The sequence below is a fragment of the Desulfobacca acetoxidans DSM 11109 genome, assembly GCF_000195295.1.
Taxonomy (GTDB): domain Bacteria; phylum Desulfobacterota; class Desulfobaccia; order Desulfobaccales; family Desulfobaccaceae; genus Desulfobacca; species Desulfobacca acetoxidans.
This window is the reverse complement of record NC_015388.1, coordinates 2,479,724-2,537,394: the sequence shown is the minus strand read 5'-3', so window position 1 is coordinate 2,537,394 and position 57,671 is coordinate 2,479,724. Positions and strand designations below refer to the sequence as shown.

At 52.5% G+C, this 57,671-nt stretch carries 50 protein-coding genes, 1 pseudogene and 3 riboswitches (2 of these 54 running past the window's edge); of the genes and pseudogenes, 26 read left to right on the top strand and 25 right to left on the bottom strand.

Annotated elements, in window-relative coordinates:
* The 3 genes from DESAC_RS11350 to DESAC_RS11340 all read left to right on the top strand — a co-directional run.
* A protein-coding gene (locus DESAC_RS11350; RefSeq protein ID WP_013707215.1) for a tetratricopeptide repeat-containing protein crosses the window boundary here: on the top strand, positions 1-1,937 show its 3' portion. Its footprint begins 682 nt before the window's first position; the window shows 1,937 of its 2,619 coding nt (coding positions 683-2,619); the start codon falls outside the window, past its left edge; its stop codon occupies positions 1,935-1,937.
* 92 nt (positions 1,938-2,029) lie between these two features.
* On the top strand, positions 2,030-2,605 hold the full coding sequence (locus DESAC_RS11345) for a hemerythrin domain-containing protein (protein ID WP_013707214.1): 576 nt from the start codon (positions 2,030-2,032) through the stop codon (positions 2,603-2,605).
* Positions 2,606-2,751: 146 nt separating this feature from the next.
* Positions 2,752-3,207 carry a DUF192 domain-containing protein gene (locus DESAC_RS11340; RefSeq protein WP_013707213.1) on the top strand — a complete coding sequence of 152 codons (456 nt, stop codon included), beginning with the start codon at positions 2,752-2,754 and terminating at the stop codon, positions 3,205-3,207.
* A 58-nt stretch (positions 3,208-3,265) separates the two neighbouring features.
* On the opposite strand, the gene DESAC_RS15385 is transcribed toward DESAC_RS11340, so the two are convergent.
* Both DESAC_RS15385 and DESAC_RS11330 read right to left on the bottom strand, forming a co-directional pair.
* On the bottom strand, positions 3,266-3,892 hold the full coding sequence (locus tag DESAC_RS15385) for a hypothetical protein (protein WP_013707212.1): 627 nt from the start codon (positions 3,890-3,892) through the stop codon (positions 3,266-3,268).
* Positions 3,893-4,193: 301 nt separating this feature from the next.
* Positions 4,194-5,093 (bottom strand): bifunctional 5,10-methylenetetrahydrofolate dehydrogenase/5,10-methenyltetrahydrofolate cyclohydrolase, encoded by a 900-nt coding sequence (locus DESAC_RS11330; RefSeq protein ID WP_013707211.1) that lies wholly within the window; start codon positions 5,091-5,093, stop codon positions 4,194-4,196.
* Positions 5,094-5,545: 452 nt separating this feature from the next.
* Between DESAC_RS11330 and ubiE the strand changes: the two genes are divergently transcribed.
* Entirely contained in the window at positions 5,546-6,274 is a 729-nt protein-coding gene (gene ubiE, locus DESAC_RS11325) for a bifunctional demethylmenaquinone methyltransferase/2-methoxy-6-polyprenyl-1,4-benzoquinol methylase UbiE (RefSeq protein ID WP_052301951.1), read from the top strand.
* 92 nt (positions 6,275-6,366) lie between these two features.
* Here the strand turns inward: ubiE and DESAC_RS11320 are convergent, their stop codons facing one another.
* The 9 genes from DESAC_RS11320 to DESAC_RS11280 all read right to left on the bottom strand — a co-directional run bounded on the left by DESAC_RS11320 (position 6,367) and on the right by DESAC_RS11280 (position 15,052).
* The gene (locus DESAC_RS11320; RefSeq protein WP_013707209.1) at positions 6,367-6,990 is read right to left on the bottom strand and encodes a lysophospholipid acyltransferase family protein; all 624 of its coding nucleotides are present in this window, start codon (positions 6,988-6,990) and stop codon (positions 6,367-6,369) included.
* A gap of 154 nt (positions 6,991-7,144) precedes the next feature.
* The gene (gene rpmB / locus DESAC_RS11315; protein WP_013707208.1) at positions 7,145-7,336 is read right to left on the bottom strand and encodes a 50S ribosomal protein L28; all 192 of its coding nucleotides are present in this window, start codon (positions 7,334-7,336) and stop codon (positions 7,145-7,147) included.
* 211 nt (positions 7,337-7,547) lie between these two features.
* Entirely contained in the window at positions 7,548-7,775 is a 228-nt protein-coding gene (locus tag DESAC_RS17030) for an FmdB family zinc ribbon protein (RefSeq protein WP_013707207.1), read from the bottom strand.
* Between the two features lie 204 nt (positions 7,776-7,979).
* Entirely contained in the window at positions 7,980-8,939 is a 960-nt protein-coding gene (locus DESAC_RS11305; protein WP_013707206.1) for a flippase-like domain-containing protein, read from the bottom strand.
* A complete protein-coding gene (locus tag DESAC_RS15380) occupies positions 8,926-10,233 on the bottom strand; it encodes a CDP-alcohol phosphatidyltransferase family protein (RefSeq protein WP_013707205.1) in 1,308 nt (435 codons plus the stop codon). Before DESAC_RS15380 ends, DESAC_RS11305 begins: the two co-directional genes overlap by 14 nt.
* Positions 10,233-11,363 carry a 2-aminoethylphosphonate aminotransferase gene (locus DESAC_RS11295; protein WP_013707204.1) on the bottom strand — a complete coding sequence of 377 codons (1,131 nt, stop codon included), beginning with the start codon at positions 11,361-11,363 and terminating at the stop codon, positions 10,233-10,235. Before DESAC_RS11295 ends, DESAC_RS15380 begins: the two co-directional genes overlap by 1 nt.
* A 36-nt stretch (positions 11,364-11,399) precedes the next feature.
* On the bottom strand, positions 11,400-12,167 hold the full coding sequence (locus DESAC_RS11290; protein ID WP_013707203.1) for a phosphocholine cytidylyltransferase family protein: 768 nt from the start codon (positions 12,165-12,167) through the stop codon (positions 11,400-11,402).
* A gap of 2 nt (positions 12,168-12,169) precedes the next feature.
* A complete protein-coding gene (gene aepY / locus DESAC_RS11285) occupies positions 12,170-13,279 on the bottom strand; it encodes a phosphonopyruvate decarboxylase (RefSeq protein WP_013707202.1) in 1,110 nt (369 codons plus the stop codon).
* Positions 13,280-13,312: 33 nt separating this feature from the next.
* Entirely contained in the window at positions 13,313-15,052 is a 1,740-nt protein-coding gene (locus tag DESAC_RS11280) for an isocitrate lyase/phosphoenolpyruvate mutase family protein (RefSeq protein WP_013707201.1), read from the bottom strand.
* 513 nt (positions 15,053-15,565) lie between these two features.
* Between DESAC_RS11280 and DESAC_RS11275 the strand changes: the two genes are divergently transcribed.
* The gene (locus DESAC_RS11275; protein ID WP_013707199.1) at positions 15,566-16,357 is read left to right on the top strand and encodes a M48 family metallopeptidase; all 792 of its coding nucleotides are present in this window, start codon (positions 15,566-15,568) and stop codon (positions 16,355-16,357) included.
* A 78-nt stretch (positions 16,358-16,435) separates the two neighbouring features.
* Here DESAC_RS11275 and selB read toward each other — a convergent pair whose 3' ends face one another.
* The 7 genes from selB to DESAC_RS15365 all read right to left on the bottom strand — a co-directional run bounded on the left by selB (position 16,436) and on the right by DESAC_RS15365 (position 25,856).
* On the bottom strand, positions 16,436-18,340 hold the full coding sequence (gene selB / locus DESAC_RS11270; RefSeq protein WP_013707198.1) for a selenocysteine-specific translation elongation factor: 1,905 nt from the start codon (positions 18,338-18,340) through the stop codon (positions 16,436-16,438).
* Between the two features lie 91 nt (positions 18,341-18,431).
* Complete coding sequence (locus DESAC_RS11265) at positions 18,432-19,943, bottom strand: Rne/Rng family ribonuclease (protein WP_013707197.1); 1,512 nt, start codon at positions 19,941-19,943, stop codon at positions 18,432-18,434.
* Positions 19,944-19,970: 27 nt separating this feature from the next.
* Positions 19,971-22,487 carry a TIGR03960 family B12-binding radical SAM protein gene (locus DESAC_RS11260; protein ID WP_013707196.1) on the bottom strand — a complete coding sequence of 839 codons (2,517 nt, stop codon included), beginning with the start codon at positions 22,485-22,487 and terminating at the stop codon, positions 19,971-19,973.
* Between the two features lie 148 nt (positions 22,488-22,635).
* The gene (hisA, locus tag DESAC_RS11255; RefSeq protein WP_013707195.1) at positions 22,636-23,373 is read right to left on the bottom strand and encodes a 1-(5-phosphoribosyl)-5-[(5-phosphoribosylamino)methylideneamino]imidazole-4-carboxamide isomerase; all 738 of its coding nucleotides are present in this window, start codon (positions 23,371-23,373) and stop codon (positions 22,636-22,638) included.
* Between the two features lie 1,192 nt (positions 23,374-24,565).
* Positions 24,566-25,111: a hypothetical protein gene (locus DESAC_RS15375; RefSeq protein ID WP_013707194.1), complete on the bottom strand. Its 546-nt coding sequence runs from the start codon at positions 25,109-25,111 to the stop codon at positions 24,566-24,568.
* Entirely contained in the window at positions 25,108-25,482 is a 375-nt protein-coding gene (locus DESAC_RS15370; protein WP_013707193.1) for a helix-turn-helix domain-containing protein, read from the bottom strand. Before DESAC_RS15370 ends, DESAC_RS15375 begins: the two co-directional genes overlap by 4 nt.
* On the bottom strand, positions 25,479-25,856 hold the full coding sequence (locus tag DESAC_RS15365; protein ID WP_013707192.1) for a type II toxin-antitoxin system RelE/ParE family toxin: 378 nt from the start codon (positions 25,854-25,856) through the stop codon (positions 25,479-25,481). Before DESAC_RS15365 ends, DESAC_RS15370 begins: the two co-directional genes overlap by 4 nt.
* Positions 25,857-26,725: 869 nt before the next feature.
* Between DESAC_RS15365 and DESAC_RS11230 the strand changes: the two genes are divergently transcribed.
* From DESAC_RS11230 to DESAC_RS11220, 3 genes are all read left to right on the top strand, one after another.
* Positions 26,726-26,935: a type II toxin-antitoxin system HicB family antitoxin gene (locus tag DESAC_RS11230; protein WP_013707191.1), complete on the top strand. Its 210-nt coding sequence runs from the start codon at positions 26,726-26,728 to the stop codon at positions 26,933-26,935.
* On the top strand, positions 26,932-27,183 hold the full coding sequence (locus DESAC_RS11225; RefSeq protein WP_013707190.1) for a type II toxin-antitoxin system HicA family toxin: 252 nt from the start codon (positions 26,932-26,934) through the stop codon (positions 27,181-27,183). Before DESAC_RS11230 ends, DESAC_RS11225 begins: the two co-directional genes overlap by 4 nt.
* Before the next feature lie 278 nt (positions 27,184-27,461).
* Entirely contained in the window at positions 27,462-28,379 is a 918-nt protein-coding gene (locus DESAC_RS11220; protein ID WP_013707189.1) for a hypothetical protein, read from the top strand.
* A gap of 522 nt (positions 28,380-28,901) precedes the next feature.
* Here DESAC_RS11220 and DESAC_RS11215 read toward each other — a convergent pair.
* The 7 genes and pseudogenes from DESAC_RS11215 to DESAC_RS11185 all read right to left on the bottom strand — a co-directional run bounded on the left by DESAC_RS11215 (position 28,902) and on the right by DESAC_RS11185 (position 35,499).
* The gene (locus DESAC_RS11215) at positions 28,902-29,102 is read right to left on the bottom strand and encodes a hypothetical protein (protein ID WP_013707187.1); all 201 of its coding nucleotides are present in this window, start codon (positions 29,100-29,102) and stop codon (positions 28,902-28,904) included.
* Between the two features lie 208 nt (positions 29,103-29,310).
* Positions 29,311-29,520 carry a DUF2442 domain-containing protein gene (locus DESAC_RS11210; protein ID WP_218915675.1) on the bottom strand — a complete coding sequence of 70 codons (210 nt, stop codon included), beginning with the start codon at positions 29,518-29,520 and terminating at the stop codon, positions 29,311-29,313.
* Positions 29,517-29,789 (bottom strand): DUF4160 domain-containing protein, encoded by a 273-nt coding sequence (locus DESAC_RS17025; RefSeq protein ID WP_218915674.1) that lies wholly within the window; start codon positions 29,787-29,789, stop codon positions 29,517-29,519. Before DESAC_RS17025 ends, DESAC_RS11210 begins: the two co-directional genes overlap by 4 nt.
* Before the next feature lie 41 nt (positions 29,790-29,830).
* Positions 29,831-32,497, bottom strand: a complete 2,667-nt coding sequence (locus DESAC_RS11200; RefSeq protein WP_013707186.1) for a bifunctional acetate--CoA ligase family protein/GNAT family N-acetyltransferase — start codon at positions 32,495-32,497, stop codon at positions 29,831-29,833.
* A gap of 18 nt (positions 32,498-32,515) precedes the next feature.
* Positions 32,516-33,466: a histone deacetylase family protein gene (locus DESAC_RS11195; protein WP_013707185.1), complete on the bottom strand. Its 951-nt coding sequence runs from the start codon at positions 33,464-33,466 to the stop codon at positions 32,516-32,518.
* Between the two features lie 147 nt (positions 33,467-33,613).
* Positions 33,614-34,417 (bottom strand): annotated as a pseudogene (locus DESAC_RS11190) (methyltransferase domain-containing protein).
* A 197-nt stretch (positions 34,418-34,614) separates the two neighbouring features.
* Entirely contained in the window at positions 34,615-35,499 is an 885-nt protein-coding gene (locus tag DESAC_RS11185; RefSeq protein WP_013707184.1) for a metallophosphoesterase family protein, read from the bottom strand.
* Between the two features lie 456 nt (positions 35,500-35,955).
* Here DESAC_RS11185 and DESAC_RS11180 point away from each other — a divergent pair, with 456 nt between their 5' ends.
* The 18 genes from DESAC_RS11180 to DESAC_RS11095 all read left to right on the top strand — a co-directional run.
* Positions 35,956-38,208 (top strand): CHASE2 domain-containing protein, encoded by a 2,253-nt coding sequence (locus DESAC_RS11180; RefSeq protein ID WP_013707183.1) that lies wholly within the window; start codon positions 35,956-35,958, stop codon positions 38,206-38,208.
* A 197-nt stretch (positions 38,209-38,405) separates the two neighbouring features.
* Positions 38,406-39,824, top strand: a complete 1,419-nt coding sequence (locus tag DESAC_RS11175; protein WP_013707182.1) for a cytochrome b6 — start codon at positions 38,406-38,408, stop codon at positions 39,822-39,824.
* Positions 39,825-39,869: 45 nt separating this feature from the next.
* Positions 39,870-40,064, top strand: a complete 195-nt coding sequence (locus DESAC_RS11170; protein WP_013707181.1) for a hypothetical protein — start codon at positions 39,870-39,872, stop codon at positions 40,062-40,064.
* A 147-nt stretch (positions 40,065-40,211) separates the two neighbouring features.
* Positions 40,212-40,396, top strand: a riboswitch (cobalamin riboswitch).
* A gap of 251 nt (positions 40,397-40,647) precedes the next feature.
* Positions 40,648-41,253, top strand: coding sequence for a cobalt transporter CbiM (cbiM, locus tag DESAC_RS11165; RefSeq protein ID WP_013707180.1), 606 nt, complete (start codon positions 40,648-40,650; stop codon positions 41,251-41,253).
* Positions 41,254-41,300: 47 nt separating this feature from the next.
* The gene (locus DESAC_RS11160; RefSeq protein ID WP_013707179.1) at positions 41,301-42,149 is read left to right on the top strand and encodes a sirohydrochlorin cobaltochelatase; all 849 of its coding nucleotides are present in this window, start codon (positions 41,301-41,303) and stop codon (positions 42,147-42,149) included.
* A gap of 18 nt (positions 42,150-42,167) precedes the next feature.
* On the top strand, positions 42,168-43,589 hold the full coding sequence (locus tag DESAC_RS11155; RefSeq protein ID WP_013707178.1) for a cobyrinic acid a,c-diamide synthase CobB: 1,422 nt from the start codon (positions 42,168-42,170) through the stop codon (positions 43,587-43,589).
* Positions 43,586-44,224, top strand: coding sequence for a precorrin-8X methylmutase (locus DESAC_RS11150; protein WP_013707177.1), 639 nt, complete (start codon positions 43,586-43,588; stop codon positions 44,222-44,224). Before DESAC_RS11155 ends, DESAC_RS11150 begins: the two co-directional genes overlap by 4 nt.
* Positions 44,221-44,943 carry a precorrin-2 C(20)-methyltransferase gene (gene cobI / locus DESAC_RS11145; protein ID WP_013707176.1) on the top strand — a complete coding sequence of 241 codons (723 nt, stop codon included), beginning with the start codon at positions 44,221-44,223 and terminating at the stop codon, positions 44,941-44,943. The genes DESAC_RS11150 and cobI overlap by 4 nt, the downstream gene beginning before the upstream one ends.
* Positions 44,944-45,044: 101 nt before the next feature.
* Positions 45,045-46,202, top strand: coding sequence for a cobalt-precorrin-5B (C(1))-methyltransferase (locus DESAC_RS11140; RefSeq protein ID WP_013707175.1), 1,158 nt, complete (start codon positions 45,045-45,047; stop codon positions 46,200-46,202).
* On the top strand, positions 46,199-47,443 hold the full coding sequence (locus DESAC_RS11135) for a bifunctional cobalt-precorrin-7 (C(5))-methyltransferase/cobalt-precorrin-6B (C(15))-methyltransferase (RefSeq protein WP_013707174.1): 1,245 nt from the start codon (positions 46,199-46,201) through the stop codon (positions 47,441-47,443). Before DESAC_RS11140 ends, DESAC_RS11135 begins: the two co-directional genes overlap by 4 nt.
* A 1-nt stretch (position 47,444) precedes the next feature.
* Positions 47,445-48,224 (top strand): precorrin-4 C(11)-methyltransferase, encoded by a 780-nt coding sequence (gene cobM / locus DESAC_RS11130; protein WP_013707173.1) that lies wholly within the window; start codon positions 47,445-47,447, stop codon positions 48,222-48,224.
* The gene (locus DESAC_RS11125; RefSeq protein WP_013707172.1) at positions 48,181-49,254 is read left to right on the top strand and encodes a cobalt-precorrin 5A hydrolase; all 1,074 of its coding nucleotides are present in this window, start codon (positions 48,181-48,183) and stop codon (positions 49,252-49,254) included. Before cobM ends, DESAC_RS11125 begins: the two co-directional genes overlap by 44 nt.
* Positions 49,251-50,018, top strand: a complete 768-nt coding sequence (gene cobJ / locus DESAC_RS11120; RefSeq protein ID WP_013707171.1) for a precorrin-3B C(17)-methyltransferase — start codon at positions 49,251-49,253, stop codon at positions 50,016-50,018. Before DESAC_RS11125 ends, cobJ begins: the two co-directional genes overlap by 4 nt.
* A 72-nt stretch (positions 50,019-50,090) precedes the next feature.
* Positions 50,091-50,278: riboswitch (cobalamin riboswitch) on the top strand.
* A gap of 215 nt (positions 50,279-50,493) precedes the next feature.
* Positions 50,494-52,812 (top strand): TonB-dependent receptor plug domain-containing protein, encoded by a 2,319-nt coding sequence (locus tag DESAC_RS11115; RefSeq protein ID WP_148231237.1) that lies wholly within the window; start codon positions 50,494-50,496, stop codon positions 52,810-52,812.
* A 291-nt stretch (positions 52,813-53,103) separates the two neighbouring features.
* Positions 53,104-53,292: riboswitch (cobalamin riboswitch) on the top strand.
* 162 nt (positions 53,293-53,454) lie between these two features.
* Positions 53,455-54,222 (top strand): DUF2162 domain-containing protein, encoded by a 768-nt coding sequence (locus DESAC_RS11110; protein WP_013707169.1) that lies wholly within the window; start codon positions 53,455-53,457, stop codon positions 54,220-54,222.
* Positions 54,219-54,824 (top strand): MotA/TolQ/ExbB proton channel family protein, encoded by a 606-nt coding sequence (locus tag DESAC_RS11105; RefSeq protein WP_013707168.1) that lies wholly within the window; start codon positions 54,219-54,221, stop codon positions 54,822-54,824. The genes DESAC_RS11110 and DESAC_RS11105 overlap by 4 nt, the downstream gene beginning before the upstream one ends.
* Positions 54,793-55,131 carry a DUF2149 domain-containing protein gene (locus tag DESAC_RS11100; protein WP_013707167.1) on the top strand — a complete coding sequence of 113 codons (339 nt, stop codon included), beginning with the start codon at positions 54,793-54,795 and terminating at the stop codon, positions 55,129-55,131. Before DESAC_RS11105 ends, DESAC_RS11100 begins: the two co-directional genes overlap by 32 nt.
* A protein-coding gene (locus DESAC_RS11095; protein WP_013707166.1) for a cobaltochelatase subunit CobN crosses the window boundary here: on the top strand, positions 55,118-57,671 show its 5' portion. 1,529 nt of this gene lie beyond the right edge of the window; 2,554 of the gene's 4,083 nt are visible here — the first part of the coding sequence; it begins with the start codon at positions 55,118-55,120; its stop codon lies off the right edge, out of view. The genes DESAC_RS11100 and DESAC_RS11095 overlap by 14 nt, the downstream gene beginning before the upstream one ends.

The window sequence follows — 57,671 nt, the reverse complement described above, 5'->3', positions numbered from 1 at the left end:
CCTATTTCGGTCTCGGACGCTATGAGGAAGCCAGCCAGTGGCTGCAGACAGCCATGGCTTTACCAAAAATCCCCGCTTGGCAGTATGAATCTACCATACGTCGGCTAATCCGCTTGGTGCAGCTTCATGGTGGACAATCTACTGATCGTGAAATCATTGCCGGGCATCCTGCCGCTGAGATGCTTATGCAGTTGTTTGCGGTCAGCCCCGAAGCACTCCGGGGAATCCTGACCGGAAAAATCGGGCTGGCCCTATCCGGCGGCGGATTTCGGGCCTCTTTATTCCACATCGGCGTGCTGGCCAAACTGGCCGAATTTGATATCCTGCGCCACGTAGAGGTGTTGTCCTGCGTTTCCGGGGGTTCCATTGTCGGAGCCTACTATTATCTTGAGGTCCGTCACCTCCTTAAAACCAAAAAAGATAGCGAAATCACCTGCCAGGACTATATCGACATTGTCAAACGTCTCGAAAAAAACTTTTTAGCCGGAGTACAGCGCAATATCCGCACCCGGGTGGCAGCAGACTGGTATAGCAACCTCAAGATGATCTACAAACCGAATTACTCCCGGACAGAGCGGGTGGGAGAGCTATACGAAGAAGAGATTTACCGGCTGGTGGAGGACGGTGAGGCGGCAGCACCAAGGTGGCTAAATGAGCTCTTGGTGGAACCCGCGGGCCATTCGGAGGCTTTCAGCCCCCGGCAGGATAACTGGCGCCGGGCCGCCAAGGTCCCCATCCTGATTCTCAACGCCGCCACTCTCAACACCGGCCATAACTGGCAATTTACCGCCTCCTGGATGGGCGAGCCGCCTGCCGGGGTCAGCAGTGAAGTCGATGGCAATGACCGTCTGCGCCGGTTCTATTATGACCAGGCCCCGGTACCGCATCAAAGTATCCGCCTGGGGCACGCCGTAGCGGCCTCCTCCTGTGTTCCGGGTCTCTTTGAACCGTTGGCACTTGATAGGCTCTATCCGGATCGGATAGTACGTATGGTGGATGGCGGCGTACACGATAATCAGGGTATTGCCGGGTTGTTGGGGGAAGACTGCGATATTATGCTGATCAGCGATGCCAGCGGCCAGATGGAATCCCAAAACTATCCCAAAAGTGGAATGGTAAGCGTACCATTACGCTCGAGCAGCATCCTGCAATCTCGGGTACGGGAGGCCCAGTATTTGGATGTTGACTCCCGACGCCGATCTTCTCAAATCCGGGCCTTTATGTTTGTCCATCTAAAAAAAGACCTGAATGTCAAACCGATCGACTGGATTGGCTGTAACGACCCTCATGATCCCGGCGATGAACCCCTTTCCGCGGTTATCCCAGGCGATGTTACCAGCTACGGCCTGCCCAAAGACGTGCAGCAAAAACTGGCGGCAATCCGCACCGATCTCGATTCCTTCAATGACCAGGAGGCCTATGCCCTGATGACAAGCGGCTATCTGATGACCGATCATGAGTTTCCAAAGTACATCAAGGGCTTTTCCTTGCAAGGACCGCCGCCGGACTGGGGTTTCTTAGCAATTGAACCCGCCCTGAAAAATGTCCCCGGAAAGGAGGCGGAGCATCGGAAGCTGATGAATATCTTGGAAGCGGCTCACTCCTCGGCATTCAAGATCTGGAAACTGAAACCAATTCTCCAGGTTGCCGCCGTAGGCCTGGCTGCGATCGGCCTGGCGCTATTTTATTGGATCTGCTCCAAATGGTGGAATTCAGCCTTGTTCACCGTCGGCAGTACTGCCACTGTTCTCATCACGGCTATTTTGACTTCGATTGTCGGGCCGATCGTGGTTAAGGCAATAAATTATCGCAAGACCCTGGCCCAAGTCGGCGTCGGCCTCGGCATGGCCCTGATCGGCTTTGCTGCAGCCCGCCTCCACCTGCACTATTTTGACCGATGGTATCTGCAGGAAGGGCGGATGTCAGACGAAGCCTGAGAGAATCCATAATTGAGGTGTTCGGAAAACAGAATAGATCATATGTGCGGATAGATTTACGGTAGCTTATCGTAAGAAAGGAAAGAGGATTTATGTTGCCCATCGATCCGTTGATGCTTGAACATCGCCTCATTGAACGGATGACACGCCTTATACATCAGGAGATGGTGAGGATCCGGGACAACATCGCCGTTGACGTGGGATTTGCCTTTGTAGACCAGCGCTTTCTCGATGCTGCAGTGGATTTCCACAATCACTACGTCAACCGGCTGCATCATAGTAAGGAGGAGGGCATCTTGTTTGCCGCCCTGGCAGAAAAACCGCTGTCGACCGGACATCTCAGAATGATGAAAGAATTACAGCAGGAACATATCTGGGGCCGTCAGACCACAACAAACCTGGAGGTAGCCAGTAAGCAGTATAACGAAGGGTGTTTAGAGATACTGCCTGACCTCCTCAATAGCCTTGGGACATTAGCGGATTTTTATTCCCAACATATCGCTAAGGAAGACAGACACTTCTTTCTTCCTGCCATGGAATATTTTACCCGAGAAGAGAAAGAAGTCATCCTGTCCCAGATGGCTGATCTTGACCGAGGGTTCGCTCTTGCAAAATATCAAAAACTCGTTGCGGATTGGGAGGCGAGCGGTTGTAAATGCCATCTGTGAACGTTTACTGCCGGTTTCTGGTTTTTGGTTGCCGGTCATTAGTAATAAATGCAATATAATTATGTGGTTATAGATATACCAGAAATTAAAGATAAATTTCTTCATTTAACCTGCGCTTGCAGCGTTGGCTCAGCAAAAGGACCAGCATGAGAATTTTTAGGTTGCCGGTGGGGGTTCTCGTTGCAGTATTGCTGACATGGTTTTGGTCAGCGCCAATATCGGCGCAAAGGTTGTCCGCCGCCGGTAATCCTCTAGAACTCGTACGCCTCAATCGGGTCGTCGTAGAAGCGGAGGTAGTTTCCAGTCTGGATAAGATTTATCTCGGGCTGGGGGGACGCCGCCATCTGAAGGCGGGCACGGGCATGTTGTTTTTAATGCCAGCAATGGCGTGGCAACAGTTCTGCATGCGGGGGATGTTGATCCCCATCGACATTATCTGGATTGCGACTGACCGGGTAGTAGGTTGGCATTCCAATCTTTCCCCCCAAGACCAGGGAACCTTCACCTCACCAGGTCCGGTTAATTATGTCTTGGAAGTACCGGCCGGTTTTGTTGCTCAAGCTGGCATCCGGATCGGAGATCGGGTTCAGATCGGACCATGAGACCTTCTCGGCTCTCAAGAACTTCCGGCTCAGAGAGATAAATACTTTTCAGAGGAGTCTAGGCCGCCGGACGACTCTTTACTTGCTGCATCTCCAATTCCAGGTGCCTCACCCGCTGATCAAGGGAATAATGTTCTTCCCGTTGCACAACGACTTCATTCTGACGATCAAGACGCTGGTTGATCATATCGATACGCAGATGGGTTCCGTCAAAGCGGGCCAACAGATCATCGTGCACTTCTGAGATACGTCTATTGGCATCATCAATCCGGCTGATCACATCGGTATGAATAGCATCGATACGTTTATTGGTGTCATCGATGCGCTTGATTAGATCGGTATGAATAGCACCGATGTACTTATTGGTGTCATCAATGCGTTTATTCGTTTCATCGATGCGTTTATTGCTATCATCGATGCGCCTGATCACATCGGTATGAATAGCACCGATGTATTTATTGGTATCATCGATGCGCTTGATTAGATCGGTATGAATAGCATCGATGCGTTTATTGGTGTCATCAATGCGTCGGCTCTGATCCACCAAGTGGGCGTTGATATCGTCCAGGCGCTTATTGGTCAACGCCAGAGCCGTTTTAAACTCCGCCTGATCCTGTTTAATAACCTGTAATTCCGGCAGGATGAGTTCTTTTAGGGCAGCCAGGACGATTTCTCTGGTGACCATGCTATCCTCCGCCATTGTAAAAAGATAATTATTTTTATAGCATGTTTAACCAGTTAAATCAAGTGCAATATGGTCAATAAAACATTAAGGGGGCAGATCTGCGATCCTCCCCCTTGCTTTCTTATCAGGTAATACTTCAGCTATCTGAGATAGTAGATCAGGAGCATGGTTTGTGGTGCCCACCCTACAGCACCAAAGCATCGACAGACCCATCTGTAGGGGCGAATCTTGTATTCGCCTCAAGCAACCGAAGTGTTACCTTATCAGGAACAACTTAAACAGAATCCTGTACTATTTTCCCTTAAACCTTAACCAACCCCGCAGCCAATTTGGCAGCCATGACGGTGTTCTTCATGAGCATGGTGATGGTCATCGGGCCGACCCCACCAGGAACCGGGGTGATGAAGGAGGCCTTTTCCTTCACAGTGTCAAAGTCTACGTCGCCGGCCAGTTTGGCCTTGCCGGACTCGGTCATACCGATACGGTTAACGCCTACATCGATGACCACCGCGCCTTCTTTGACCCAGTCGGCTTGTACATATTTGGGTACGCCGGCGGCCACGACGAGGATATCGGCCCGACGGCAGTGTTCGATCATCTTATCCTTGGGGGTGCCGGTATGGACGCAGGTGACGGTGCAGTTGGCCCCGGGAAGCTTCTGGATCATGATGGCCACCATAGGTTTGCCGACGATATTGGAGCGGCCCACCACTACCAGCTCTTTACCCTTCGGGTCGCCGGTGGCTCTAACGATGAGTTCTTGACAGCCAGCCGGGGTACAGGGCAGGAAGGCATACTGGCCAATCAGGATGCGGCCCACATTTACCGGATGAAAAGCGTCGACGTCTTTATTGGGGTCGATGGCATACAGGACCTTGTTGGTGTCGATGCTCTTGGGCAGGGGGAGCTGGACTAGGATGCCGTGAAGTTTGGGGTCCTTGTTATACTTGTCGATCAGGGCCAACAAGTCGGCCTCTGAAATAGTGGGAGGCTGACTGTCCTGAACAGAATAAAAACCCAGCTCATGGGCAGTCTTCTGTTTGGCGGTGACATAGCTCACCGAACCAGGGTCTTCACCTACCAGGATGGTGACCAGGCCAGGGACGATATTGTGTTTGGCCTTGAGGTCGGCGACTTCCTGTTTCAACTCTTCCCGAATCTGGGCCGCAACTTCGGCCCCCTTAATTAAGGTGGCAGCCATAGGATACCTCTCCTTTAGTGGATTAACGTTCATAACTTTTGTGCATTTTTTCATTAATTAGCAATAATCCAGCCAAGAGTCAATGAAAAAATAAATTGGGAAACCTCCGGCATCTGTCCGAGTTCGCTGAAAGGACATATCGGCAGGCTGAATTTCTGCGTACAGGAATCATCAACAGTTTAAAAAGTTCATCTCTGGTAATACTTCAGCTATCTGAGATAATAGATCAGGAACATGGTTGGCGGCCCCCACCCTACAGCACCACAGCATCGACAGACCCGTCTGTGACATGGTTGGCGGCCCCCACCGTAAAGCACCACAGCATCGACAGACCCGTCTGTAGGGGCGAATCTTGTATTCGCCCCAAACAACTCAATGCAGACGGATTGTTGATATTTACATATTTTCCTTCGTCAGTTGACAAAATGGTTAGGCTTTTCCACAATAACGGCATGAATGAAAAAGAAAAGACCTTGACTGCGGAAAATCTGCTCGGGACCCGGATTGAACGCATGTTTTCCAGTATCGCCCCCTGGTATGATTTCCTCAACCGCGGCCTCAGCCTCAGGCAAGACGTCTACTGGCGGCGGGCTCTAGTAAAAGGCCTTCAGCTTCCATCCGAACCTTTCATCCTGGACCTGGCAGCCGGGACTCTAGATGTCTCCCTGGAAACAGTTCGCCAACACCCTCAGGCCCTGGTTGCAGCAGTCGACTTCAGCCTGCCGATGCTGCATCGCGGCCGGGAGAAATTGGCCGCCCAAGGCCAGCCCCGGATATTGCCCATTGCCGCCGACGCCATGGCCCTGCCATTTGCCAACGACCAGTTTGACGGTTTGACTATTGCCTTCGGTATCCGCAACCTGCCGGATCGCGGTGCAGTTTTACAGGAAATCCTGCGGGTGCTGCGGCCGGGTGGCGTGGCGGCCATTTTAGAATTCATTCCGCCCGAGGTTGGCTGGCGTTTGCAACTCTACCGCCTCTACCTCAATCATCTTCTGCCCTTAATCGGCCGGGTCTTCTCGCGACATGCCTTTGCCTACCGCTATCTGGCCGAATCTATCGTTCATTTTCCCCCGGCCACGGCATTTTGCCAAGAACTGCAGGAGGTAGGATTCCGCCAGGTCAGATATCGGCGGCTGACTTTTGGGGTTGTCTGTCTGTTTTATGGGAGAAAAGCTTAGAGATGACCGGCGCCAAGGGCGGATCGGAAGTCTGTCTATTAACGAGAGCAGTAAAAACGTTTGCTGGGACAAGTAGGGGAGGGCGGGCGACTCTAGTCCGGAGCTTGCAATTTCTCTATGGCGGCCATGATTTGCCGAGTGAGGTTGCCGGCCTGCTCCGGGCCATCAGTCGTGATGGGGAGGCCGATGCGGACCCGAACCCGGCATCCGGGTGGATCGGGTTGGTATCTTATACCCACCGGAATGAACGGCAGGCGTTTTTGCGGCAGGTGTGTCTGCAGTCGCAGCAGAAGTTGAATGAAGCGATGCTTGCCACAACCTACCTGACCGGGAACATAGGTACCCTCGGGAAAAAGGACGATCTGCTCCTGGCGCTGCAGGATACGGTTGAGGGACCGAAACGTCGATAGAGTCGCCTGCGGTCTCTGGCGATCCAAGGGAATGCCTCCCAAGGCCTGCACCAGGGTGCGGCTGGCAAGATTCTGAAAAAGTTCGACCTTGGCCACATAATACAGAGGGCGGGGAAATGTCAGGCCGACGATCGGCACGTCTTCCCACCGCTGGTGCTTGGGACAGAGGATGGCCGGTCCCTGCATCGGCCAATGGTCCAGGCCTTCCACTGCCAACCTAAAATACCGCTGAAAACTCTGACGCGTCAGCCAACGCATGGTTCGGTAGAACCACTTACTGAGGCGATCCGGGTTTACCCGCGACACGACCTTCTATATCTCCAAACGCTCATTAAAAAGCCGCCATAAAACAGGATGGCAGAGAAGCCCTCAGGAAATGGCCCTTTTTAACTCTGCAGCTTGTTTGGCAGCGCTCAGTATGGTCTGGCTTCAACCGATTGAGCTTCCGCCTCCGGTATCATCAAGCCGGCTTTACCACCCGGCCAGACCGGAGGCAGCGGGTACATACCTGAATATATTTCACCTGACCGTTCTGCAGCGCCCGTACCCGCCTGAGATTTGGCAGCCAGCGCCGTTTGGTCTTGTTGTTGGCATGCGAGACGTTATTGCCCACCTGCGGCCCTTTGCCGCATATTTCGCAGAACTTAGCCATGAAAACCGCCTCCTTGTTAAACAAAAATATATTCTAAGAGGATTTTACGGGAATTGCAAGAAAAATCTCTTGTTGTTGATCACGGGGTCATTACGGTAAAAGAAATGGCGGTGTTTCTCGCAGGTGTCTTGATCCTAGACCACGCCGGAATATTACTGGTGCGTGTATGAAGTATCGCCCTTCCCGACTTTAGGAAGGGCGGTCTCACAGCTTAATGGCAGGTGCTGCAACTGGTCGCAGTGCAGCCGGTACAGGAAGCTCCTTTGCCTCCGGAAGAAGTGGACGTGAGCTTGAAGCCGACCTTAGCATTGCAAGCACTCATCAACTTTTCACAATTAGTCTGATGACAGGCCGGACACTCTACAACTTCGCCGCTCCCAAAAACTAATTTCTCAAAATCTTGGCCACAGTCATTGCAATGGAATTCAAAAATGGGCATGTTCTTTTCATCTCCTTATTGCTGTACCTGCTGATCGATAGTCGCGTAATGGCATTATAATCAATCTTATATTTAACTATAAGGCAACCATCGTCGTATTGCAAGCAGAGGTTAAGCGGTCAATCAATGTCGACTATCTTTCCACCTCGCCAGTAATCGTCTTTTCGTTCTCAGGTCTGAAGGAAACTGCTGCACGTCCTGTTTTTAGCGGTCGTAGGCCAGCGCCACGAGCCCGACGGCCAGCCAAAAACCCTCTCGCAGGCGCCGGATCACACTACAGGCAGCGCCAAGCAGCGAACCTAAGTGCAATCCGATGGTCAACAGGATAATGCCGCCATCCTGTACCGCCAGATTCCCCGGAATAAAAAAGGCCAGACCGCCGATCAGGGTGGCCAGGGCGTCCAGGCAGAGAGCGGTCACCAATCCGATGGGATGTCCTAAGAGGTAAAAGATAATATATACTTCCAGGCCGTGGATTAGCCAACTGAGGAAGTACAGCCCCAAGGCCAGAAAAAATTTCCTCCCATGTTGCCGGTAAAAAGTCGACATTTGGGCGTCCAGACGACAGATGGCCTCTTCTTTTTCTTTCAAGCGGCCAGGCAGGAAACGGCATCTTTCCAGTACTGCCAGGCCGAGCTGGCATAATCCATATCTCTGCAACAGGACAAATCCCAACGCCCCGCCACCCAGCACTAAGGCAGCCGCCAACAGCCCCCACAGCCACGCCGATGACAGGTGAAAGAGAAACGGCGCCAGCGCCAGCCCTAAAAGGATATACAGCACCATCGACAACGCCATAATTCCCTTGCTGATGACCAAAGAGGCGGTGGAGTTGGTCAAGGAAACTCCCTTTTTCTGTAATAACATGGCCTTGACCGGTTCACCCCCTAAACTGGCCATCGGGGTCAGGATATTAATGGCTTCACCGGCCAACCGATTGAAGAACAGGTATCGGATCGTCAAACCGGTCGGTGGACTTCCAAAGCTGAAATACCAGGACATGGAATCCAAAAGGTTCACCAGCAGGTAGGGCAGGAGAATCAGCGGCCAATACCAGCCGACCATTCTGAGATGCTGTAGGATTGCCTCCCAGCCAACCGATCTGAGCATCCAGAATAGAAATAGGGATGCGATAACTACTAAGAGTATCTTAGCCTTGGTCATAATATTTCTGCCTAAGGAGAACTATTGCAAAAATGTTGGTTCCCACCGCACTGCCGACAATCAGCCATTCTAATCGATTCAAACAGGCTAATAATAAGATCAGATAAAAGAAGTCCCGACTTGACAGCTCCGCCAGGATTTTTTCTTTCCAGCTTTCAGGAGCCTGGGCAGTTGGCAGGGCAACAACCCCTGGCATGTCCAATAGCCACCAACAGCTCAGATAACCGAAAGTTAAAAGAACTCCCGCAACCAGAAAAACGGGATGGGAGGAAGCTAGATAGCACCCGCGGGCTATCCCCCAAAACAATAGCAGATTAAGCAGGCTATCACCCTGCCGATCCAGCCAGGCGCCCAGACGGGACTCTTTAAATTTCAATCGAGCTACGGCCCCATCCAAGCAATCCAATACCAGGAGCAGAGGCAACAACAGGCCCGCAGCCACGGACCAACCATGGGAACCTTGAGCAAAAGCCCAGGCGGCCAATAGACCGAACAGGAAGGCGGTCAGGGTGATTTGATTCGGGGCAATCTGTTGTCGAAGTATCCAGGGCAGAAGCCGCCGCGCCAAGGCGCGATTCCAGGAATTCTCGAGTATTCCTTCTCCAACCGGTGAACTTTCTTCCCGGCTAATCAGCCAATTTGTAGCCGACTCAAGATCCTGCTGTTGCCGGATGAAAAAAACCTCACCGCTATGCAACTCTATCCCCCGGAGCCGGTCCTGACGCGCTAAGCGGGTCAGAAATAAGTCAAGATCATGGCCGCTATTTCGCCACTCCTGCCAAGCGGAGGTTGAAAAGAGCAGCAGGCGGGACGCCTGTTCGGTCGTTGCCGACTCTCTCTCTCCCCAGGACACCACCCGATCGCCGGATAATAGTACCGGTGACCGATTTTCTAACTTACCTGTATCCGCGCCCGTCGCATGGCTCATCGAAACTATTCCGACCGCAACCTGTCCCTGCGGCAGGTCCTGGGCAGCAAAGGCAGCCAGCCGCTCGGGCTCGATCAAAAGATTAAGCGGCAGGTACAGGCAACCTTCCACTTCGTGGTTAAGCGATGTATGCGCCAACTCCCGAGGATCGGAGATGATCCTGACTGGCGGCAATTTCTGCACCGCTGCCAACTCCCGCCGCAGCTTCTCCTTCCTGTCCGGTTGTTCCAGGATAGCAATAGGCGTCGCCCCGGTGCGAGAAAGCATCAGAAGCTGCCTTTGCCATAGGGGCAGTCCGGCCACCATCCCAAAAAGGTCAGCGGCAAATCCCTCCGTCGGAACGCTGATACAAGCGGCGATCGTCATTAGTGGTAGATCACCGGTATCTTGACCTGAAATTCGCCCAAGACCTCCTCCAAGGCTCTTAAAAAGGCCTGTATATCGTGATAATCAATCGCCCCGAGGTTAGCCACCCGGAACGTCCGCTCTGCCTGCAATTTGCCGGGATAAATAGTAAAACCTCTCCGGTAGCAGGCATCGTGGATCTTGTCAAAACTGTAGTTGGGGTCATCAGGCTCCAGCACTGTGGTCAATAGAGGTGATTGACGCTCAAGAGGCAGCAGGGTTTGGAATCCTAATTGTTTGAGGCCTGCAAACAACGTCTGCCAGTTGCGGCGGTAGCGCTCAAAACGATTGGCCGCGCCTTCGGCAAAATATTCCCTGATGGCCTGGGACAGGGCGTAGATTACCTGTACCGGCGGGGTGAACTGCATCTGGCCATTGGCCGCAAAATGTTGGTACTGCTGATAGAGGTTGAGGTAGAAGGTTCGCCGCGGCACTTCCCGAATCTCTTCCAGAGCCTGCCGTCGGCAGATGGCGAAAGACAATCCTGGCATTCCCTGTAGACACTTATTTGACGTCGATAGGAGAAAATCAATATTCTCCTGCCGTACATCAAGCGGTAGTCCGCCCAGACTGGAGATGGCATCGACGATCAGTCCGACGCCGTGACGGCGGGCCAAAGCAGCCACCTCCGAGAGTGGATTTAATAACCCGGTACTGGTCTCATGATGTACCAGAGCCAGATGCGAGGCCTCCGGATGGGCTTTCATGGTAGCTTCCACCTGGGCCAAATCAGGCCATTCGCCCCAAGGATAGCGCAATTCCAATAGCGGCAATCGGTAACATCGGACGATGGCCGCCAGACGTTCCCCATAAGCACCGTTGTTAATAACAATTACAGCCCTGCCGGATGGCACCACCGAATTGAGCACCGCATCCATCACCGCAGTGCCCGAACCGGTAAAAAGCACCGCCGTGTGACTTTCAGGGCTTCCCCCGGCAATCTTTACCAGATCGTGTCGGACTTGCCGCATAACCTCGGCAAATTCAGTTTCACGCGGGCAGATATCGGCCACCACCAGGGCGGTTTTGACGGTATCGGTAGTTGTTGCCGGTCCGGGGTTCAACAATACTTTACGCGGCGGTAATTGCAACGTGATACTGTCTCCTCTCTCTTGTCATTCTCTCTCCTAGCTATCCGCAAAAATATCCTGGCGACCGACGGCAGCCACCTGTTGTTGAATGGCAGGCCAAACCTCTTGCCGAGCCCGAGAGACATCTTCCAGAAAATCGATTTCCAGCCATGCCTGGTGGCCGATATCCTCTACCCAGAGGCGCCGGTGTTGACAAAGGGCCTGGGACAACTCCTCGTGTTCGGTCTGCGGTGCCATTCTGATTAAGGCATCCATCAGGCTGATCGCCAGGGGTGCGTCTGCAGCGGCGACGCTGATGATGCCTAGTGCCTCGCCGGCCAGAGGTGCCTGAACGCGAACATTCTTGCCGATAGCCACCGCCAAACCCTGCTCCTGGTACACTTTGACTTCTTCGCCGCTGTCGTGGTCGAGCGGGCCTACCAGGAGGCGGCTTCTTTCAGTCCATTCGGGCAGACCGGCCAGAATGAAGGGGTTAAATAACAGGTCGGCATCCATAAAGAGAAATGGTCCTCCAAGATAGCCCCGACTCAGCCAGAGGGAGTAGAGGCTGCCGGTTTGGGCGTAGTGTTCGTTTTCCACCCAGTGGAGGGTGATTCCCGAGAAGCCGGAGCGGAGTTGCTTTTGCAGCAGTTCCCGCCGATGTCCGACGACCAACACCACCTCGGAGACACCGAAATAACGTAGGGCTACCAGAGTATGCCAGATGAGGGGGCGACCGCCGACCTCAATCAGGGCTTTAGGGATGCTCTCAGTTAGCGGCGCCAACCGGCGGCCGACGCCAGCGCTTAAAATGACGGCAATCACGGTCAGATCCTGGGATAAGTCTTGAGGACGGTCTGAAACCGGTCCTTCATCTCCGGAGGGGTTAGAGACGGTCGCGGCAGATCTACTGCGGCCCCGGTTGCCACTTTTATTAAAAGGAAATGCGGCCCCGGCTGGCCTAAGATGGTCTGCAACCGTTCGGTCAGTGCCTCGGGGTCGCTCACCTGCTGGGCTGTCCGGTAGCCTGCCTCCTTCGCCACCCCACTTAGGGAGGCGGTTGCGGAGTTGCTGGCCTGGCCGCCGGTGGAATCATAGGCCTCGTTATCCAGTACTAAGTGGATCAGATTGGCCGGGCGATAATGGCCGATGGTGCTAAGGTTGCCCATTTTCATCAGACAGGCGCCGTCGCCGTCCAGGACCACCACACGCCGCTGCGGCTGGGCCAGGGCTAGACCCAGGCCAATGGCGCTGGCACATCCCATAGATCCCACCATATAAAAATTGTTCCCGGCATCTTTAGTGTTATACAATTCCCGGGAGATTTTGCCGGTTGTAGAGATCAAGAGTTCATCACCCCGCAGGGTCTGACAGATGATAGCAATGGCCTCCTGGCGCTTCAGAGACCGCTGGGGTTGTTGAATATACTTAGTTACCGGAGCGATTGTGCCTCTCGGAACGATAAGCGCTGCCGGTTGATTTAAGACCGTCATCTGCCCCTGCAGCCATTGCAGTTTTTCCCGGTCAACCTCCCAGTCGCCCGTCAGCACAGTATAGGAAAGACCCAGGAGGGCCAGCAGCCCCGGCATTTTTAGACCCATAATCCGGTGTTGCACCGCATCCGGCCGCCCAGGTTCTCCCCGCCAGGAAATGACCAGCAGGCAGGGGAAATGGTAGATCAATTGCAAAGAGGTCAAGGGATTGACTGCATTCCCAAAACCGGAGTTCTGCATCAGGATAACCGGCTGGCGTCCGGCCAGGTTCCAGCCCGCTGCTATTCCCATGGCCTCCCCTTCGCTGGCCGCAGCAACGTATAGTCGGTTCGAATCCCGTTCCAGGTAGCTGATCAGGGGATTAAGCAGCGAGCAGGGGACTCCGGTGTAAGGGCCAAAACCTAAATTATCAAAAAATTCAATAAGTTCAATGGCATCGACCATCGCCTTAACCAATCTTCTCTCTAAATGCCAATGTCAGGAGAGGTTCAGGGCCTGCAGCGCAAGAGGGGGTACCTCACTTTCATCGTGTGCGGTGATTCCCTGCCCAGGCAGGTTAAAGAGAGACAAGGCCCGTTGATAATCCTCGAAGGTCTGTATTTCCATCCAACCCGAGTTGACCTCGAGGAGTTTTACCGGCAGGCCGCGGTCAATGACCTCTTGCAGCAGGTCGGTAAAAGAGGCCTGATAAAAGGTGGCGGCTTCGTGAAAAGGCCGGTGTTGATATTTCTGGCGACAGTCGTCGTAGATCTCTTTTAAGGCCTTAGTCCCGGCTGCCGAACTTTTGACGATGCCAATGAATTCATAGTCAGCTTCTGCATCACTGATAGTATCGTGACCGATACGCATTGCCAGGTTGTCGGTCCGCTCCAGAAACCGCCGCTTTCGGGGGAGGGGTTTTTCCCGGGCCACTACCAGATCTAAATTCTTATTGGGATTATATCCGTATCTGAAAGAATTGTCCACCACCAGGACAATATCTGCTCGGCAATCCAGGAGTTTCTGGATAATGAAGGGTTCGAACAGAATATCAGCGTATATGAGCAGGGTCTGCCGATTGAAATGACTCCCGGCCTGCATAATGGAATGGAGGATATGACAAGCGGCGAAATCCGGATTAAAAACTGTCTTAATGCCAGTAATATCGATGGCCTCGGCCTTATAGCCGGTGATCACCAGTATCCGGTCTAATCCCAGGCGCCTGAGGGTTTCGACATTATGTTGCAATAACGGTTTGCCTTTTAGAGGCAACATCGCTGCGGGCTGATCGGTCAACAGAAGCGAGAGCCTATCTCCACCTTGGGGCCGCCCTGCCGCCGGGATAATCACTGTATAATCATCATAAGGCCGGCATGAGTATTTTTTCTCTGCAGCTCGCAGGCGGGGCATATCCTGGAGTTCGAAGATGGTGCTCATCGGGGTGATATCGGCTTCCACTGCAGCCAGGGAACCGGCCTGCCGAAGCTTCCGCAGAACTTGACTCATCGCCCGCACCGCCGCCCGCAGACCGGCATTGGCATAGATGACAATTTTGACTCCCCAGGCTGCCAATTCTTCCACCGTTACCTGAGAGTAACTGGTGGGTACCACTACCAGAGGTTCGGCCCGCCGCCAACCCCGAATAAAGGCCTGGATTTCATCAGGGGTTTTTGCTTTGGAATGGATCAGGATGGCATCAGCCCCGGCTGCGGCATAAGCTTCGGCCCGCCGCCAGGCCTCTTCCAACCCCCAGCCGGCGATCAATGCTTCCACCCGGGCAATGACCATGAATGCCGCTGATATCTGAGCATCTTTAGCAGCCATAATCTTGCCGACAAACTCCGGTAGGGGTGCCAGTTCCTGGCGGCCCGGAATATAACTGTTGACCTTTGGAAAGCACTTATCCTCAATACAGACGGCTGCGATCCCCAAGGCTTCATATTTTTTTATTAACCGGATGACATTGCCATAGTTTCCGTAGCCGGTATCACAGTCGGCGATTACCGGCAGATCGGTAGCCTCGTTGATATTGGCGGCCGCTTCCTGGTAGTCTGTCATAGTCAGTATATTGGCATCGGGAACCGCATTGGCAGCCGAAATTTCCAGGCCACTGGCCCAGACCGCATCAAAGCCGGCCTCCTCTACGAGACGGGCCCCCAATCCATTATGCGCCCCGGCAACCTGTATGATGCCAGGGCGAGCCAGCAGACGACGCAGAGCTTGAGCCTTATCATGCATCGATAGTCTCCCAGGTTGTGAGTTTAAGTTTCCCAGAAATCTCCTCCAGGCCGCTGAGAGCACCCGATGTTGCTAGGTCACCCTCAATTATCCCGCAAACCATGCCCCCCCAAAAAGGCTACTGAGGCACTCATTTGTTATTAACATAAATTTATTCGAATGATAAGGATTTTCAAGAAACTTAGATTAAGTAGAGGGTACTGTCTTTGGAAAGCAGGGTTGATAGGGGGATGAAAAGATGCCGTTCAAACGGGGGGAGGTCACGAGCGGTGCAGGTCGAACTTGGTGAGGCAACATAATCTCTTAATATAACACCTCAGATACATGGGGCGGATACAAGATTTGTCCCTACGGATGGATTTGTCGGTGTTGTAGTGCTGTAGGGGGGACATCGCCCACCATTCCTTGATCTATTCTCTCAGATATCTGAAGTAGGGCGAATTGATTAATTGTGAATCAGAGGTTCTTCGTCCTGTTGACATTTATCAGAGATGATTTTATTTTATAGGGGAAATGGAAAAGAACGATCTCCTCAGGTTCTGGTCATGGTATCTGGTGCTGGTCTGTCTAATGACCGCAGCCTGCGCTACAGCTCCTTATACAGGCCGACGTCAGCTCATGCTTACATCGGAGAGCCAGGAAAGCAACCTGGGTTTTCAGGCATTTTCCCAGATCCGGCGACAATATCCCGTTGCCAAAGATCCGCAGAGCAATGAGTTGGTAAACCGGGTTGGCCAGCGGATTGCCGAGGCTGCTAACCGGCCGGATTTTCGTTGGGAATTCGTCGTCTTCAAGGATGACAAAATGGCCAACGCCTTTTGTCTGCCGGGTGGTAAAGTGGGCATATTTACCGGCATATTCAAATATACCAAGGATGATGCCGGTCTGGCGACGGTTATCTCCCACGAAGCGGCCCACGCTATTCTGCGGCATGCCGGTGAACGTATGAGTCAGGGCATGCTGGCGCAAATCGGAGGCGTCGGACTGAGCGCCGCCCTGGCGGGACAGAGCGCCTATGTCTCCCAGGCCGCGATGCAAGCTTATGGTTTAGGCGCCAATGTTGGCGTTATCTTGCCGTATAGCCGTAAACAGGAATACGAGGCGGACCAGGTCGGTCTGATCCTGATGGCCAAGGCGGGTTACGACCCCGAGGCGGCCTTGGGTTTCTGGCAGAGGATGATGGATGATAGTAAAGGCAAGGCCAAGCCGCCAGCTTTTTTGTCCACCCACCCCACCGATGAGCAGCGGATCTCCGCGATCAAGCAAATGCTGCCTGAGATTAAAGAAAAATATTCCCGTCAGTAGGGCAACCTGACCCGCCTGCGAGATAAAAGTTCGGCTTATGGAATTGGTGTTGTTTTTTGAATTAGGATGCCATGGCAATCACCGCAGACGGCGATTCTCACCGACCCTGACCGTAACGCGGGCGGCATCGAAGTATTCCATAAGCGGAATACTGAATTTGCGGCTGGTTTGAGTCAGGTCCTTAAACTGCGGCACTGAAATCTCCTGGTGCTCCTTTAAGTAGTGCACCAGTTTGGTTTTTAAGGCAGCTATGACACTCTGATGGAAGAAAAGGTCCTCTTTCACCTTGACCAACAGGCCCTTGCCGGTCAGTAATTTAATGATCTCATTGAGTTGGCTGCCTCTGGCCTGCACCGCTGTCCCGGCCTCTTTCAAGGTCGGGGGAGTCAGCCCGCTTTTTTCATACAGGACTTCCAATCGATTGGCCAATTCCTCCTGCTCTCCAGCTAACACCACCTGATGGCCGGCCAGCCGGACCAGTTCCTTCTCGACTGCTACCTGCTTCTGTTGTTCGAGGTCTACCAGTAAATAATTGAAAAGGCGTACCTCCAGATTCTCTGGCAGGCGGCGGCGCAATTCTTCTTTAGAAAGGCCCAGCTTCAGGGGCTGAGTCTGGTGAAATTTTTGCAGCCGTTGGACTGCCTGGGACTGTAGAGCTGCAACTACTGTTTTAAGGGCATAGCGGTTGTTTTCGGTATCGTAGGCGATGATCCGTCCGTCTTTCTGCAACTGCTCCAAAATTGGGGTGAGTTCGGCAGCGGAAAGAGTGAGCAATTGCACGAGTTCTTGACGGGAAAGTCCGGCTGCTGCCGACTCCTCAAGATGAGAGGCAATCCTTTCCGCTTCCGGACAGCTCTCAAGCAATTCTAATTTCTTGATAATGTCTTTCTGAAGACGCCGGTGTACTGGTGGGTTGATGTGGATAACATGACCGCCGCCGACGGTGATGACCGGAGACACCTCCCGGATCACAAAGCGGTCAAAAGGTTTTAGGGCCAGAGGTTTACTCAGACGGAATTGCACCAGTCCACTCTCTCCCGGGGCTAATTCTTCTTGGGAGAGCAGGATTACAGTGGCCAACTGTTCGCTGGCGCCGGTGTGGAGTCTTACTTCCCGCCGATTTTTGAGCGGGCGGGGGGTGCTGGGCAAAATCTCGAGACGGGCATCCAAACGTAAGCTGCATCGCAGGGAATCCGGAGTTGCTGCCACCATGCCCCGCTCCAGCTCGAACTTGTCAATCCCCTGCAGATTTATTGCGGTACGGAATCCTGCCAGGGTTTCTTCCACATACTCATCATGAACCTGGATATTGCGGACCTTGGCTTTGTACTGCGGCGGATAGATCGTCACCAGATCGCTTACCCGCAGCTGTCCGGATATGGCAGTACCGGTAACTACGGTGCCGAAACCTTTGATGGTGAAGACCCGGTCGATAGGAAGTCGAAAAATACCGCTGACCGGTTTGGGAGGCACAACAGCACCGAGAGCCATCAGGGTCTGGAGCAATTCTGAGGTGCCTTGCCCACTCACCGCTGAGAAACGGATGATGGGAGCACCCTCCAAGAAGGTATTAGACAGGAAATTTCGGACATCTTCCTCTACCAACTCCAGCCATTCTTCCTCTACCAGATCAATCTTGGTCAAGACCACCAGGCCGCGCTTCACCTTTAGGAGCTGGCAGATTTCCAGATGCTCCCGGGTCTGTGGCATGACCCCTTCGTCAGCGGCAATGATGAGGGCCACTAGGTCCATGCCGGTAGCTCCCGCCAACATATGTCGCACAAACCGCTCATGTCCCGGTACATCGACTATTCCCAAACGCTGGCCATTGGGCAGGGTAAGGGAGGCAAAACCCAACTCTATGGTTATGCCCCGAAGCTTCTCTTCTTTCAGACGATCAGTATCAACGCCGGTCAGAGCCTTGATGAGAGAAGTTTTGCCGTGATCAATGTGCCCGGCGGTGCCGAGAATGATGGGGTGCACAATATTCTTCCTTTTTTGCTTGGTGGATGCAGACCAAAATATCCGATTATATTATCATGATCCGGCGGTTAGAGCTAAGCGTGAATATGTTCTAGATGCTGATTTCGTACTTTTCCTGGTGAAAATGCGGGTTACTCCGGATAACAATCTTTTTATGGTATTCGCCTTCCAGGCTTTCAATGGTAGCACCGCCAAGATCCATGAGCACACCGGCCACCTCCGGATGGGCCTCGAGGGTAACCTGCTGACTATCTAAGGAACCTATCATGGTGGTCAATTCTCGCAACATATCGAAGGCTACCGTCAGACGTGAGCGGATAAAGCCCTTCTGATCGCAGTAGGGACACGGCTCGGTCAGCATGTGGTGCAGACTCTGGCGTGACCGCTGTCGGGTCATTTCCACCAGACCAAGTTCTGACATCTTCAGAACGCTGGTTTTGGCCCGGTCTTTTTTAAGTGCCTCTTTCAGGACGTTATATACTTTCTCTCGGTTTGCCTCTTTTTCCATATCGATGAAGTCAATGACAATCAATCCGCCGATATTTCGCAGACGCAGTTGATAAGCAATCTCTTTAACCGCCTCCAGATTGGTTTTCAAAATGGTTTCTTCGAGGTTATGTTTTCCCACATAACGACCGGTATTGACATCGATAACGACCAAGGCCTCAGTGGGCTCAATAATGATATAGCCGCCGGACTTGAGCCAGACTTTCTTGCCCAAGGCTCGCTGCAGTTCAATTTCAATGTCGTAGTGTTCAAAAAGAGGCTCCCTACTCTGGTAAAGTTCTACATTGAACTTCATCAAAGGTTGGAATGATTCGACAAATTGAATTATTTTAGCATGCGTCTCGAAATCATCAACAATCAGGCAGTCAACCTCTTTGGTGAATAGGTCCCGGACGACCCGCAGAACGATATCTAGTTCCCGGTGCAGAAGCGAAGCCGTAGGCGCGGTCTCTTTTTTGCGCAAGATGTTATTCCAGATCTGCAGAAGAAATTCTATTTCACTGCGCAATTTATCTCCCTCGACGCCTTCACTGGCGGTCCGAGCGATAAGGCCGCAATCAGGAGGCTTAATGGCCAACAGGGCATCTTTTAACCGGGCGCGCTCCGCCTCATCGGCAATGCGGCGAGAAACTCCGACATGATTCACGGTAGGCATCAGGACGAGGTGCCTCCCCGGAAGCGTAATATGGGAGGTAAGCCTGGCACCCTTGCCGCACAATGGCGGTTTGGCTACCTGGACCAAAACTTCCTGCCCTTCCTGAAGCATGTCTTCAATCGGAATAGTCTGGGTTTCGGTAAAATGAGGAGCTAAAGACACCTGGTTGCCATTCCGGTCATCTTTATGCCATTCGGCGTAGAAATCATCATAATGGTCAACTACGTCAGCCACATAGAGGAATGCCGAGCGCTCCAGGCCGATATCGACAAATGCCGCTCCCATGCCGGGCAATACCTTAATGACTCTTCCTTTATAAATATTGCCGATTAGCGAGCTGGCCGAGTCTCGCTCAATATACAGTTCAACGACATTCCCGTTTTCGATAAGAGCCACCCGGCTCTCAAAAGGGGAAACATTGATGATTAATTCACTCGCCATGATGATAATCCTAATGATTCTGGAACGTTAAAGACCGGCGAAGCTTGCCTGCTTAAGAATCTGAAGCTGCCGCGTCTGGGTTTCCTCCAGATGGAAAATCGCCGCTACTAGTTCTGCAATTCTCAGATTGTCTTTTTCCCTCGTCTTAACTGTGAGTGATACATTGGAAGCGTCTTGGAGGTGGATAGATGCTACCAGGGGGCGAATATCGATTTTTTTGATTTCTTTAGGTTTCCTGCGGACAGCCCAAAATTCTGTCGCCGCTGTGAAATGGAAGACCGCCTCTGGGAAAAATGCCTGTTCCGGACTCTTTACCTCATAGAAAACACGATTGGTCTGAGGTGGGGCGGCGTTTTCTGCCAGTTTCTTCGAATCGAGGATCGACAATCCCGTTGGCAAGACCTGGTTGAGTCTGGCAGCAACTTCTGGGCATGGCAGTGGTTGGGCTAATTCGATATCCAGGGTTTCTGCGAGGCTTTCTACCCCTACCGGCAGGGCTCCGTGAAAAGAGACCCGCGGCAATGGATGAAATCCTTGGGAGAAATGCAGCGGCAGGCCGGAACGACGCAGGCTGCGGTAGATAAGATGCATCAACTCTAAATGGCTGAACCACCTGGCCCCATCTACCTTAGTGTAGTGCAGCCGATAGCGGGTAATACCGTTACCTGCGTATGATTGTTGGGGTGCGGGGGCCGGGGTTGCCAATGTCGCGTCGACCAGGCGCGGCTGCACTTCATGCCAGTCGCAGACACCGCATTCAAGGCAGCCGGCTTCCCGGCAATCAGGTGTCTGTACGCCCTCCCAGGCCCGGCGGCGTTCGGAAAGAAGATATTCCCGGCTCACGCCGCTGTGGATATGGCCCCAGGGCAACAGTTCATCTTCGGACCGTTCCCTGAGATAAAAATCACCTTCTATCTGACAGTTTGCGAAGGCTTCCTGCCATCTGGCAATCCGGGCGTGTTCGGTCCAGGCGTCGAACCGGCAGCCCAGCCGCTGGGCCTGCATCAGCACCGGCGCCAGCCGTCGGTCACCCCTGGATAAAACGCCCTCAAGCCAACTCTGATCACAGGGATTCCAGCGTATCTCCAAATCGCGTTGTCGGAGCGAATCTTTAAGCAGATGCAATCTTTCCTGGCTCTCTGGACGCGAAAGCTGGCGCTCCCATTGAAACGGGGTATGCGGCTTCGGAATAAAAGTATTGATGCTGACATGCATTTTACCCCGCCGGTTAATCTTTTTGGCAGCCGCTAACGCCCGGCGGCAGAGGTCCGCAATGGCCTGGAGATCTTCTCTCTCCTCCATGGGGAAACCGATCATGAAATACATCTTCAGGAGATGCCAGCCCAGTTCGAATGCCTGTTCCACCGTCGCCATGATCTCGGCTTCGCTGAGGTTTTTATTGATGGCGCGCCGCAGCCGATCGCTGCCGGCCTCGGGAGCGATGGTGAAGCCGGTCTTGCGGACCCGCTTGATCTGCTGCATGAGGTCAGAGTTTAGAGTATCGGCCCGCAATGAAGGGAGCGAGACCGCGATCCGGCTTTCTACCAACCGGTCCATGAGACCGGTGAGCAACGGAGTCAAACAGCTATAATCTCCGGAGCTTAAGGACAGTAGGGATACTTCCTCAAAGCCGCTTGCTGACAGGGCTTCTTCCACCCAATTCAGAATGGATTCCGGACGTCGTTCCCGCACCGGCCGATAGATAATACCGGCCTGACAGAAGCGGCAGCCTCGGGTACATCCCCGGAAGATTTCGGCATTCAGCCGGTCATGGACAATCTGTACCTGGGGAACCAGCGGTTTAGCTGGGATAGCATATTGATTCAAATCCGGAATCAACCGGCGTCGGATGTGCTGCCGGCGGCCGTGGGGAACAATCTCCCGGAACCGACCCTCCGCATCATAGATCATGTCAAAGAGAGCCGGAACGTAGACCCCTTCAATATCTTCTAGAGCCTGCCATAACTCTCGCCTGCTGCCGCTGTTTTCCCGCCACTGGCGGACCAGGTGGGTGATTTCCAGGATTGCCGCCTCGCCTTCGCCGATCAGAATGGCGTCAAAGAAAGGCGCCACCGGCTCCGGGTTGCAGCAGCTCGGCCCGCCGGCGATGACTACGGGGTCATCCGGCCCACGGTTTGAGGCCAGCCATGGGATGCCCCCCAACTCCAACATGGTAAGGAAATTGGTATAGCCCAGCTCATACTGCAGACTCACCCCGACGAGATCAAAATTGTTCAGGGGAGTGCCGGATTCCAGGCTGCTAAAAAGAACTCCGCGCCGCCGAAGCTCCTGCTCCAGGTCAATGGCCGGGGCATAGGCCCGCTCAGCCCAGATCGCCTCATCCTGGTTGAGAATCTGATAGAGCAGCGCCAACCCCAGGTGGGACATGCCGATTTCGTAGAGATCCGGGAAAAGTAAAGCCACCCGCAATCTGACACTGCGGGGGTCTTTATAGACCGCATTGACCTCGCCCCCCAGATACCTCGCCGGTTTTTTTACCTCAGGCAGGATTGTTTCGATCGGTTGTATAGGTTTTTTTGACATTAAAAAGTTATAGAAGTCGGTAGAAAATTTGTCTTATTCATCCCTTACCCTGATCCTCTTACCTCAAGTGGCGAGAAAAAGATAAAGGCTATAATTTTGGGCAGTCGGTATAACTTATGAGGCCTGGAAGTACTTTCCATCCGCGTAATCATTGTTTCGCAAGGCTGGCGGTCAATTGCAGGGCGGCTTGAAAATCCAAGGTCCCGGCGTATAAGGCCTTGCCGGTGATGACCCCGATGACGCCGTCTTTTCTAAGAGGCAAAAGATCTTCGATATCCTTGATTGTCGCTACGCCCCCGGAGGCAATAACCGGGATCGCCACTGCCTGGGCCAGCCGTTTTGTGGCGGCAATATTCGGCCCGGTCTGCATGCCATCGCGCTTGATATCGGTATAGATAAAAGCCGCTGGCTCTAAAGGGGCCAGAATCTGAGCCACTTCCACGGCGTCGGTGCCGCTGGTCTCCACCCAGCCTTCGCTGGCCAGCCTACCTTCCCGGGCGTCCAAAGCAATAGCGATCCGGCCCGGGAAACGCTCGAGGGCATGCACCACCATATCTCGGTCCTTTAAGACGCTTGTTCCCAAAATCAGTCGATCGATCCCCATAGCCAGATACATCTCCAGATGCGCCAGGGTGCGCAGGCCGCCGCCCAACTGCATGGGGATAGCAATACTCTGGCGGATTTTCTCAACGGCCTGATCGTTGGTCGGCTTTTTATTGAAGGCGCCGTCTAGATCCACCACGTGCAGCCACTGTGCTCCAGCCTCTTGCCAGCGCCGGGCCATCGCCGCCGGGTCTTCGCCATAGACCGTTGCCTGATCCATCAATCCCTGGCGCAGTCTTACACATTGCCCATTTTTTAAGTCGATCGCTGGTATAACGAGCATTCCCCGCCCCCGCCGATTTATCTCAAGATATGCAATTAGTTAACTTAATTAAAATAGTTATTATATCCGATTATTAATGATGAGGCAAATGAAAGTTGCGCCTCCCGCCTAACCTATGGATGGTTCGGGGGCGCGGCGGTTTTTTCCAAAACGGAATGAGGCAGGATTTATCTGACAATCATCAGATCGATATCAGATTAAAGATTATAAAGGGGTGAAAATCCAGGTAGGCGGCGTGATTCGAGGTGCAGTTATGGTTTCGCGATAGGAACTATGATGAGTAAATGTACGGTTGCGTATATAGCAGTGATTGAAACGGATGCCCGAGCAGATTAGCTCTAATATGCTTCGATGATCGCATCGTATTGTGCCAAGAAGGTTGTGTTCATTTCATTGAACATTATATTAAAATAATTGAACATTTAATAAATTGTACGAATCGGGGATATAATGAAAGCTATTGATTTATTTTTTCAATTTACTCAGGTATTTCATAGTGCCATGTTAGCATGATTATTGCTAGAAGTCATAGCGAAGAGAAAGCCAAATCACTTTGGAGAGGGCACGGGAAGCCAAGGGTCTGTTTCAGGACAAAGAGGTGACATGGGAGCAAGGATAGTGCTACGGCCCGGCCCCATTCCTGACGATACATGGGGCAACGGAGCCGCGTACGCTAATTACTCAACGCCCGTGTCTTTCGTACAGTATCTGCTTGGGGAAGGTGGGACGCTGCATTTTCCCTCTTCACCAGGCGGATATGTAGGGCAAAACGTGTATGCCCTATCGAATTTTATGTTTACCTCTTCAACTGTTCCCCTTCCCCCAGCTATCCTCCTCCTCGGCTCCGGTTTAGTGCGTCTGGTGGGCTGGAAGAGGTGCAGGAAGGGTTAACCAACCTAGCAGTAATATAGCCAAACAAGGCAGGGTCGAAGCTACCCCTGCCTTGTTTTTTGCCGACTTTTAAGGTAAAAATGGTTGATAGCTTCCCACAAGAAGACCAATTTCTCCCGCAAACCTGATCCCATCCGGCAACTTCAAAACCGAGCGGAAATGAACCAATTTAGTTTTGCGAGGGCAGAAGAAATAGATTGCTTGATAGGGGAGATAGAAGGGAATTTAAAACTTCTGACAGGGCGGGGATAAAGTTATAATCTCCGCCCCTGTCCAATTAGTATCTGTATAAACATCCAGATCATTCAGATTTGCTAGTGGATTTTCTGTTGCTTGCTTTAGAAGATTTCTCTTCCGGGTTTCCAGAATCTTCCATCGGCTTGGAAATTTTAAACAAAGGAATAGTCAGGGTTGGCAACCCCATTCGTGCAGTTATATTTTGCACAAATTCACGCCAATATGGCCAACAATTATAAATGGGGTTAATTTTGGCGAACATTTCGATGTCACTAGCGGAAAAAGTATCAGGAGAATGAATTTTATAATTTACCGAAAAAGTTGCCTTAATTTCTAAAGAAAAATCTTCCTTGTCACCTTCCTTAACGGCCGAAACAAGGAAATTACACAATACGGCTAATTTATCAATGGACCCTTTGGGGCGAATATCGGAACCGAAAACAAGTCGTAAGGTCGCACCGCGACCATCTCGATGGACAGGGTCACTTTTGATTTCAGCATCGATAAGGAAAATATCTTCAAGGCTAGCTTTCTCAGCAACACGTTGGATCACTTTGAAATCCAACCCGCTGCCCTCTTTAATGGATTTATCGTTACCTTTGGCCGTCATGCAGCCACCTCATCAGGAATGCGATATCCATCTTCCGTAAAACATGGAATCTTGAATCCCCATTCTTTGGTAGGAAATTTCAAAAATTTAACATTTTGCAAGTCAAATTTTTTTTCAGCGCCAATAGTGACACGATAGCCTAAAGACTCTGCAATATCTGCAATAGTGCGCAGAGTGAGATTACGCCCGCCATTCAATAATTGGGAGATGAATCCCTTGGATTTATTGAGTCTTTTAGCCAATTCCTGCCTGGTTACACCTTCTTGTTCAAGCAGGTAGCAAAGAGTCTCCGTCACTTCCATGATCAGATCTTCTTGAGCCATCAATTTCTTAAAATCTTTATCTTGCATATATTCGTCAAGAAGGTTCATTGTTCATCCTCCTTTTCGTATTCCATCTTAATACGTTTCATTCTTTCTATTTCCGCTCGCCTAAGCTTTTGATCTTTTTTCTTGCAACCGTGTGTGAGGACTACTCTTCCCTCGGTTTTGAAATAACAAAAGATGCGTATTTGAAAAGATTTAAATTCCCAAAAATCTTCTCCCTCAATTTTTTTAAATTGTTTTCTGTTATTTATTTTTCCAAACTCGGCATAGCGTTTAATAATTGCCGCTATTTTGGCACGTTCCGCTTTGGAGAGTTCATTTTCTAGAAAATCCTCTGCAGGGCACGAATTCTCATTAATTGCAAATAATATGATTCGAGATTGTCCCTTATGGAAAACTCTCTCTTGCTTATTCGACATGTCAACAAGTTTACTTAAACATAAACATATGTCAAGATAAAAGCCAGACTTTAAGAAAAATTTCTCATGAAAACAATGACAGATGAAATTATGAAATAAACCTACCAAAAATCAAAATTTCTGCTAATAGTTAGAAAACATCTGTCACAATCTCACTTTTTTGATTCATGAGCCGCATTCGAGAGTTGTCGGCCGCTACTATCAAGTTCTTATGACATTGGCACCCCCAACATGGTGAGTTTCTTAAATAATCTTGGGTATCAAGCAGCACGCCTGCATCAGGAAGATGTGGGCAGATTGAGTGATTTGGTATCGGACCATTTTGAGTATATAATTACTTTGTAAACTTGTAGCTTTTTTGGCGTAGGGCGGGAAAGCGCCGCGCATCCCGCCTTTAGAAAGTGGATAAAAACATAAAACATGCCACAGTACATCCGGGCCTTTGTTCCGGGTGGCACGTTTTTTTATACAGTTACGCGATTGGAACGTCGCCGTAAGCTTTTGACCGGGCATATTGACGTTCTCCGGGGGGGGGGAATTCAAGTCGGTCCGGCAACGCCGACCATTTCCTTTAGAAGGCATTATCATCTTACCGGATGATCTGCATTGTATCCGGACGTTGCCTGATAACCCGGGAAAGCACGGTTACGTGACAAGGGTGGTGGATTGGCCTTATCCAAGCTTTCATTGCTACGTGGAAGATGGTATTTCTGCCCCTGATCGGATGACGAATGATGAAGTTCGGCGTTTAGAGATAAAATGACGCGGAAGGTGGGATGCGCGGCGCTTCCCCGCCCTACGGCCCTACCCAAAATCCCGGAGCGCAAATGGATGGAAGTATCCAGGCAATAATGAAAACGAGGTAACCTATGAGTGCCGAAATTATTTTTGTGGTGGAAGAAGCCGCCGAAGGCGGCTATGAGGCCAAGGCCCTGGGGCATTCCATCTTTACTCAGGGCGAGACCCTGGAAGAAGTTCGGGAGGCGGTGAAAGACGCTGTCCGCTGTCATTTTGAGGACGACCAATTACCCCGGATCATTCGCCTGCATCTGGTTAAAGACGAACTCTTGGCGGTATGAAGCTGCCTCGGGATATTAGCGGCGAAGACTTGGCCCGACTCCTGGAAAAGCTCGGTTATCAGGTCGCCCGGCAGACCGGCAGCCACCTGCGCCTGACAACAACCATCCCCCGTGAGCATCATGTTACCATTCCTTGTCATGAATACTTGAAGCTGGGCACTCTCAATGGCATTTTAAAAGATGTGGCCCAACATCTGAAGATTTCCAAAGAGGAACTTGCCCGTCGTTTGTGGCTGGGAGTTGTATAAGGAGAACGTCTTTTTGCCCTACGACCTCCAGCCACGGGTGGAGGAAATACATTGATCGAGATTGCCTAGCCCGGATAATTCACCAAAATCCCATATACCCGGTGGCACAGGCTTTCCAGCCTGTGCAAAAAAACAGTCTGTATTTCAGGTAAGCCTGTTAATCCATTTCATTAAAATGAGTTAGCTATCTTTTTCAAAATATCATGAATAAAGCGGGTTCAGCTCGATTGATTCTTAAAAGCTCCTTTTAATTATAATTTTTACAGTGAGATGGATAAATGGATTGGAACCAGAAAATTATATCCCCTTGGATAGCATGTAATTATTGCCACGGATTGCTTGAATCAAAACCCGACCAAATCATTATGTACCTCGCAAATTTTCCAGAAAAACCAAAGTGCAAAAGTTGTGGGAAAGAATTAGATTGGTGGTTACTAGTCGTTGATGCTATTGAAACTAACTTTTTTTTTAAAACCGCAATGGAGTTAGCAGGCGCACAGTCAATGGTGCTCGTGGAAAAATTTAGGCGAGATTCCTCTCTTGAACTTGATTTCGGCAATTATGATATTCCTGCCGATGCTCTGATCGTGGCGATTAATATTACCCCACAAGGAGGACCCTTGTTCCCAGCCGAAAGGATAGGGAGCTACTTTTCCCATGATAGAATTCCTCATAAACTCTTACTTCATCCAACATTCCCGAGAAATCAGGTAGTTCCAGAAGAGGTAGAACTGGCTATCATGGTGACCTATTATTGCAGATCTGGCGATATGGTAAGGGAGTATCTCTTCGATGCATTTTATGAATTCGGCACTCAAACTCGAATAGACCAGATAACAGGCTTCGATCCACAATGGAACCGCGTCGTTATTCCGGCACACCAAGCTATGGAGTTATTAATCGGAAGATTCGTGTGCGATGCAATGAGAGAGCATTCAATAAAAATAAAATTTAATTACGCAAAAGAATTAAAAATCATTCCATTAATAGCAAAGTTATTTGAAGTATTACCGCTTCCAGTGCATATCGCTAATAAAGTCGACGAATTAAGAACGTTAAGGAATGATATAATCCATGAGGGTATTCCAAAAATACCGCTCACCAGGCGCAATACGGCTACCCTCCTCGCATCAGCACTTTTCACATTTCACTATATTAATTTTGTTCGAAGTAAAAATCTTTTCAAGACTGTATAATAATAAATAACTTTCATCCCATTTTAAGTTGATAATAAATTTATTATTAAACTATAATTGATATTTTTATTTAAATTTAACTTGCCACTTCCGGAAATTGTGACTGTTACAAAACGTATCGAAAATACAACGTAAAATTGATATCAAGAAGGCTCTCGGAATTGCTTAACCTGTGGTAATATCAAGGGAATAATATTTCGAGGTTGATATGACCAAGAAAGGCAGAGCCAACGGATCATTCTTTGGAAACCATATTTATGAAAATCTTTTGGCCCGGCGATCGCACCTCCTGCATCAACTGCTTTCTCGCCAGCAGGAAAGACTTAAAACGGTGCTTACAAATGCACATGAAGACATAGTTCCTTGGTGATGGTAAAATTTAGCCGAAATTGAAGGCAAATGGAAAATCCCCTTAATGCAACAGTCTCAAAATATCTTGCCAATATTTCTAAAAAAGGTTTTTTGCCTAAAATTCAAATTTGAAAATCGTATCGGAACCAAGAGGGGATTCCTTTCAGCAACTTATTTTGTGCTTTGAACCAAGTGGATGTCTTTCCTAAGCCAATCATTTACGATCTTCTCGATGTCTGTGCCCTTTCTTTCTGACAGTTCCTGCAGAAATTCAGCTATATCCTTCTCAAGATAGACGGGAAGTTTCAATTCCATATCGGGATGATAAAATTTCCCGCGTTCCCCCTGGGAAAAATCATATTCCTTTTTCATTGGTTTTAACCCTCATACTGTTGTCGTTCTTTTTTGGTGGCCTTTCGGGCAGAGATGATTCTTATAAAAACTGATACTTCATCTGGCTGCCGAAAGGTGATAATTTCGTGGGACGGCATTGCTTGGAAATGCCCAAGAGTGCGTCTAGCTAGCCATTAACTTCTCATGGCAATTCCAAAAAATCTTCCAGTTATGAGATGGCAATCGCCTAATTATTACGGGGGCGGGGTGCAGGTGAGCCATAGAGCATGCCTTCGACGCTAATATCTTCGTCGATTTTGGGCCAGAGTATCCCTATGCCACCACCGATAATTTCGAAATTCAACCGCTGTTCACTCGTTGCTTCGGAAAGTCTCCATGACCAGGCGATGGGCACGCTAATGGTCCGGCCGTCAACCAGGAAAGCGGGTAATCTCATCTTCTGAAACCTGGACACTGACAAGCCTTGGTTCGATTGCCCCAACCGCAATGCCCATGCCATGCCTCTAAACGACGAATCTCGCCCAATTCTTTTGGGGGAAAGCCGTAATTTTTGCTCAGATCTAAATGATCCAGCCAGAATTTACAGACAAGCTTTTCCCTTTGGATATGAACGGGTTTTGGTTCATTGCAGTCAAAGCTAAAAAAGAAAAACCGGTAAGGACCAGGGGTTCCCTTTCCTTCTTTTGTCCGGATGCCGGAAGGCAATGGCTGCGCTTGGTTCGTATACTCGCGCCGGTCTGCTGTATTTAGAGAGCCATTTCAATGTGGCACAACTGAGGATCTTCAGCCCGCCTGACTTTGAATCCCAACTTCTTCGCCAGGTCCAGCATGGGTTGGTTTTGGGTCAGGACTTCACCGTACAAAAGCTTCACCTGTTGGTCTTGGGCAATGGCGATGACCTGCTCCACCAATTTGGGCCCCAGACCCTTGCCCTGCCACGGGTCTGCCACAATAACGGCGAATTCCGCACTGGAGCGATCTGCGGCCATGATCAAGCGACCCACTCCCATCATGACCTCCGGACCCGGTGGCTGCCCCAAGGCCATCAAACCCACCTCCCGATCATAATCATTTTGGGTAAACCGGATGAGCATCTCATGCGTCCATTGTTTAACCTTTTTAAAATAGCGGAAAAAGATTGTCTCACTGGAACACTTCATAAGGAAAGCTGACACCAGAGGCTCATCTTCGGGCTTCATGGGCCGGAGCAGCACCGGCGTCCCATCTCGTAACATCCAGTCGTTTTCATACTGGTTGGGATAGGGGGCAATGATCAGATGCCGGGGAGCTGGAAGCTCGCTGGCTTCCACGATCAGCCTGGCTGCTACGGCGGTGGCCCGGCCATTGATGATAAATAAGGGATTGATTTCGAGAAAACCGATCTCTGGAAAGTCGGTAGCCAATTGGGAAACGCGTACCAGGATCTCGGCCAACTGGTCGAGGTCTGCCGCGGGCAACTGGCTCTCTCCCGCCAGGGCTTGGAAAATCCTGGTTCTTTCCATTAAACGGCGGGCCAGCAGCAGGTTTAAGGGGGGGAGATCAACTGCAATATCGCGGAAAATTTCGACAAATGGTCCTCCGGTGCCAAACCCCAGTAAAGGTCCGAAGTGAGGGTCTTGGCGGCAGCCGATGAACAACTCAAAGTGTGGTTTTCGTTCCTGGGCCTGGACGGTTACCCCCAGATTCCGGAATTGGGGATGTCGGATCCGGGTCTCTCCGGTTAATCGGTCGAACGCCCTCTCAACCTGCAAGTCATCATTTAAGTGATAGATAACCCTCGTCCTTTCAGTTAGGGCCTCGAGTTCCGGAGCATTGATCTTTAACAACACGGGAAAACCGATCTCCTGGGCCGCCATTTTTGCTTCGGCGGCCGAGGCTGCGGCCACAGTGCGATTTACTGGAATACCGTAGGTAGACAAAATGGCCTTTGCTTCGAGCTCGGTCAGGTGCTTCGGCGCGGGAGCCAGACATTGATTCAAAAAGGCCCGGGCCTGTTTGGTATTCACTTTCAAATCGGTGGGCTGGCGAGACGGGGTTTCCTGAAGCAAAACAAGATGGCGGCTATAAGAATACATCTCCATGAAGGTATCCACCGCCGCTTCCGGAGTTTTAAAGGTGGGGATGCCAGCCTGGTTGAGAATCTTTATGCCGGGGGCGACTTCGTCCCCACCCATCCACACAGCAAAGATCGGAAGATTTTGATTTTCCGTTTCCCGGACCAGGGTCGCCGCCACCTCAGTGGGGTTGGTTAAGGTCTGAGGCGAAAGGATGATAACCAATCCGGAAAATTCCCTTTTCTCCATCACTGTGTGCACGGTTTGAGCGTAGCGTTCCGGGGTCGCGTCCCGGAGGATGTTTATAGGATTTCCGGGTTTCCAGACAGCAGGCAACACATTTGCCAATTTCACCTGGATTTCGGGACTTAATTCTCCAGGGGCCTTGTTCCAACGGCGCAGGGCGTCAACGGCCATCAAGGCCGGACCGCCGCCATTGGTAATGATCGCGATCTCCCCTCCCAGCGGTCGCTGTATTTTTCCCAGGGTCTCGGCGCAGTCGAAGAGCTGGCCGATGGTATCAACCCGGACAATACCGGCCCGCCGGAAGAAAGCCTCGTAGGCTGTGTCCTCACTAATAAGGGGATCATTCCGGTGCTCGCCGGTTCGGGTCTTGGTCTGCTGTCTTCCCGCTTTAATGACAATGATGGGTTTAATTCGCGAAACGGAGCGGGCCGCACTCATGAACTTGCGGTGTCGGGTCAGGCTTTCCATATAGATAATAATGCTCCGGGCCGGTTCTTGGTTGCCCAGATAGTCGATAAGATCGGCAAAGTCCAGGTCGGTTTTGGAACCGACACTGATAAAATGGCTGAAGCCGATATTTTTCCGCGCCGCCCATCCTAACACGGAACTGCAGAGAGCGCCGCTTTGGGAAATAAAGGCCAGATGGCCGGGATGTACTGCTTGCCTGGCAAGGCTGGCGTGCAAGCCGACCCAGGGACAGATGAGACCCAGGGAACTGTGACCGAGATAACGGATGCCGGCCTCCTCGGCCGCAGCCTGGATCTCCGCCTCAATCCGATCCCCTTCGGCTCCGACCTCTTTGCCTCCGACAGAGATAATGACTGCGGTCTTCACCCCTACCTGGCCGCATTGCCTCAGGACAGGTGGAATGTCAGCAATGGGAATGGCTATGACTGCCAGATCGATGGTTCCTGGCACCTCAGTCACGGCGGGATAGGCTGGCAGACCCAAGATCTCCTGGATTTTGGGATTGATGGGGAAGACTTGGCCGGGGAAACCGCCCTGCTGCAAATTATGCAGCAGGCTCCAACCCGGGCTGTCCGCCTTCTCGCTGGCACCAATAACCGCAACTGATTCCGGTTTGAACAGATAATCGAGATGGTCTTTTTCCATTTCCTACCTTATGTAATTTTAAAGGCTATTCAAGACCCGAATATGATCAAAAACACAATCCTCCAAAACCTCCAGGTTATAGCCGCCTTCCAGCACCGAAATAATGCGACCCTGGCAAAAATCCCGGGCAAAAGTAAGCAACAGGGCACCCATAATCATATAGGCCTTATCGGAGAGGCGCAAACGGCTCATGGGGTCCCGGGCATGACCATCAAAACCGGCTGAAATCATCAAACAATCGGGTCTAAACTCTTCCAGGGCGGGCAGAACTTCTTCATCCATGACCTCTAGATAATCAGGATCGCGACTGTAAGCGGGAAAGGGAAAATTCAGCGTGTAGCCAAAACCTTCCCCTTTGCCCCTCTCGCTTTCCCAGCCCGTGCCGGGATAACAGGTGCCAGGGCTTTCATGCAGCGAGATAAAGAGGACCGTTGGGTCTTCTTCCAGGAGGTGTTGGGTGCCATTGCCATGATGAGCATCCCAATCGACGATGGCAATCCTGGCCAAGCCGTATTTTTCCTGGAGGTATTTGGCACCGAGGGCCACATTGTTAAAAAAGCAAAACCCCCGGGCCTGAGCCCGTTCGGCATGATGGCCGGCCGGACGCACTGCGCAAAATGCATTATTAACTGCTCCGTGCATCATCGCATCGCAGGCGGCAAATACCCCGCCCACGGCCAACCTGGCGATATTAAAAGATTCCCTACAGATGCCATTCTCGGTTTCATCCAGAAAGGGTTGGCCCTGTTGGCAGGCAGTCCGGAACCGTTCGATATATCGGTGATCGTGAAGCCTTTCGATCCAGGCCAGGGAGGCCTCATAAGGTTCAATGAGTCTAATCTGCTTTATTAAACCGGAAAATACCACCCGCCGGTGGATGGCCCGCAAGCGGTCCGGCCTCTCCGGATGTTTAGGTCCAGGGTTATGCAGGAGATAGCGTTTATCATAGACATAACCGGTTACGGACATGTTCCCTCCGGGAAATAGAAGAAAATGGAATTGGACATCCTTCGAGGAGAGGGTGGCAGAGGTTATGCGGGGGAGAGGATGAACCCCCGTTGTGAGTGGTGTCCGGTTTAGGGGCCTTTCCTCCTAATGCCCATATGTGCCTGTCCATTATTTTTTCCCGATTGCCTTGAAAAATGTGTAGCAGAAAACCCCATCGTCTTCGGTTGTTCGGTATAAAGCCCTAATACCCTCATCAAAGGTCTTTTCGTCAATCAAACCGGCTTCCACAGAGCCTTGGCGAATGCCTTCAATCATTGCCGTGAAGGTATTTTTGGTAAAGCCTTCGACAAGCAAAGGTCTGCTCGAATCGACATAAACCAGGCGCGGAGAGACGTGGATGGAACTGAACCCTACGGCGTTTAACAGAGGGTAGAGCTCTCTGCCGATATTGGCATTCCCACCGGCTCGCTTTTGGAGTTCGACTTGACACAGAATAGCCCGGCGCGCCGCGTCACTATCAGGATAAAAATAGGTCGAGCCATGATCTCCCTCGATGACCGTAATTGTACCACCAAGCTTGAGCAGGTTTTTCAGGCATTCCAGAGCCTTTCCCGGCATGGGCAGATGTTCCAGAACAAAACAGACAAAAATATGATCGAATGAATCCGGTTTAAACGGCAAATTAAAAATATCACCCTGTTGAAAGCTGACATTGGTGATGCCGGCTTCGGTGATTCTCATGCTGGCCTCGGCCAGCGAGCTTGCTGATATATCAATCGAGGTTATATGGGCGTCAGGGCTGTTAGAGGCCAGGGTTATGGTTTGGGCACCGACGCCGCAACCGGCCTCAAGAACCTAACATCCGGCCGGATAAAAGGTATCATAATGTAGTAATTCCGCCAGCGTTGAAGCTTGGTCACGCAATCGAATATTTTCTCTCTGGTTATATCCATGAACATATTTCACTTTAATAACCTCACTCTTCAATCTAGTTAGGGCCCACCCGGAAACTGCGGCGGTTCCTCTTGCAGCCCAGAGGGAAAAACGGATATCTGGTTTGCAGGGACGGGGTTACCCCGTTGCTACAAGGGATGCCCCCAATAATAAAGGACTTTCCGGATGGAGACTACTTAGAAAATGACTTTCATACATCTCCGCTCTTCGGATTTCTATCCCTCCCAGAGGCAATCGTGTCCCTTTATTGCGCCGTCACTGCTAATAGTCAATAGCAGCCAACCGCAGCCGGTTCGGTCTGAAGCCGTCGCCTCCCGCTGTTTTTGAGGGACACCCAGACGTACATCCGGCAGGGGCCAGGCCGTCGATCGCACTCCTAAAAACTGCAGATTTTTATGTTCTAAACCGATGTGTTGATGTACATGACCATGCAGTAAGATTACCCGTTGCCGCGCCTGAAGGAGGTCATGCACGGTTTCGGCGCCTTCCGTCCACCACTGCCAGGGGTGAAAGAGGCGATAGAGCGGGGCATGAGAGACGATGATCAAAGGCAGTTCGCATGGAGTTTCGGCTAATTCTGCAGCCAGCCAGTGATGTTGTGGGTGACTGATCTGAAAGAGGCCGGAACCGGCCTTCTGGCCGAAATGAACGGTGTTCAATCCGATAAAATGGACGCCTTTATGGAGGAAGGAAAAAGTGCTCCGGCCGAATATCTCGGTCCACAATGATCCCGAAGCAATCGGGTAGTCTTTTTCTCCGGGAAGCAGCCAGACAGGGGGCCTCAAAGAGGAAAAGAACTCTTTGGCCAGGGAAAGGGCCTTGGGATTGCCGTCGTGGGTCAAGTCACCCCCGAAAAATACCAGGTCTACCGGTGGTTCTTGACCGTTGATCTCCTCCAGGGCCAGGGCCAGGTGGCGGGCTGCAATAGAGTCGGGGTTGCCATCCGGCAGATGGGCGTCGGCTAGAAATGCCACCTTGAACGTTGTTGCAGACGATTCATCCTGCGCCGGAGCTCCAGACGGCCCAGAGGTCAACGGTATCCCGATGGCGTTGGCCGCCAGACAGAACCCCAGGTGTTTTAAAAAAAGACGACGATCCATAAGCCACCGCCTCCCGTAAATTCAGATGGATACCGGCTTATTAAGATTTTTTTGAGATTATAAACGTTTTTACCCCTGGTTTAAAGAACATTTGCGTCCAGACTCCTGAAACGAGCTGATCCGCAGCAATTCCCTTGCCGATTGCTCCAAAGATGAGATACAAATAGGTTAAGGTGATAAAATATTGCTGCCCAAGGGAGAGGCATCTCTGTCGCACAGTCTCTCAATTCCAATTTGGGATCGAGGTCAGGCCGCAATAGGTTGAATGAGTGGAGAATACTTTGAGCAGCAAAGGTTGGGACCTTCCTGCTTCTTGTATAAAAACAGTGAGCAGTGAGCCGTGAGCCGTGAGCAGCAAAAACATTATTGTGAGCAGCCGCCACGATTCTGTTTTTATGCTTCGTTGTGTTCGGCAGAACATGTGCACTTATAAGAACTCTTCAGAGCGGAGAGCTCATGAAAGATTTTCTGAAAAAGATTCTGCGCCCTAGCTATTTAAAGGTTACCCTCGGGATTATCATAATGCATTTGTTGGTAATGGCCTATAATCCCGCCTTTGTGCGCAACCTGGAGATGAAGTTTTATGATCTGATGTTCCAATTGCGAGGTCCTCGCAACCCGGGTCCGGAGGTGGCGATTATTGCGATCGATGATCGCAGCCTCAAAGCTATCGGTCGCTGGCCCTGGTCGCGGCGGCAGATCACCCGTCTGATGGAGGTGTTGCAGCAGGCCGACGCCAAGATCATCGGTTTTGATATCATCTTTGCCGAAAAAGAAGAGGAGACCGGGGTTGGGCTGCTTCATCGGTTGGAGCAGGAGATGGGTCGCCGCTCCTGGAAGTCGCCAGAGTTGCAACAGTGGATTGATAGGGAATATCAAAGTATTGATCCGGACAGCGATCTGGCGCAGAGATTTAAGGAATCAGACCGGGTTGTCCTGGGATATTATTTTCAGGGGCTGGAGACCCGCCAGACCGCCCCAGGCGCTTTTAGCCTGCAGATTTCCAAAGATATTATTAAATCATCTACTTATGATCTGGTGCGCTGGTCCTCAGCGCAGTGCATTCCCAGTTGGCTCATAACCGCCCAGGGGGTGGAAGTCAACCTGCCGCGTCTTACCCGAGCTGCGGCTGAAACCGGTTATTTCAACGCCGTTCCGGATGCTGACGGTTCGATTCGCTCCGTCCCCCTGGTCATTCGATACCAGGAAGATCTTTACGCCCCGCTGGCACTTTCTATTCTGCAACGGTATCTGGGCAATCCTTTGCTGCAACTAGTCATCTCAGAGGGTGGCGTGAACGGCATCAGGTTGGGTCGACACCAGATTCCAGTGGACGAACACGGCAGGTTCCGGGTTAATTTTCGGGGACCGGCCAGAACCTTCCCGTATTATGCTTTTGTTGACGTTGTCGACGGGAAGATACCACCTGAGACCTTTCGGGATAAGATCGTTTTGATAGGGGCCTCCGCCGTGGGTATTTACGACATTCGGGTAACGCCGTTTTCTAGCATCTACCCAGGGGTCGAAGTGCATGCCAACGTTATCGACAATATCCTGCGGCAGGATTATCTCTGGGCTCCGACCGGCCTGATCAACCCAGCCGCCTTGGCACTGGTTGCTTTGAGTCTAGTCGCCTGCCTGCTATTACCTAAGGTAAGGGCCTGGTTTGGTCTAGTACTCTTTATCACCCTGGCACTGAGCTATTTCTCTATCGATTGTTTTCTTTTTGCCAACAACAATATTTACTTACAGGTGATATACCCGCTCAACTGCCTAGCGGTCGTTTATGTTGCTCTGGGTCTGATGCGGTTCCTGGCCGAGGAAGCGGAGCGAAAGCGCATTAAAGCCGCCTTCCAAAACTACGTTGCCCCTGATGTTGTCAATATCATGCTGCAGCATCCGGAAAAACTCCACCTGGGCGGGGAAAAGCGGGAGATGACGGTGATGTTCTCCGATATCCGGGGGTTCACCACCCTCTCCGAGCGGATGGAACCGGAAGAACTGGTGGCGCTATTGCATTCTTATCTGAACCCGATGACTGAAATCGTTTTTAAACACAATGGTACCATGGATAAGTATATCGGTGATGCCATTATGGCCATCTACGGTGCGCCCTTAGCTTTACCGAAGCATGCCGACCAAGCCTGCCAGACGGCATTAGAAATGGTTGAGGCTTTAAGCGGCCTCTGGGAAGGCTGGCGGGCTCAGGGCTGGCCGGAACTGAGAATTGGCATCGGTATCAACTCGGGCTCCATGACAGTGGGGAATATGGGATCGCAACGCCTCTTCGATTACACCGTTATCGGCGATAATGTCAACCTGGCCTCCCGTTTGGAGGGCCTCAATAAATACTATGGAACCGCCATTCTGGTCAGCGAAGCCACCCAACGCCTTCTGCAGGATTCCTTCATCCTGCGGGAGGTGGACCGGGTACGGGTTAAGGGGAAAAAGGCTCCGGTGAGTATCTTTGAACTTCGCGGCCAGGGTCAACCTCAGGGAGTGGAGGCAGAACTCCTACAGACTTTTCAGGCCGGTCTGGCAGCTTTCCGGCAACAACAGTGGACCACCGCAACCGACCATTGGCACAATTGTTTGCGTCTAGTTCCCGACGATGGGCCGGCACAATTATTGTTGAAGAGGACCCAATCACTGGCACAGCAGCCGCCGCCGCCAGACTGGGATGGAACCGCCACCTTGACGGAAAAGTAAAGGAATAGATAATTTATCAATTAGTAATATTTATTGATAAAAAGTTTTGATACGTGATCCTATGTGGTATACTACTTCAATAGGCTGGATATCGGGTGTAATGCCTAAAAGCAACCCGAATAGGCGCTGCTTCCGAGGGTAGTATGGGGGGGTGAAGCATCGCTCTTCTTAGGCAACATTAGCAAGGAGGTGAGCCAATGAAGAATGGATATCGATGGGTGCTGGGACTTCCCGTATTAGCTGTGCTCATGTTTGGCCTTGGTGCTGGAACGGCGGTCACCAAGGAAAAGGCGGAGAAGGCTGCCACTCCGGCTTCCAGTTATTCTCCGGTAGTAATTAAGGAAGATTTCGCCGTCACCATGGAACGGATGAAGAAAGAGAAGCCCCAGATAATGAGCCGCCAGATGGATCTGCTCAAGAAGCGTTATGATTTGAGCCATAAAGCCGCTAAAGACGTTACCATGAGCCGGGGCAAGGCGGTTCAGGAAGGCGTTCGGGTAAATCTGCCCGACGGTATAACCTGGGAAAAGCTGGCCGCCCTGACCCCTGAGGAAATCAAGGAAAAAGGTCTCTGGCCGGCCGGGTTTCTGCCGCTGCCCCACCCGAATCATCCTGAAGGGGGGATGGTTTTTGCTAAATATCACATTGACGAGATCAAAAAGCAGGAAGGCCGTGATCTGACCAGGTTCGATCTGGATTTTGACCTGCCGGACCACTTCCTGCCGGAATTTCCCCCCGCCATGTATCTTACCACCCGCCCTGATCTGGGCGATGTAAGCCAGGGGAAAGTAATCACCCTGATGAACTACTATGAGCTATTCAACGGCATCCTCAATCCCAAGCAACTGGAGGGGTTGCGTCTGCTCGTAACGCCGTTCCCGCAACAGCAGTTCAACCAGACCGAAGACCGGCGCTCCGAACTGCCGAGCCGCGGGGTTACCTGTTTTGATTGCCACACCAATGGCCACGCTAATGGCGCCACCCACCTGGTGGGGGACATCCGTCCCCAGGAGTTCCGGCACCGTCTGGATATTCCAACCTTGCGAGGGGTGAATATTCAGCGTCTTTTCGGTTCCCAGCGGGCTCTGAAATCAGTAGAGGATTTTACCGAGTTCGAGCAACGGGCGGCATATTTTGACGGCGATCCGGTCATCGGGACCAAGAAGGGAATCAATATCCTAGACCGGGGACATCAGGTGCACTGTATGGCGGAGTTTCAGGAAATTCTGGATTTTCCTCCTGCTCCCAAGTTGAATATCTATGGCAAGTTGGATCCGAAAAAGGCTAACGATTCGGAGCTGCGCGGCCAGGAGATTTTCTTAAACAAGGGACAGTGCGCCGTCTGCCACCAACCGCCTTACTATACCGATAATCTGATGCACAACCTAAAGACCGAGCGGTTTTTCAAACCGCAGATGATCAACGGCCGCATGGCGAACATGGACGGTCCCATTAAGACCTTCCCCCTGCGGGGCATCAAAGACTCGCCGCCTTATCTGCACGACGGCCGCCTGTTGACTCTGGAGGATACCGTGGAATTTTTCAATCTGGTTCAAGGTCTAAATTTGACTGACCAGGAGAAGAAAGACCTCGTGGCCTTCCTGCGAGTCCTCTAATTAACAGAATTAGGGCTTGCGACTCAAGATGCAAAGGAGGATGTCATGGAAGAAAAAAAGACTATGGTCTGCACCTGTAAAAATTGCGGCAACGAGGCGGAAATGACCATCAAGTGCGAAGAGTTCATCGTGGGGACCAAGCCGGCCGAAGCTTCAGGGAAACCCGAAGCCGGGCAGGTGAAACGTACAATTGCATGTACCCAGTGCGGCAATGAAGCCGAGATGATCGTTGATCTGTAATTAATATAATAGTTCGGGGCAAAGGAGCTCCATGCCGTACTGCTCCTTTGCCCTATTACTAAATTCTGATCAAATCTCCGAATTGTCCGGCCTGATTTCCCGAGCCGGTAACTCGGGAAAATGTGTTGACAGGATCGGACCTCTCAGATTATAGTATGGCATCTGGGTACCCATGCGGGTTTAATAGGGAAGACGGAAGAGCCGTCGCGGTCCCGCCGCTGTAACCGGGGACGAACCCTGCTAAGGCCACTGTTTCCTTTGAGGGAAATGGGAAGGTGTAGGTATTAGGACGATCCGGAAGCCAGAAGACCTGCCCGGATGAATCTGGGTGGTGCGAAAGACACCAACCCGGGAACGGACCGCTCTGGACAAGCGCTCTCCGGAAATTAAGGACGAAAAAGCTGGGTTAATCCTTAAGTCCACACGGACTTAGGGATTTTTTTTTGCGGGGGGGGGCAATATGGGTCCACATGTGGGTGCACTTTGGCGTAAACCATTTCCCTGGCTTGGGGTTAATTTCTAAATGGCAATCAGCACTCGTAAGCTGATTGCCAAACGCCAAAATATTCTGAGGGGGCAGAACATGCATATTTCTGAAGGAGTTCTTAGTCCCGCGGTGTTGGGCGCGGGCGCCGCTTTGACGGCGGTGGGCACTGCCATCGGCCTGAAACAGGTTGACTATGAAGCCATTCCTCGGGTGAGTATCTTATCGGCCACTTTTTTTGTGGCTTCCCTTATCCATGTGCCGATAGGTCCGTCCAGTGTGCATCTGTTGTTGAACGGCCTTATGGGACTCTTGCTGGGTTGGGCGGCATTTCCGGCCGTTCTCATAGGACTCTTTTTGCAGGTCTTGCTTTTTCAATTTGGTGGGTTTACGGTATTGGGGGTGAACACCTTTAACGTCGCTGCTCCCGCAGTTCTCTGTTTTTATATCTTTCGGGACGTGCTGCGCCAGGAGGGGACTCTGGCAGTGGTGGCGTCTTTTGCCTGCGGGTTTTGCACCGTGTTATTGACTGCCCTGTTCACCGCCCTGTCCCTCATGTTTACCGGCGAGGGGTTTCTTACGGTAGCCAGATTGGTTGTTCTGGCTCATATTCCGGTAATGATTATCGAGGGTCTCTTTACCATGTTTGTCTTCTTTTATCTAGTTAAAGTCCGCCCGGAAATGCTAGAGAAAATATATGCCTAAAAATATTTGTCTTGAATCACTGAGTTAGGTTTTCAGGAAGCTAAAGTATGCAGACACCCATCGTTTTGACGGCCTTTGGGACCACCACGAACGCCTTTAAGACCTATGACTTTGTGGATACGATTATCCGGGAGGAGTTTCCCGGCCACGAAATTTTGTGGGCCTTTTCCTCCCGTATGGTCCTGGACCGTCTCAGGCACCGGAGAAAATTTGAAGTAAGGCATCCCCATGAAGTCCTTCAGGCCTTATCCGATAAAGGTCATACCTGGGCAGTGATTCAATCCATGCATCTGCTTTGCGGGCATGAGTTCTATCGTCTGTTGGAAGAGGTCAAACCTCTAGCCATTCGCACCAGTATCGGACTCCCTTTATTAAGTTCTTATGAGGATTACCGACAACTGGCTAAGTCATTTGATTTTAAGAATAATCTATCCGAAGGAGAAGCCCCGGTTCTGGTGGGTCATGGCACGGACCATCCATCTTGGGCCGCGTATCCGACCCTGGAAAGCATCCTGCGGGAGGTTCATGGGTCTGACTTGTATGTCGGGGTTGTGGAGGGATACCCATCTCTGAAACAGGTGTTGGAAGCAGTAACCGCAGCAAAATTTCGGAAAGTGAGGCTCATCCCGCTGATGTTGGTTGCCGGAGCGCATTTCTATGAAGACCTGTGCGAAGGAGAGGACTCATGGAAAACTGCCTTCGAGGGGGCCGGCCTAGAAGTGAACGTGGAAGCTCAGGGTATTGGCTTCAGAAAGGAAGTCATCCGGGTTTTTGTCGGCCATATTCGTGATGCTTTGGATGCCATCCCGGCATCAAACAGCCTGGCGACCAGAGTTTTAAAAAACCAGCAGCCAGAAAATCTTGGCTCTGTTCGGGTTTCGGGCGAAAATGGCTAGGGCTGCGAAGGAGACCTTTTGCCGAAAAAAGAGCCCGCCTGGGGGAGGTGTCCTTTCATCATGAGAGGTTTGGTAGTGGCTGGCACCCATAGCGGGGTGGGCAAGACTACCCTCACCCTGGGGTTATTGGCCGCCTGGCGACGGCAGGGAATATCGGTGCGGCCCTTCAAGGTGGGTCCCGACTTCATAGATCCAGGGCACCATGCCCAGGCTGCTAACAGCCTTTCTCACAATCTAGACGGCTGGATGCTTTCCCGAGAAGAAAATCTTCGCGTCTTCCGCCAGCACACCGGGACTGCGACAATAGCCGTTGTGGAAGGGGTTATGGGTCTTTTCGATGGCTACGATGGGAATACTGAGGCCGGCTGCACTGCCCAGATGGCCAAGTGGTTGGGGCTGCCGGTGCTGCTCCTGGTAGATGCCCGTTCCATGGCCCGCAGTGCCGCGGCCTTAGTGCATGGCTTTGCCACTTTCGACCGGGACCTCATCTTGGCCGGAGTAGTGTTTAATCAGGTAGGGAGCCCGACTCACCTAAGATATCTCCGTCAGGCATTAGAGCAGGCGGGGGAAGTCCGATGTTTCGGGGGCCTGCCCAGGGAAGTGGAACTGGCCATTCCAGAGCGCCATTTAGGGTTAATCACCACCGATGACCACCCCCTGAAAGAAAGCTATCTGGAGCGTCTGGCAGATTTAATCGAAAGCAATCTGGACCTGGAAGGACTGTTGGCTGTCCTCCCCGCATTGAGCCAGGGAAAGGCCTGGGAAGAAGGCCCGGTTTATTCCAGCCAGCCTTCCGAAGTGCGCCTGGCGGTGGCTCGTGATCGGGCATTCTGTTTTTATTATCCGGACAATCTGAAATGGCTGGCCCGGTGCGGCGCGGAAATAGTCCCCTTTTCGCCCCTGGATGATACGGACCTGCCTGCCGAAGTGCATGGCGTCTATCTGGGGGGCGGCTATCCGGAGCTTTTCGCCCGGCAGTTGAGCAGCAATCAGGCCATGCTCCGGATTATTCGAGAGCGGGCCGGGTCGGGAATGCCGATGTACGCCGAGTGCGGCGGTTTGATGTATCTTTCCCAGGAAATCCAAGACTTGCAGGGAGGGCGCCACGCCATGGCTAAAGTCTTGCCATTCGGTGTCCGGATGCTGCCTCGGCTCAAGACCCTGGGCTACCGGGAAGTTACGCTGGCGGCCGATGGCCTCCTGGGCCCCGCCGGGACGCGCGCTCGAGGGCACGAATATCACTACTCGGAGATGATCTCGGAACCAGTGGACCTGCCCCGGCTTTATAGACTTACTGCCAGAACCGGCGGCAAGTCCGTAGAGGAGGGCTATACCGTCAACCAGGTGTTGGCCAGTTACGTCCATCTGCACTTCGGGAGCAATCCAGAGGTTGCCTGGCATTTTGTAGGTCACTGTCGCAGGTTTAAGGAGAAAGCATGAACTGGTTCCCCCGACTTCCACGGGAAATTGAGGAGGAGAGTTTCCGCCGCATTGAGGCCCAGGCGGATTGGCGTAATCTAAGCCCGGAGGAATGGGCGGTGGCGCGGCGCATGATCCATACTACCGGTGACTTCGAATATTTGAAAAACGTGCGTTTTCATCCCCAGGCCATCGCGGCTGGAATAGCCGCCCTGCGTCAGCGACGTCCGGTGATTGCCGATACCCGTATGCTTCAAGCAGGGATCAGTACCGGCCGGCTTACCGGTCTGGGAGTTGAAATTATCTGTCTTATGGATGACCCAGAGGTGGTGCGTGAGGCCAAACGTCGTGAGATCACCAGGGCGGCGGTGGCCATTGAGCAGGCCCTTCCAAAGATATTCCGGGGAATTGTGGCCGTCGGCAATGCTCCCACGGCGTTGCTGCGTCTCCTAGAGCTCCTGGCTGCCGGAGCGCCGCCTCCGGCCCTTATCGTAGGTGTGCCGGTGGGTTTTGTCAATGCCGCCGAGTCCAAGGAAATCCTAAGCCGCCAGGATTGCCCATTTATCACCGTCCTGGGTCCGAAAGGCGGTTCAGCAGTGGCTGCCAGCATTATCAATGCCCTGGCTATTTTAATTCAGACAGAGAAATCAGCATGACTCGGAAAACAGGAACTCTTTATGGCATCGGCGTGGGACCCGGAGATCCCGAATTGATTACTCTCAAAGCCCTGAGGATTTTGGAGCAAACCCCGCACATTTACGCCTCTACATCAAGTAAAAACACATACAGTTTAGCCTTGAATATTGTCCGCTCCCATCTTCATGAGGCCAAGGTCGAACAGCTCCCGTTCCCTATGACTCGGGAACCTGAAGTCCTGCAGGAAGCCTGGGAAAAAAACGCCCGGCGGGTTCTGGAAGTGCTTACCACCGGATCGGATGCCGCCTTCATCACCATAGGTGACCCATTGACCTTTTCTACCTTCGGTTATCTCCTGAAAACCATCAAAGACTTTGAGCCGACGATCAGGGTCATCACTATTCCCGGAATCACCTCCTACCATGCCGCTGCTGCCCTCATCCATACGCCCGTGAGTGAAGGGGAGGAGTCTTTCCTTGTGGTCTCGGGAGCTCTGGGCGCCGCCAAACTCCGGGAGGCCTTGAGCGTAACCGATACTATCATCCTGCTCAAGACCTATCGCCACATTGACGAAATACTGGTATCCCTGGAGGAGATGGGACTCACGGACCGGGCCGTTTGCATCAGCCGCTGCGGCCTGGAGGGCGAAACCGTAGTGCAGGATATCCGCAGCCTTAAGGGACAATCCTTGCCCTATCTCTCTATGATGGTTATCAAGAAGAAGGGGAAATATTTTTGATCATAGCGTCCAACGCCATGAAAAATTTAGAAATTTGGCCGCCATACAGGGCGGGGGTAGGTCGACTTTGGGCGGCAAGGGTTTTTTTGCAGGAGGTCCGGGTGCAAGGCTTAAATCATCCTGAGGAAAATGGATCGGTCAAGCTGCCCGGACGGCGTCGGCAGCTTAAGGTGGGTTTTTCCACCGGCACCGCGGCCGCCGCCGCCGCTCAGGGCGCCTTGCGGGAATTGCTTGGCCTGCCCTGTTCCGAAGCAGTGGAGGTTAGTCTTCCCAAAGGCGGGAAATTGACCGTCCCCCTGCTTAGCCATGGTAGCTACGGTTCCCGGGGCGAGGCCCTAGTGGTCAAAGACGGCGGGGACGACCCGGACGCCACTCATGGGGCGGTGATCGGTGCCCGGGTCTGGTTTTCCTCTGCAGATTGTCAGGAGTCAGAGACTTTCCGGGGGGGTGAAGGGGTAGGCCGGGTGACCAAGCCCGGACTGCCTGTGGCCGTCGGCGAACCGGCCATCAATCCGGTGCCCCGGCGCATGCTGCATCAGACTACGGCTGCCATACGGCAACTGGCCGGTAATAATCTACCCCTGAGGTTTACCGTGGAAATTTTTGTGCCCCAGGGGGAAGAAATCGCCCGCCACACACTCAATCCCCGGCTGGGAATCCTGGGGGGGATCTCCATTCTGGGCACCACCGGACTGGTCAGGCCCTTTTCCCACCAAGCGTATCGGGCGACCGTGGTGAGCGCCCTTAAAGTAGCCCGGGCCGTGGGACTTACTGGTGTTGTCCTCACTACCGGTGGCAAAAGCGAGGAGTATCTTAAGAGAATTATTCCCCATCTGCCGGAGGAGGGCTTTGTGCAGATGGGGGACTATGTGGGTTTCGCTCTGAAGACTGCGGTTAGGCTGGGATTCAGCCACCTCACCATAGGTGCCTTTTTTGGCAAGGCCTTGAAAATGGCCCAGGGTTTCAGCCATACTCATGCTTCCCAGGGGTTGGCCAACTTTGGAGAATTGGGCCGCTGGACCGAAGAAATCACCGGTGATTTCCTCCTGTCCCAAGCGGTGGTCCAAGCCAATACTGCCCGACAAGTTCTGGAAATGCTTCCGGAAGCACATAAAAAGGCAATGGTGGCAGAGGTGGGTCGTCGGATGCTGGCGGCCCTCCGGAAACTCGCTGGCCCCGGCCCCGAACTTGCCACAGTGATATTAGATCTCGACGGTCTTCCACTTTTTTGGCGAGACAGGGTGAGAGGATCGTCATGATCCCCGTCCAGGTGGTGGGTTTGGGGATGTCGTTAACCGACCTTACCCTCCGAACCCTTGATATCATCAAAGGAGCCCAGGTGCTGGTGGGGGGCAGGCGTCACCTGGCTTATTTTCCCGAACATCCTGCCGAAAAGATCATCTTGGGGAAGGACCCGGAACATGTGATTCTCAAACTAGGTGAACTGGCCCAGTATCGGCAGATAGTGATCCTGGCCTCAGGAGATCCCAATTTTTTCGGTATAGGCCCAATGGTGGTGCGTCTGTTAGGACCGGAAAACGTGAGAATTCACCCTAATATCACCGCAGTTCAGGCGGCGTCGGGTCGTCTGCAAACGGCCTGGCAGATGGCCCAAGTGGTGAGCCTGCACGGCCGGGGTTGGGAATCCCTCGATGCCGCCCTGAATGCGCCTGGCTTGTGGTTCATTTATACCGATCCGGCTCACGCGCCTGATGCTATCGCCCGACGCCTGCTAAAATCCGGGCGGATCGAAGCCCGGCTCTGCGTCCTGGAAGACTTGGGTCTGGAAACCGAACGATTTGCCTGGATGAGTTTGGATGAAGCGGCAGACAGGACCTTTTCCCCATTAAATATAGTGGTGTTGGATTTAATATCCGCTCCTTTCAGGAACCGTCAGGGTCGCCTCCCTGGAAAAGACCCGATGTTCCATCTGGGTATGCCGGAAGAGTTTTACTGCCCGGAACGAGGCTTGATTACCAAGGCCGAGGTGCGGGCCGTAGTTCTGGCGAAGCTCGAGCTTTATCCGGGCCAGGTGCTCTGGGATATTGGCGCCGGCACCGGTTCCGTGGGGTTGGAGGCCAGTCTCTTGATCGGTCGGGGACGCATCGTGGCCGTGGAAAAGAACCCGAAGCGCGCCGCCCAGATCACTGCCAACCGGGAAAAGTTACAGGTGGATAATTTCGAGGTCATCTGCGGTAGGGCTCCTGCATGTCTGGCCGTCCTGACTCATCCTGACCGGGTGTTTATCGGCGGCGGGGGCGTGGATCTGGAAGATATCCTCTGTGAGGTTCTGTCTTGCCTACGGCCGGGCGGCAAAGTGGCTCTCACCGCTACCCTCCTCGAAACTTTGGAAAAGGCCCGAAAGATTTTGCTCCGTGAGAATTATCTGATAGATATTATTCAACTTCAGGTCAGCCGGGCTCAGCCCTTGGCAGGGGGATCTTATTTACAGACACTGAACCCCGTATGGGTTATCACCGGTTCGGCCCTGGCGAGGTAAGATGACAGAGCGACATCCCGTAATCTTTGTGGGAGCCGGACCTGGAGATCCGGAGCTTATTACCGTAAAAGGCATGAAGGTCCTGTCTCAGGCGGAAGTGCTGCTTTATGCCGGTTCCCTAATATCGCCCGCCGTTCTGGCCTGGGCACCTCCCGAGGCAGAGATGGTGGACACTGCCCCCCTGGCCCTGGAGGAGATTGTTGCCCGCCTGACTGCGGCTCACCGGGCTGGCAAACACGTAGTGCGGTTGCACTCCGGGGATACCAGCCTGTTTAGCGCCCTGCAGGAACAGGTGGCGCTTCTGGAACGAGAGGGTATCCCCTCCCGGGTGATACCCGGAGTCACTGCGGCGTCAGCGGCCGCCGCTGCCCTGGTGCAGGAACTGACACTGCCGGAAGTGGCGCAGACGGTCATTCTCACGCGGGCGGAGGGCCGGACCCCGGTTCCGCCGCGGGAAAACCTCCGGTCGCTGGCGGGGCACGGCGCCACCCTGGTGATTTATCTCAGCGTCCAGCTTCTAGACCGGGTGGTAGAGCAGCTGGCCGACGCTTACGGTCCGGAGACACCGGTAGTAGTAGCCTACCGGGTAAGTTGGCCGGATGAGCGTCTTATCCGGAGCACCCTGGCCGATATTATACCCAAAGTCCGTGCAGCCGGCATCAACCGCCAGGCCTTGATCTTAATAGGCCCGGCCTTGGCTACTTCGAAGGATCGTCTTCAGGTGTGCTCACGTCTCTATGACAAAACCTTTGCTCATGGCTACCGGGATGCGGCCGATTAGAGTGGTTGCCCTGACGCCCGCCGGAGTTCGTCTGGCCCGGCGTCTCTGTCAGACCCTGGAAGGCACTGAATGTTGGCTTCCGGCCTCTTGGGCAACAGCCGGGGAACATACTTTTGACAGGCTGACTGACGTCTTTGCCGAGGCCTTCACCAATGATCGCGATCTGGTATGCATTATGGCTGCCGGGATCGTAGTACGACAAGTAGCTCCTCTTCTTCAGGGCAAAGACCGCGACCCTGCGGTGGTAGTGTTAGACCAGGAGGGCCGATTTGCGGTGAGCCTTCTTTCCGGCCATCTCGGGGGGGCCAATGAGCTGGCCTGTCGGGTGGCCGCAACTCTCGGCGGTACTCCGGTAATCACTACTGCCACAGATATCCAGGGGCTTCCTGCTTTGGATCTTTTGGCTGCCCAAGCTGGGTTGATCATCGAAAATCCAACCGGGGTTAAGGAGGTGTCCATGGCTCTCCTGGCCGGCAAACCCGTGCGATTGGTGGACCCCGAGGACCGCTTGGCCACGGTTCTGGCAGGGTATCCTCATCTTTTTCACCGGGAAGCCGCCTTGGAAGCTGCACTGGCTGGTAGCCCCCAACCCACGGTGTATGTGGGTTGCCGGGAGCGGTCTTGGCCAACTGGATGGCTGCGGCTGCGTCCCAGGAGCCTGATTGCCGGGGTGGGCTGCCACAGGGGCACTCCATCATTGGAAATACTGGATCATATTCAGGAGGTTTTCCGGCAGGCCGGGCTTTCACTTCTTTCCCTGAAGGCGTTGGCCACCATCGCCGCAAAAAAAGACGAGCCGGGGCTCAAGGAAGCGGCCCGTCGGCTGGAAGTGGAATTGTTATGGTATACCGCAGAGGAACTGGAACACGTGCCGGTGCCGCATCCGTCAGCACAGGTGACCCGCCACGTGGGTGCGAAGAGCGTCAGCGAAGCCGCAGCCCTGAAGGCGGGACAGGGGGAACTCCTAATACCCAAACACAAGAGTGCCAACGTCACCGTGGCAGTAGCCCGGGCCATCTGGCCATCGTGAGTCTGGGACCGGGAGCAGTAGAATATCTGGCCCCTAAGGCCCAAGAGGCCCTAAAGGCTGCTCGGGTGGTGGTGGGTTATCAGACCTACATCACCTTGATAACCTCTCTCCTGACCCACCAGGAAGTGGTGGCTACCGGGATGCAGGGTGAAGTCAAACGCTGCCAGGCCGCCATCGACCGGGCCCGAGCCGGCCAGTGGGTGGCCCTGGTATCCGGCGGGGATGCGGGTATCTATGGTATGGCCGGTTTGGTCTTGGAACTCTGTGCCGTGCAGGGCCTTAAAGTGGGCCAGGTTGATAGCAACGACGAGTTGGACTTTTCTCTCGAGGTGATTCCTGGCATCCCGGCCCTAACGGCGGGAGCCGCGCTTTTAGGAGCCCCTCTGATGCACGATTTTGCCGCCATCTCGCTGAGCGACCTCCTCACCCCCTGGGAAATTATCCAGCGAAGGGTTGAGGCAGCGGCTCAGGGTGATTTTGTCATCGTCCTCTACAATCCCAAAAGCAAGAAACGGGATTGGCAGTTGAAAGCGGTGGTGGAGCTTGTCCTCCGCTATCGGGAACCTCTCACCCCCGTGGGTCTGGTAAGGCGGGCCAGGCGCGCGGGAGAGGAAATCATCGTGACCACTCTGGAGCATCTCCCGAAACAGCCGGTGGATATGCAAACCATCATTATAGTGGGCAATTCCCAAAGTTTCCAATACGGTCCCTACCTGGTTACGCCGCGAGGCTATCTCGCCAAATATCAGGTGGGGGACCAATAGACGTTCTAGGCCGGGATTAAAGGCGGGTAATACTTAACTATTCGGAAGGGAGGGGTGCCTCTCCAAAGACATTTTGTTGTTAAAGTTACAGGAGCCCTGAGGGGCTTAATAGGGAAGCCGGTGCAAATCCGGCACGGTCCCGCCGCTGTAACCGGGGACGAATCCTACAGTATGCCACTGTCTTGGGCAATGAAGATGGGAAGGCGTAGGGAAGAGAATGATCCGGGAGCCAGAAGACCTGCCTGTAACCGAGATGCCGCGTTTTAACGTCGTATTGAGACCGGCTGAGGGGCGAGAGATAGGTAAATCTTTCCAGCCAACCTGAGGAACAAGCTAAACTGGGTGCAATCCTTGGGTCCATAAGGACTCAAGGATTTTTTTTGGTCCATCAATGAAGAAGAACAGGGTAAGGGGCAAATAAGATGTTGATGGTGGCAACAACTACGCTTGAGAAATCATGAAAGGGGAAAGAACAATGAAATGTTGGTTGTCTGTTCTGGTAGTCTTAGTGGTGTCGTCTGGGATTGGGTCTGCTCAGGAGTGGGACCGGAAAGTATCGTTGCCGGAGGAAGAGGCCACTGTTGGCCGGACTACTGTGGATACCCAGGCAAAAATCTTGGAGGATGCAGAAAAAGTCCATGGCATCGATAAGGTTGTCGTGACGGCTACCAGGACCGAACGCAACCCCGACGATGTTCCGGCCAGTATTACCGTTATCACCAAGGACGACCTAAGGAAACAGAACATCAAGACGGTGGACGAAGCCTTGGCCCAGGTTCCCGGAGCAGTCGATAATCGGCGCCGAATCTATGGAGATAGTATGACCAACGTGAATCTGCGCGGTTTCCCGGCGGAGGGCCAGAAACGCACCTTGGTTCTGCTGGACGGCCAGAACATTGCCAACGCCTACAGCAACGGCGTGGCCTGGAGCAGTATGCCGGTGGAAAATATCGAACGCATAGAGGTAGTCCGGGGACCATTTTCCGCCTTGTATGGGGGCAACGCCATGGGCGGGGTCATCAATATCATTACCAAGACCCCGAAGAAACTGGAATGTGTAGCCCAGGGCGGCTATGGCACCTACGATTCCTGGACCTACTACCTCGGAGTGGGGGACCGCCTCTGGAATAAAGTGAGTGTTCAGGCGGGATTTAATTATCGCATCTCCGCCGGCTACCCCTCCAGCCTGGTGACCAAAACGGCCAGCACGGGGACCCCGGCCACCCAGGTGGTGGGCTGGCAACCTACTCATACGACCACCGGCACCCCCACCAACATTATTGGAGATACCGGTGATTATAACTGGAATGATTACAGTATGAACGGCAAGATAAGTTGGGATATCGCCCCGGGCCATAGGGTTGAGTTCAGCACCCTGCAGAGCTGGAACGACTATGGCTATGATATGTACCATTCCTATCTGCGCGATACCGCCACCGGCAGCTCAGTGGTCAGAGGAACTGTGGGTCTGTCTGGTACCAACACCCAATTTAAGAATCTCCAGGAAGGAGCCTTCCTGAACGGCGACGGGCGCGATCAAACCCAGGTGTATAATCTGACCTCCGATAATCAGCTTACTGAAACCACGAGGATCAAGTTTCACGGGGGGCTGCTGAATCAACCGACTAATTGGAGCGCTTCCCCCAGTTCCTCCAACCCACTGACCACTTTCAGCGGGGGGCCTGGAACCTCCTCTTTCTCCCCAAGCCAGAACTGGATAGCCGAATTGCAGGTGGACCAGGCCATCGGCCAGAAACAGCAGTTGGTGGGCGGCATCTCTTATAATAGCGGCTGGTCGAACAGCAAGACGTATTCGGTGAACAATTGGCGTTACCCTGATGCGGTATCGACACTCACCCAAATGAGCGGCGGCCAGGACCGAAATATTGGGCTCTACCTCCAGGACGAAATCGCCTGGCATCCCAAGTTCAATACGGTGCTCGGGGTCCGGCTGGATTGGTGGGAGACTTACGGAGGTAATTACATGGCATCTGCCGGTACACCCACAGTATACCTGCCTGGCCGGAGCAAACTGGCGCTCAGCCCCAAACTTGCCTTTCTCTATCGTCCTCTGGAGTGGATGACCTGGCGGGCATCTGTGGGACGCGCCTTTCGGGCTCCAAATATTTATGAACTTTACCGCACGTGGCTAGCCAGCAGCGGTACCCTATACAAGGGCAATCCCGATCTGATCCCGGAAACTGCTACCTCGTGGGAGATTGGCACCACCATGAAACCGCTGGAAGGGATGGTCTTTACCGCGACCTACTTTGAAAATTACGTTGATGATTTGATTTATCGGGTGACCGATCCTGCAGACATCACCGGCAAAACCCAGATTTATAAGAACGCCGGTAAGGCGACCATTAGAGGGGTTGAGCTGGAGATTACCCAGAAGCTCTGGTCCTGGCTGGAGGTTTTCGGCAATACCACCCTATTAGATGCCCGGATCAACGAGAATCCTTTTAATCCGGAATCAGTGGGTAAAAAGATCACCTACACTCCCCGACAGCAATTCAACTTTGGGATTACGGCTACCTATTGGAAAGTCAAGGGATTTCTCTCGGGACACTATGTCAGCAAATTGATAAGCAGGGACGACAACAGCGATCAATACAACAATGTCTACGGTTCCTACGATCCCTATTTCACTCTGAATTCCAAGATAATCTTTACCCCGGTGAAGTATATGGACCTCTCCCTGTCGGTGGATAACATGCTCGATCGGGAATACTTTTATTACTACCCCTCGCCGGGCCGGACCATCTGGAGTCAGATAACGCTGAGATTTTAATGACCGCTACCCGGTGGTTATCTACTGTTGGAGTCACAGGCCGATACCTATTTTCTCCTTGACAGATTCGGAGGGGAATTTTAAAGTTAGCCAAGGTAATGCTCATTACCAACGGGTTACCGGCGAAGCATGAAAATTGGTGCCGGTGAATTTTAGAAGGCGGGATGCCTTTCGCTTTCCTGCCCTACAGCACTGCAGCACCGGCAGGCCAATACGGAGGAGCGGGTTTCAGACCCGCCGGAAGGTTTTTACAACAAGGTTCCGTAACCAACCAGAAACTTTTTTCTGACTTAATAGGGTCATATTACAGGCGCCCTTCGGGGCTTAAAAGGGAAGCCGGTGCAAGTCCGGCATGGTCCCGCCGCTGTAACCGGGGACGATACCTGCGAGATACCACTGCCCGTGCTGAAGCCGGGTGGGAAGGTGCAGGAATAAGGATGATCCGGGAATCAGAAGACCTGCCTGTAAATCAATATGTATTGCCCAACGTGTGATTGGGGATAACGCGGCCGCTCGGGATGGAAAACCGACACGGCTTAGCCTAAGGACAAAGCAAGCTGGGTGCAATCCTTGGGTCCATTTTGGGCTCAAGGTTTTTTTTTGGCCTGAGAAATTGAATCTCTCAGGACAGAGGGATAGACGATGGATCTAAACCTGATCTTGTGGATCGGCGGCATGTTATTCAGTCTGAGCGTCTTTGTGGTAAAGGTCGGCTTCGGACTGGGACTGGGGCAGGTGGGTTGGCGGGGTCTGGTTTTGACGCTCTTATTGTATCTGGGAACCTTTCTGTTAGCTGCAGGGTTTTGCGAAAGTTTGATCAAGATCCTGACGCCGCTGGTGCGAAAAGGACCATATGTCCATATTGCCATGGCCTTAGGCATGATGGTCTGGGGCTTATATCTCATCCACAGCTGGGCAGGATCAGATTCCGGGTGTGGGGTGCACGCCGGCTGCCGTCAACCAGCCCACCCGACTGCCACCCGGTCGGCCCGGCCACCAACCTTATTCCTTCTTCTTCCCTGTCCCGTCTGCCTGACGGCCATAACCTTTTCCACCTGGGCGGCCTTACAGGTGATCAAGTTGCCTGCATGGGTGGTGGGGCTGGGATTGGGTGCAACGTTTATCATCTTGTCGCTGCTGATTTATCTGGGCCTCAAACTTTTCACCCTGAGATCAACCCGGTTAAATCAGAGGATCGGCCTCGGTTTAAGCATGTTGGCCATAGGCCTGTATTTTCTGAGTTCTCTTTTTCTTCCGGCCCATATTGAGGCGGCCAAAAGCATCTATCAATCGTTTGCCACGGAGGGAGGCAACTTGGTCCTGGTTGAACATATCGGCGTTTTTTTCCTACTCCTGGCCGCCTTGTTGGTCGGCTTCCTGATGAATAAACGACGCGAGGTTGGTGAATGAATATTCTAGCGGGTCTTGAGACGTTTCTCTACGTTATTGCCTCAGCTCTGTTTTATCCGGTAGTAGTTGGACTTATTCTGCTTACTTTTTGGATCGTGATATCTGCCGGCGGTTTTCTGCGGGAATATATTGACCGGCGGCAGGGAAGATCGGTCGGGTTACGGCGCTATCGAACCATGTTGGACTCCGAGGTTTTGACTCTATCAGCCAACCTCGATCTTGAGTTGGAAAAGCACCTCCAGGAGTTCGAACTTGAGCTAATTAAGGGTCTAGATAAGGTCAGGTTTGCTATTCGGGTGGGCCCGGCCGTGGGTTTAATGGGGACCTTGATTCCCATGGGCATTTCCCTGGCGGCCCTGGCCCAGGGAGACATGCCAAAAATGGCGGGAAGCATGGTCACGGCCTTTACTGCCACCGTTGTCGGTCTGGCCTGCGGGGTGGCGGCCTATCTCATGTCGCTGATAAAAGAAAAGTGGGTGCGGGCCGACATGCGGGAGATGGAATATCTGACGGAATTGCGGCTCCGGCAGGCCAAGGCCCAGAGGTCGGATATCCGGGCGGGAGAGGAAGATGAGTTTATTAAGAAGACCGCGGCGGTTTGATAGATACGACGAACCCCTGGAAGACCCCATCTCCGGAGTGGCCAACCTGTTTGACGCCAGCGTCGCCTTTATCGTCAGCATGATGATCGCCCTGTTTATGGCTTATAACATGCTGGACCTGGTAAACCCCAAATCCGAGGTGACCATCACCAAGAAGAACGCCGATGGCCAGATGGAGATTATTACCAAAAGTGGTAAGGAAATCAAGGTTAGAAAGGTGACAGACAAGAAACTTAGCGGCGAAGGCGTCCGTCTGGGAACGGCCTATCAGCTTAAAGACGGCAGGGTGGTGTATGTCCCGGAATAAGGCGGCTGCAGCCGATGGAACATTGAAGTCATGGCGGCGGTTCATCCTGGCTCTAAGTTGCCTCCTGTTTTGGCTCTTCATTTTTCCGGGATCAGCCGTTGCCGCCAAGGTGAAGGTCAGCCTGCTGTTGGGCGACATCTCTTCCAAGGTCGCCACTGAAGCGGTAAAGGCGGTCTATCAGGATTATCCGAACTTAAGGCAAAAGGTGGAATTCCATGTCTATCCCACCTCAGGTATCCGGGAGAAGAATCTGCTGCCCTTGAAAGAATCCCGTCTGATCTTAGTCTGGATCATGGGACACAACCTCATCGAGGCGGTGAAACCAGAACTGGAAGCAGCTATAAAAAAGGGAATCAAGGTCTATTACGTCGGCGGCGGCACCTATGACGATGACCAGAAAAAGATGGGGATCAGGGCCGATAAGAAGATGGTGGCCTATTTTTCCCAAGGTGGCCTGGAAAATATTAAGAATCTTATTCTCTACAGCCTTAAACAGGAACTTGGTTTTGAGGTCTCTTTCCGGGATGAGGTGGTGCAAAATCCCGAAAGTGGTATCTATGAATACAGAACCCGCAAGGTCTTTGCCGATTTTGAGGCCTATAAAAAGGCCTATGCCTACCGGGATGGCCGTCCCTGGATCGGGGTGGTTTTTTATAAAAATTCGATTGATGGAGGTCAGGCCAAGCCCCTGCATGCCGTCATCCGCAGCCTGGAGGAGGCCGGTTTTAATGTCCTGCCGATCTATGGCCGACCGCTGGAAGAGGTGATGGCGAAGTTCTTTGCCCCAGGCGGCAGCCCCTTAAAAAGCCGGGTGCGGCTGGTGATAGCCCAGGGGATGAAGATCGGCATCAACCCGCAAATTATGATTCCGCTGTTGACCAGGCTTAATATCCCCTTGATCGATGCTATTTCCCTCTATGGCCGCAGTCGACAGGAGTGGGAGCAGTCCGCCGTCGGCCTGGATATCTTTGAGCGCGCCTTCCAGATAGCCAACCCGGAGATGGCCGGGATTATTCAACCGACGGTGATCGCTTCCAAAGAGAAGCGGATAGATAAGAGCACCGGGTTTGAGTATCTGGAGGAAAACCCAATACCGGAACGTATTGCGCGGCTTACCGCTAGAGTCAAGGCTTGGGTCAATCTTCAGGATAAACCCAATAAAGATAAGAGGATCGCCATAGTCTATTACAACTATCCACCAGGTAAACAGAATATCGGCGCCTCCTATCTGAAGGTATTGCCGGATAGTTTGTGGGAAATTCTGCTGAAGCTGAGGTCCGCCGGTTATGACGTCGGCGGGTCGGAGGTTGAGGGGCAGAGACCGGGGCTAAGCAAGGAATTATTATTCGAAGAGATTCATAATTATGGCCGCAATATCGGCAACTATGCCCCGGGTGAACTCGATAGACTGGGACGGCGGGGGAAGGAGATGGCGGACCCAACCTCCCCGCCGGTCGGCCATGGAAATGAACCGGTATTGATTCCTCTGGATACCTATAAAAAGTGGTTCGAAAAACTGCCGGAAGGCCTGAGATCTTCCGTTGTCAAGAGTTGGGGGCCGGTGGAACAGAGCACTATCATGATCTGGTCGGATGCGGCGGGCAGGAAATATCTGGTTATTCCGGCGGTGAGATACGGCAATATCCTGTTTGCCCCGCAACCGTCGCGTGGGTGGGAGCAGGATGTCAAGAAACTCTATCACGACCTGACTATCCCACCCCATCATCAGTATGTTGCCTTTTTCCTCTGGCTGAAAAACGGCTTTCAGGCCGATGCCGTAGCCCATATCGGGACGCACGGCACTCACGAATGGCTGCCGGGCAAGGAGGTAGGCTTTACTGGAGCAGATGCGCCGGAGGCCTTGATCCAGGATCTGCCTAATATCTATCCGTATATCGTCGATAATGTGGGTGAAGGTCTACAGGCTAAGCGCCGCGGGATGGGGGTCATCATCGACCATATGACTCCGCCTTTTGATAAGGCCGGCTTAAACAGAGAACTCAAGGAACTTGTCGCCTTCCTGAACGATTATGGTGTTGCCAAGGGAAAAAGCGTCCCTCTGGCCGAGGCCAAACTGAAAGAGATCAATGCCCTGGCCAAGAAAATCGGTTTGCTGACCGATCTCAAGATGGAGGAGATCAAGACCGAGGACGAGATAGAAGAAGTTGAACATTATATCAAAGAAATTGGTGAGAAACAGACCCCCTTCGGGCTGCATACCTTTGGGAAATCACCGGAGGCGGCACGCCGAAAAAACATGGCCGAAGCGATCCTTTCTCTTGATAGCGGTCTGCTTCCAGAGGAAAGAACTAAAAAACTGGCGGAACTGGAAGACCGGATAAACCGGTCCGGCCCCCGTGAACTCGATTCCTTTCTCGCGGGCCTCTCTGGCCAATACATCCCGGCCGGCCGGGGGAACGACCCCCTCCGAAATCCTGATTCCCTTCCTACCGGCAATAATTTTTATGCCTTTGATCCGACGCGGATTCCCCCCAAGGCGAGTTATGAGCTGGGAGTAAAATTGGCCCGGGAACTCATCG

Bases quoted from the DNA above. Each gene is read 5' to 3' on its own strand.
- DESAC_RS11330 (WP_013707211.1), bottom strand. From the start codon at position 5,093: ATGGCTGCCACCTTAATTAAGGGGGCCGAAGTTGCGGCCCAGATTCGG.
- DESAC_RS11200 (WP_013707186.1), bottom strand. From the start codon at position 32,497: ATGGAAAAAGACCATCTCGATTATCTGTTCAAACCGGAATCAGTTGCG.
- DESAC_RS11280 (WP_013707201.1), bottom strand. From the start codon at position 15,052: ATGCATGATAAGGCTCAAGCTCTGCGTCGTCTGCTGGCTCGCCCTGGC.
- DESAC_RS15375 (WP_013707194.1), bottom strand. From the start codon at position 25,111: ATGACGGCCAAAGGTAACGATAAATCCATTAAAGAGGGCAGCGGGTTG.
- DESAC_RS11185 (WP_013707184.1), bottom strand. From the start codon at position 35,499: ATGGATCGTCGTCTTTTTTTAAAACACCTGGGGTTCTGTCTGGCGGCC.
- DESAC_RS11180 (WP_013707183.1), top strand. From the start codon at position 35,956: ATGAAAGATTTTCTGAAAAAGATTCTGCGCCCTAGCTATTTAAAGGTT.
- DESAC_RS11135 (WP_013707174.1), top strand. From the start codon at position 46,199: ATGATCCCCGTCCAGGTGGTGGGTTTGGGGATGTCGTTAACCGACCTT.
- DESAC_RS11160 (WP_013707179.1), top strand. From the start codon at position 41,301: ATGCAGACACCCATCGTTTTGACGGCCTTTGGGACCACCACGAACGCC.
- DESAC_RS11170 (WP_013707181.1), top strand. From the start codon at position 39,870: ATGGAAGAAAAAAAGACTATGGTCTGCACCTGTAAAAATTGCGGCAAC.
- DESAC_RS11125 (WP_013707172.1), top strand. From the start codon at position 48,181: ATGACAAAACCTTTGCTCATGGCTACCGGGATGCGGCCGATTAGAGTG.
- DESAC_RS15385 (WP_013707212.1), bottom strand. From the start codon at position 3,892: ATGGTCACCAGAGAAATCGTCCTGGCTGCCCTAAAAGAACTCATCCTG.
- DESAC_RS11305 (WP_013707206.1), bottom strand. From the start codon at position 8,939: ATGACCAAGGCTAAGATACTCTTAGTAGTTATCGCATCCCTATTTCTA.
- cbiM (WP_013707180.1), top strand. From the start codon at position 40,648: ATGCATATTTCTGAAGGAGTTCTTAGTCCCGCGGTGTTGGGCGCGGGC.
- DESAC_RS11230 (WP_013707191.1), top strand. From the start codon at position 26,726: ATGAGTGCCGAAATTATTTTTGTGGTGGAAGAAGCCGCCGAAGGCGGC.
- DESAC_RS11110 (WP_013707169.1), top strand. From the start codon at position 53,455: ATGGATCTAAACCTGATCTTGTGGATCGGCGGCATGTTATTCAGTCTG.
- DESAC_RS11345 (WP_013707214.1), top strand. From the start codon at position 2,030: ATGTTGCCCATCGATCCGTTGATGCTTGAACATCGCCTCATTGAACGG.
- DESAC_RS11115 (WP_148231237.1), top strand. From the start codon at position 50,494: ATGAAATGTTGGTTGTCTGTTCTGGTAGTCTTAGTGGTGTCGTCTGGG.
- DESAC_RS11105 (WP_013707168.1), top strand. From the start codon at position 54,219: ATGAATATTCTAGCGGGTCTTGAGACGTTTCTCTACGTTATTGCCTCA.
- DESAC_RS15365 (WP_013707192.1), bottom strand. From the start codon at position 25,856: ATGTCGAATAAGCAAGAGAGAGTTTTCCATAAGGGACAATCTCGAATC.
- cobM (WP_013707173.1), top strand. From the start codon at position 47,445: ATGACAGAGCGACATCCCGTAATCTTTGTGGGAGCCGGACCTGGAGAT.
- DESAC_RS11195 (WP_013707185.1), bottom strand. From the start codon at position 33,466: ATGTCCGTAACCGGTTATGTCTATGATAAACGCTATCTCCTGCATAAC.
- DESAC_RS15370 (WP_013707193.1), bottom strand. From the start codon at position 25,482: ATGAACCTTCTTGACGAATATATGCAAGATAAAGATTTTAAGAAATTG.
- hisA (WP_013707195.1), bottom strand. From the start codon at position 23,373: ATGCTCGTTATACCAGCGATCGACTTAAAAAATGGGCAATGTGTAAGA.
- DESAC_RS11210 (WP_218915675.1), bottom strand. From the start codon at position 29,520: ATGAGATTACCCGCTTTCCTGGTTGACGGCCGGACCATTAGCGTGCCC.
- DESAC_RS11220 (WP_013707189.1), top strand. From the start codon at position 27,462: ATGGATTGGAACCAGAAAATTATATCCCCTTGGATAGCATGTAATTAT.
- DESAC_RS11275 (WP_013707199.1), top strand. From the start codon at position 15,566: ATGGAAAAGAACGATCTCCTCAGGTTCTGGTCATGGTATCTGGTGCTG.
- DESAC_RS11225 (WP_013707190.1), top strand. From the start codon at position 26,932: ATGAAGCTGCCTCGGGATATTAGCGGCGAAGACTTGGCCCGACTCCTG.
- DESAC_RS11100 (WP_013707167.1), top strand. From the start codon at position 54,793: ATGAGTTTATTAAGAAGACCGCGGCGGTTTGATAGATACGACGAACCC.
- aepY (WP_013707202.1), bottom strand. From the start codon at position 13,279: ATGGTCGATGCCATTGAACTTATTGAATTTTTTGATAATTTAGGTTTT.
- DESAC_RS15380 (WP_013707205.1), bottom strand. From the start codon at position 10,233: ATGACGATCGCCGCTTGTATCAGCGTTCCGACGGAGGGATTTGCCGCT.
- ubiE (WP_052301951.1), top strand. From the start codon at position 5,546: ATGAATGAAAAAGAAAAGACCTTGACTGCGGAAAATCTGCTCGGGACC.
- DESAC_RS17030 (WP_013707207.1), bottom strand. From the start codon at position 7,775: ATGCCCATTTTTGAATTCCATTGCAATGACTGTGGCCAAGATTTTGAG.
- DESAC_RS11265 (WP_013707197.1), bottom strand. From the start codon at position 19,943: ATGGCGAGTGAATTAATCATCAATGTTTCCCCTTTTGAGAGCCGGGTG.
- rpmB (WP_013707208.1), bottom strand. From the start codon at position 7,336: ATGGCTAAGTTCTGCGAAATATGCGGCAAAGGGCCGCAGGTGGGCAAT.
- DESAC_RS11340 (WP_013707213.1), top strand. From the start codon at position 2,752: ATGAGAATTTTTAGGTTGCCGGTGGGGGTTCTCGTTGCAGTATTGCTG.
- DESAC_RS11175 (WP_013707182.1), top strand. From the start codon at position 38,406: ATGAAGAATGGATATCGATGGGTGCTGGGACTTCCCGTATTAGCTGTG.
- DESAC_RS11150 (WP_013707177.1), top strand. From the start codon at position 43,586: ATGAACTGGTTCCCCCGACTTCCACGGGAAATTGAGGAGGAGAGTTTC.
- DESAC_RS11260 (WP_013707196.1), bottom strand. From the start codon at position 22,487: ATGTCAAAAAAACCTATACAACCGATCGAAACAATCCTGCCTGAGGTA.
- cobI (WP_013707176.1), top strand. From the start codon at position 44,221: ATGACTCGGAAAACAGGAACTCTTTATGGCATCGGCGTGGGACCCGGA.
- DESAC_RS11215 (WP_013707187.1), bottom strand. From the start codon at position 29,102: ATGAAAAAGGAATATGATTTTTCCCAGGGGGAACGCGGGAAATTTTAT.